Annotated in this window: 47 protein-coding genes and 1 pseudogene (1 of these 48 only partly in view); 28 read left to right on the plus strand and 20 right to left on the minus strand. The window is 67.2% G+C overall.

The window, feature by feature from the left end; all coding sequences use genetic code 11:
- On the plus strand, window positions 1–1,010 hold the 3' portion of the coding sequence (locus DSD28_RS19615; protein WP_119258121.1) for an NAD(P)/FAD-dependent oxidoreductase. 196 nt of this gene lie to the left of the window's left edge; only the last 1,010 of its 1,206 coding nucleotides appear in the window; its start codon lies beyond the left edge, outside the window; its stop codon occupies window positions 1,008–1,010.
- On the plus strand, window positions 1,007–1,831 hold the full coding sequence (locus DSD28_RS19620) for a sugar phosphate isomerase/epimerase family protein (RefSeq protein ID WP_162911472.1): 825 nt from the start codon (window positions 1,007–1,009) through the stop codon (window positions 1,829–1,831). Before DSD28_RS19615 ends, DSD28_RS19620 begins: the two co-directional genes overlap by 4 nt.
- 25 nt (window positions 1,832–1,856) lie before the next feature.
- Here DSD28_RS19620 and DSD28_RS19625 read toward each other — a convergent pair whose 3' ends face one another.
- A complete protein-coding gene (locus DSD28_RS19625) occupies window positions 1,857–2,519 on the minus strand; it encodes a GntR family transcriptional regulator (protein WP_119258123.1) in 663 nt (220 codons plus the stop codon).
- A gap of 246 nt (window positions 2,520–2,765) precedes the next feature.
- On the opposite strand from DSD28_RS19625, the gene DSD28_RS19630 reads away from it, so the two are divergent.
- The 7 genes from DSD28_RS19630 to DSD28_RS19660 all read left to right on the plus strand — a co-directional run bounded on the left by DSD28_RS19630 (window position 2,766) and on the right by DSD28_RS19660 (window position 11,268).
- Window positions 2,766–4,028 carry an NRAMP family divalent metal transporter gene (locus tag DSD28_RS19630; RefSeq protein WP_119258124.1) on the plus strand — a complete coding sequence of 421 codons (1,263 nt, stop codon included), beginning with the start codon at window positions 2,766–2,768 and terminating at the stop codon, window positions 4,026–4,028.
- 14 nt (window positions 4,029–4,042) lie between these two features.
- Window positions 4,043–4,810, plus strand: a complete 768-nt coding sequence (locus DSD28_RS19635; protein ID WP_119258125.1) for a LamB/YcsF family protein — start codon at window positions 4,043–4,045, stop codon at window positions 4,808–4,810.
- Between the two features lie 10 nt (window positions 4,811–4,820).
- The gene (locus DSD28_RS19640; RefSeq protein WP_119258126.1) at window positions 4,821–5,630 is read left to right on the plus strand and encodes a putative hydro-lyase; all 810 of its coding nucleotides are present in this window, start codon (window positions 4,821–4,823) and stop codon (window positions 5,628–5,630) included.
- A gap of 7 nt (window positions 5,631–5,637) precedes the next feature.
- Window positions 5,638–7,227, plus strand: a complete 1,590-nt coding sequence (locus DSD28_RS19645) for a 5-oxoprolinase/urea amidolyase family protein (protein ID WP_119258227.1) — start codon at window positions 5,638–5,640, stop codon at window positions 7,225–7,227.
- Window positions 7,228–7,236: 9 nt separating this feature from the next.
- Window positions 7,237–8,964, plus strand: a complete 1,728-nt coding sequence (locus DSD28_RS19650) for an acetyl/propionyl/methylcrotonyl-CoA carboxylase subunit alpha (protein ID WP_119258127.1) — start codon at window positions 7,237–7,239, stop codon at window positions 8,962–8,964.
- Window positions 8,965–9,052: 88 nt separating this feature from the next.
- A complete protein-coding gene (gene aguA, locus DSD28_RS19655; protein ID WP_119258128.1) occupies window positions 9,053–10,165 on the plus strand; it encodes an agmatine deiminase in 1,113 nt (370 codons plus the stop codon).
- 11 nt (window positions 10,166–10,176) lie between these two features.
- Complete coding sequence (locus tag DSD28_RS19660) at window positions 10,177–11,268, plus strand: polyamine ABC transporter substrate-binding protein (protein ID WP_119258129.1); 1,092 nt, start codon at window positions 10,177–10,179, stop codon at window positions 11,266–11,268.
- Between the two features lie 60 nt (window positions 11,269–11,328).
- Here the strand turns inward: DSD28_RS19660 and DSD28_RS19665 are convergent, their stop codons facing one another.
- Window positions 11,329–12,105 carry a LuxR C-terminal-related transcriptional regulator gene (locus DSD28_RS19665; RefSeq protein WP_119258130.1) on the minus strand — a complete coding sequence of 259 codons (777 nt, stop codon included), beginning with the start codon at window positions 12,103–12,105 and terminating at the stop codon, window positions 11,329–11,331.
- A gap of 76 nt (window positions 12,106–12,181) precedes the next feature.
- Between DSD28_RS19665 and aguB the strand changes: the two genes are divergently transcribed.
- Window positions 12,182–13,060 carry an N-carbamoylputrescine amidase gene (gene aguB / locus DSD28_RS19670; RefSeq protein ID WP_119258131.1) on the plus strand — a complete coding sequence of 293 codons (879 nt, stop codon included), beginning with the start codon at window positions 12,182–12,184 and terminating at the stop codon, window positions 13,058–13,060.
- Between the two features lie 39 nt (window positions 13,061–13,099).
- Here the strand turns inward: aguB and DSD28_RS19675 are convergent, their stop codons facing one another.
- Window positions 13,100–13,876 (minus strand): glutaredoxin family protein, encoded by a 777-nt coding sequence (locus DSD28_RS19675; protein ID WP_119258132.1) that lies wholly within the window; start codon window positions 13,874–13,876, stop codon window positions 13,100–13,102.
- Between the two features lie 51 nt (window positions 13,877–13,927).
- Here DSD28_RS19675 and DSD28_RS19680 point away from each other — a divergent pair, with 51 nt between their 5' ends.
- Together DSD28_RS19680 and DSD28_RS19685 are read left to right on the plus strand one after the other, a co-directional pair.
- Window positions 13,928–14,332 carry a MerR family transcriptional regulator gene (locus DSD28_RS19680; RefSeq protein ID WP_119258133.1) on the plus strand — a complete coding sequence of 135 codons (405 nt, stop codon included), beginning with the start codon at window positions 13,928–13,930 and terminating at the stop codon, window positions 14,330–14,332.
- 162 nt (window positions 14,333–14,494) lie between these two features.
- Window positions 14,495–15,775, plus strand: a complete 1,281-nt coding sequence (locus DSD28_RS19685) for a GGDEF domain-containing protein (protein WP_162911473.1) — start codon at window positions 14,495–14,497, stop codon at window positions 15,773–15,775.
- Here the strand turns inward: DSD28_RS19685 and DSD28_RS19690 are convergent.
- The 6 genes from DSD28_RS19690 to DSD28_RS19715 all read right to left on the minus strand — a co-directional run bounded on the left by DSD28_RS19690 (window position 15,760) and on the right by DSD28_RS19715 (window position 27,353).
- Window positions 15,760–22,545, minus strand: coding sequence for a beta strand repeat-containing protein (locus tag DSD28_RS19690; RefSeq protein WP_119258135.1), 6,786 nt, complete (start codon window positions 22,543–22,545; stop codon window positions 15,760–15,762). The genes DSD28_RS19685 and DSD28_RS19690 overlap by 16 nt on opposite strands.
- Window positions 22,546–22,709: 164 nt before the next feature.
- Entirely contained in the window at window positions 22,710–23,489 is a 780-nt protein-coding gene (locus DSD28_RS19695) for an anti-sigma factor family protein (protein ID WP_119258136.1), read from the minus strand.
- Entirely contained in the window at window positions 23,486–24,052 is a 567-nt protein-coding gene (locus DSD28_RS19700; protein WP_119258137.1) for an RNA polymerase sigma factor, read from the minus strand. Before DSD28_RS19700 ends, DSD28_RS19695 begins: the two co-directional genes overlap by 4 nt.
- Window positions 24,036–24,410, minus strand: a complete 375-nt coding sequence (locus DSD28_RS19705) for a COG4315 family predicted lipoprotein (protein ID WP_119258228.1) — start codon at window positions 24,408–24,410, stop codon at window positions 24,036–24,038. The genes DSD28_RS19700 and DSD28_RS19705 overlap by 17 nt, the downstream gene beginning before the upstream one ends.
- A 109-nt stretch (window positions 24,411–24,519) precedes the next feature.
- Window positions 24,520–25,905, minus strand: coding sequence for an NAD(P)/FAD-dependent oxidoreductase (locus tag DSD28_RS19710; RefSeq protein ID WP_119258138.1), 1,386 nt, complete (start codon window positions 25,903–25,905; stop codon window positions 24,520–24,522).
- Window positions 25,906–26,027: 122 nt separating this feature from the next.
- Window positions 26,028–27,353: an MFS transporter gene (locus DSD28_RS19715; RefSeq protein ID WP_119258139.1), complete on the minus strand. Its 1,326-nt coding sequence runs from the start codon at window positions 27,351–27,353 to the stop codon at window positions 26,028–26,030.
- A 311-nt stretch (window positions 27,354–27,664) separates the two neighbouring features.
- On the opposite strand from DSD28_RS19715, the gene cyoA reads away from it, so the two are divergent.
- The 5 genes from cyoA (at window position 27,665) to DSD28_RS19740 (ending at window position 32,594) form a co-directional block, all read left to right on the plus strand.
- The gene (gene cyoA, locus DSD28_RS19720; protein WP_119258140.1) at window positions 27,665–28,723 is read left to right on the plus strand and encodes a ubiquinol oxidase subunit II; all 1,059 of its coding nucleotides are present in this window, start codon (window positions 27,665–27,667) and stop codon (window positions 28,721–28,723) included.
- Window positions 28,724–28,801: 78 nt separating this feature from the next.
- Window positions 28,802–30,805 (plus strand): cytochrome o ubiquinol oxidase subunit I, encoded by a 2,004-nt coding sequence (cyoB, locus tag DSD28_RS19725; RefSeq protein WP_119258141.1) that lies wholly within the window; start codon window positions 28,802–28,804, stop codon window positions 30,803–30,805.
- Window positions 30,806–30,809: 4 nt separating this feature from the next.
- Window positions 30,810–31,433 (plus strand): cytochrome o ubiquinol oxidase subunit III, encoded by a 624-nt coding sequence (gene cyoC / locus DSD28_RS19730; RefSeq protein ID WP_119258142.1) that lies wholly within the window; start codon window positions 30,810–30,812, stop codon window positions 31,431–31,433.
- A complete protein-coding gene (gene cyoD, locus DSD28_RS19735; RefSeq protein WP_119258143.1) occupies window positions 31,430–31,828 on the plus strand; it encodes a cytochrome o ubiquinol oxidase subunit IV in 399 nt (132 codons plus the stop codon). Before cyoC ends, cyoD begins: the two co-directional genes overlap by 4 nt.
- A 16-nt stretch (window positions 31,829–31,844) precedes the next feature.
- On the plus strand, window positions 31,845–32,594 hold the full coding sequence (locus tag DSD28_RS19740; RefSeq protein WP_119258144.1) for an SURF1 family protein: 750 nt from the start codon (window positions 31,845–31,847) through the stop codon (window positions 32,592–32,594).
- A 265-nt stretch (window positions 32,595–32,859) separates the two neighbouring features.
- Here the strand turns inward: DSD28_RS19740 and DSD28_RS19745 are convergent, their stop codons facing one another.
- Window positions 32,860–35,550: a sensor histidine kinase gene (locus DSD28_RS19745; RefSeq protein ID WP_119258145.1), complete on the minus strand. Its 2,691-nt coding sequence runs from the start codon at window positions 35,548–35,550 to the stop codon at window positions 32,860–32,862.
- Between the two features lie 229 nt (window positions 35,551–35,779).
- Between DSD28_RS19745 and DSD28_RS19750 the strand changes: the two genes are divergently transcribed.
- Window positions 35,780–36,553 (plus strand): SDR family NAD(P)-dependent oxidoreductase, encoded by a 774-nt coding sequence (locus DSD28_RS19750; RefSeq protein WP_119258146.1) that lies wholly within the window; start codon window positions 35,780–35,782, stop codon window positions 36,551–36,553.
- Between the two features lie 10 nt (window positions 36,554–36,563).
- Window positions 36,564–37,313, plus strand: coding sequence for an SDR family NAD(P)-dependent oxidoreductase (locus DSD28_RS19755; RefSeq protein WP_119258147.1), 750 nt, complete (start codon window positions 36,564–36,566; stop codon window positions 37,311–37,313).
- Here DSD28_RS19755 and DSD28_RS19760 read toward each other — a convergent pair.
- Window positions 37,310–38,707, minus strand: coding sequence for a PLP-dependent aminotransferase family protein (locus tag DSD28_RS19760; protein ID WP_245424883.1), 1,398 nt, complete (start codon window positions 38,705–38,707; stop codon window positions 37,310–37,312). The genes DSD28_RS19755 and DSD28_RS19760 overlap by 4 nt on opposite strands.
- Window positions 38,708–38,808: 101 nt before the next feature.
- On the opposite strand from DSD28_RS19760, the gene DSD28_RS19765 reads away from it, so the two are divergent.
- Window positions 38,809–39,672, plus strand: coding sequence for a DMT family transporter (locus tag DSD28_RS19765; protein ID WP_119258230.1), 864 nt, complete (start codon window positions 38,809–38,811; stop codon window positions 39,670–39,672).
- A gap of 51 nt (window positions 39,673–39,723) precedes the next feature.
- On the opposite strand, the gene DSD28_RS19770 is transcribed toward DSD28_RS19765, so the two are convergent.
- From DSD28_RS19770 to minC, 5 genes are all read right to left on the minus strand, one after another.
- Entirely contained in the window at window positions 39,724–41,898 is a 2,175-nt protein-coding gene (locus tag DSD28_RS19770) for a right-handed parallel beta-helix repeat-containing protein (protein WP_119258148.1), read from the minus strand.
- A gap of 271 nt (window positions 41,899–42,169) precedes the next feature.
- Window positions 42,170–42,355: a hypothetical protein gene (locus DSD28_RS19775; protein WP_119258149.1), complete on the minus strand. Its 186-nt coding sequence runs from the start codon at window positions 42,353–42,355 to the stop codon at window positions 42,170–42,172.
- A gap of 139 nt (window positions 42,356–42,494) precedes the next feature.
- A complete protein-coding gene (gene minE, locus DSD28_RS19780; RefSeq protein WP_119258150.1) occupies window positions 42,495–42,758 on the minus strand; it encodes a cell division topological specificity factor MinE in 264 nt (87 codons plus the stop codon).
- On the minus strand, window positions 42,755–43,570 hold the full coding sequence (gene minD / locus DSD28_RS19785) for a septum site-determining protein MinD (RefSeq protein WP_119258151.1): 816 nt from the start codon (window positions 43,568–43,570) through the stop codon (window positions 42,755–42,757). Before minD ends, minE begins: the two co-directional genes overlap by 4 nt.
- Window positions 43,571–43,596: 26 nt before the next feature.
- A complete protein-coding gene (minC, locus tag DSD28_RS19790; protein WP_119258152.1) occupies window positions 43,597–44,340 on the minus strand; it encodes a septum site-determining protein MinC in 744 nt (247 codons plus the stop codon).
- A 520-nt stretch (window positions 44,341–44,860) separates the two neighbouring features.
- Between minC and DSD28_RS19795 the strand changes: the two genes are divergently transcribed.
- The 5 genes and pseudogenes from DSD28_RS19795 to DSD28_RS19815 all read left to right on the plus strand — a co-directional run bounded on the left by DSD28_RS19795 (window position 44,861) and on the right by DSD28_RS19815 (window position 51,188).
- Window positions 44,861–45,982, plus strand: coding sequence for an AI-2E family transporter (locus DSD28_RS19795; protein ID WP_119258153.1), 1,122 nt, complete (start codon window positions 44,861–44,863; stop codon window positions 45,980–45,982).
- 32 nt (window positions 45,983–46,014) lie between these two features.
- Entirely contained in the window at window positions 46,015–46,701 is a 687-nt protein-coding gene (hdaA, locus tag DSD28_RS19800) for a DnaA regulatory inactivator HdaA (protein ID WP_245424884.1), read from the plus strand.
- 226 nt (window positions 46,702–46,927) lie between these two features.
- Window positions 46,928–49,066 (plus strand): annotated as a pseudogene (locus DSD28_RS19805) (RNA degradosome polyphosphate kinase); the annotation flags it as partial.
- Window positions 49,067–49,076: 10 nt separating this feature from the next.
- Window positions 49,077–50,597, plus strand: a complete 1,521-nt coding sequence (locus DSD28_RS19810; RefSeq protein ID WP_119258156.1) for a Ppx/GppA family phosphatase — start codon at window positions 49,077–49,079, stop codon at window positions 50,595–50,597.
- A gap of 6 nt (window positions 50,598–50,603) precedes the next feature.
- Window positions 50,604–51,188, plus strand: coding sequence for a DUF922 domain-containing Zn-dependent protease (locus DSD28_RS19815; RefSeq protein ID WP_119258157.1), 585 nt, complete (start codon window positions 50,604–50,606; stop codon window positions 51,186–51,188).
- A 102-nt stretch (window positions 51,189–51,290) separates the two neighbouring features.
- On the opposite strand, the gene DSD28_RS19820 is transcribed toward DSD28_RS19815, so the two are convergent.
- Both DSD28_RS19820 and DSD28_RS19825 read right to left on the minus strand, forming a co-directional pair.
- Entirely contained in the window at window positions 51,291–52,649 is a 1,359-nt protein-coding gene (locus tag DSD28_RS19820) for an esterase-like activity of phytase family protein (protein ID WP_119258231.1), read from the minus strand.
- Between the two features lie 166 nt (window positions 52,650–52,815).
- Window positions 52,816–53,718, minus strand: a complete 903-nt coding sequence (locus DSD28_RS19825; RefSeq protein ID WP_162911475.1) for an AraC family transcriptional regulator — start codon at window positions 53,716–53,718, stop codon at window positions 52,816–52,818.
- Here DSD28_RS19825 and DSD28_RS19830 point away from each other — a divergent pair.
- From DSD28_RS19830 to DSD28_RS19840, 3 genes are all read left to right on the plus strand, one after another.
- Window positions 53,717–54,124, plus strand: coding sequence for a DUF2000 family protein (locus DSD28_RS19830; RefSeq protein WP_119258159.1), 408 nt, complete (start codon window positions 53,717–53,719; stop codon window positions 54,122–54,124). The genes DSD28_RS19825 and DSD28_RS19830 overlap by 2 nt on opposite strands.
- A 120-nt stretch (window positions 54,125–54,244) precedes the next feature.
- Window positions 54,245–54,436, plus strand: a complete 192-nt coding sequence (locus tag DSD28_RS19835) for a DUF4160 domain-containing protein (protein WP_119258160.1) — start codon at window positions 54,245–54,247, stop codon at window positions 54,434–54,436.
- Window positions 54,426–54,884, plus strand: coding sequence for a DUF2442 domain-containing protein (locus DSD28_RS19840; protein WP_162911476.1), 459 nt, complete (start codon window positions 54,426–54,428; stop codon window positions 54,882–54,884). Before DSD28_RS19835 ends, DSD28_RS19840 begins: the two co-directional genes overlap by 11 nt.
- On the opposite strand, the gene rnd is transcribed toward DSD28_RS19840, so the two are convergent.
- Together rnd and DSD28_RS26010 are read right to left on the minus strand one after the other, a co-directional pair.
- A complete protein-coding gene (gene rnd / locus DSD28_RS19845; RefSeq protein ID WP_119258232.1) occupies window positions 54,881–56,026 on the minus strand; it encodes a ribonuclease D in 1,146 nt (381 codons plus the stop codon). The genes DSD28_RS19840 and rnd overlap by 4 nt on opposite strands.
- Window positions 56,027–56,203: 177 nt before the next feature.
- Entirely contained in the window at window positions 56,204–56,380 is a 177-nt protein-coding gene (locus tag DSD28_RS26010; protein ID WP_162911477.1) for a hypothetical protein, read from the minus strand.
- Between the last annotated feature and the right edge of the window lie 12 nt (window positions 56,381–56,392).

A 56,392-nucleotide genomic window follows, 5' to 3' on the forward strand; every position in this document is an offset into this window, starting at 1 on the left:
CCGCCGGCATCGACTATCTTCCCGGCATGCCGGTGACGCAGATCGACACCGCCCGTCGCCACCTTCTCCTCGGCGACGGGCGGACGCTTGCCTATGACAGGCTGCTCCTTGCCACCGGCGCGCGCCCCCGCCGGCTCGCCTGCCCGGGCGCCGAACGGGCGCTCGATTTCCGCACTTTCGCGGATGCGGCGGCGATCTTCTCCCGCGTTGAAGGGGTGGAAACCGTCGCGATCGTCGGCGGCGGGCTGATCGGCATGGAGCTCGCGGCGGTGCTGCGCGGCAAGGGCATCGCCGTCAGCGTCGTCGAGGCGGCGGCAAGGCCCCTCGGCCGCGCCGTGCCCGCGCGCCTTGCCGCGCGGCTGCATGCGCGCCATGCCGAAGAGGGCGTGCGGTTCCATCTCGGGCAGGGGATCGCCGAGATCACGCCCGATGCCGTCGTGCTGGCCGATGGCACGCGGGTTCCGGCCGATATCGTCGTCTCGGCCATCGGCGTCGTGCCGGATACCGGCCTTGCCGATGCGGCGGGGCTTGCGACCGGCAACGGTATCCTGACGGATGCCTTCCTGCGCACCAGCGATCCGCATGTCTTCGCGGCCGGCGACTGTGCGGCGGTATCCGTGGCCGGCGGCGGCCATGTCCGCTTCGAAAGCTGGCGCAACGCGCGCAGCCAGGCCGAAACCGCCGCGCGCAACATGGCGGGCGCGAGCGAAGCCTTCACCGCAATCCCGTGGTTCTGGTCCGACCAGTACGATCTCGGCTTGCAGGTCGCGGGCCTGCCCCAGCCGGGGCATGACTGCATCCTGCGGCCGGCCGGGGAGGGTGAGCTGGAATTCTATCTCGACGGCGGGCGTCTCGTGGCCGCCGCCGGCCTCGGTCCGGGTAACAGCCTTGCGAAGGACATCAAGCTCGCCGAGATGCTGATCGCCGCCGGCATCAGCCCGGATCCCGCCGTGCTCGCGGATCCCGTCGTGAACCTCAAGGCCCTCCTCAAGAGCGCGCGGGCGGCGTGATGCAGAAACTGCTGTTCTTCCAGTCGCTCTGGGCCATGGAGCGCCGGCATACGGACGGCCATGAGCGCAGCCTTGCGGAAAACATCGCGATGATCGCGGAGGCGGGCTTCGACGGCGTCAGCGCGCATTACACGAAGCGCGCGGACGTCAGGGCGCTGAACGAGGCGCTGCGGGGAACCGGCCTCGGGATCGAGGGCGTCTGCTTCCCGCGCACCGTCGAGGACCTGCGCCTGCCGCTGGAACTGGCCGCCGAATATCCGGTGAGGCACATCAACCTCCAGCCCGATATCCGCCTGCGCCGGGTGGAGGATTGCTTGCCGCTGCTCGACGGCTGGATGGCGCTTGCCGAGCGGGCCGGCATTCCGGTCTTCATCGAGACGCACCGCGACCGCATGACGACGGACCTGTTCTTCACGCTCGATCTGCTCGACCGCCGCCCCGATCTGCCGCTTCTCGCCGATCTCTCGCATTTCCTCGTCGGCCGGGAATTCGCCTTTCCGGTCGAGGAGGAGAACCACGCCCTCATCCGGCGCATCCTGGAAAATGCCAAAGCTTTCCACGGCCGCGTTGCCTCGCGCGAGCAGGTGCAGATCGAGATCTCCTTCCCGCATCATCGCCCCTGGCTCGACCTCTTCCTTACCTGGTGGGACGACGGCTTCCGCCACTGGCGCGCCCGTGCAGCCGAGGATGCCGAACTGGTCTTCACCTGCGAACTCGGCCCCCAGCCCTATGCCATCACCGGAAGGGACGGCAACGACACGACGGACCGCTGGGCGGAGGCCTTGATGCTGCGGCAGGAGGTGCGCGCGCTCTGGAAGTGAGGGGAGGCGGCGAAGCCGCCGCCGCTTACGCCTGCTCGGAGGCCCGTTCCAGCGCCTTCAGCATGGTGCGCTCGGCAAGGTTCAGATAGGTCTCCATCTGCGCCGCCGCCTCGTGCGGCCGGTTCTCCTCGAGAAGGGTCACGATGGCGTCGTTCATGTCGACGAAGGGCGCGTGCAGGTGCTCCGGGTCGTTGAGCAGCCCGAAGCAGAGGCGCAGCTCCGCCGAGATGCGCTCGTAGAACTCGTTGAGCCGCACGCTGTCGGAAAGGTCGATGATGGCGGTGTGGAAGATCATGTTGGCGCTGCCGACGCCGAGCCAGTCGCCCTTTTCGCGCTCCTGCTGCGCCCGGCCCACGGCCTCGCGCATCACCCGGATCGCCGGATGCTGGTGCCATGCCTGGCGCAGCGCGCCGCATTCCAGCATGCGCCGCACGCGGTAGATGTCGATGATCGAGGCCATGGAGGGCACGGCGACGAAGACGCCGCGATTGGCCTCGTGCCGCAGCAGCCCATCCTTGGTGAGCAGGCGGAAGGCCTCGCGCAGCGAGTTGCGCGAGACGTCGAAACGCTCGCTGAAGGCCGCCTCCGAAAGGCGCTGGCCGGGCGAGAGCTCGCCCGAGATCAGCAGCGTTCGAATGCGCCGCGCCAGCCGGTCCGCCAGTGGCAGGCCATTACCATCCTCGCTCATGCCATCCTCCCCGTCCCAGGCTTTCAACCGCCGGAACGTGCCCTATTTCAATGCTGGCCTTAGCACGAATGCAGAAGGGACGGTGCGAAATTCGTCGCCAATCCCGTGCTATCTGATTGGTAAAAAGGCAGAAATAAGGAACGATAGGGAATTATTGTTGAACAAAGTTGACATTTTTGTGTAGCAATGCATCATTCCACCATGCGCCACCCGCGAGGGGCGGGTGAAGGAGAGCGGAGAAATCTCATGGAACAGAATGCAGCAGCGCCTGCCGCCACGGGTGTGGTCGCGCAGGGCGTCCACACCGTCAAGTCCCGTCGCGCCGCGCTCATCGCCGCGATCTTCCTGATGGCGACCAGCGCCATCGGCCCCGGCTTCATCACGCAGACGGCCACCTTCACCACGAAGCTCGGCGCCGCCTTCGCCTTCGGCATCCTTGCCTCGATCGTCATCGACTTCGTCGTGCAGCTCAACATCTGGCGCATCGTGACGCTGACGCGCATGCGCGCCTCGGATGTCGCCAATGCCGCCATTCCGGGCTCCGGCTATCTGCTCGCCGTCCTCGTCATCGTCGGCGGCCTGTTCTTCAATATCGGCAATATCGGCGGCACGGGCCTCGGCCTCAACGCCGTCTTCGGCCTCGATCCGAAGATCGGCGGGGCGATCAGCGCGGTCTTCTCCATCGGCATCTTCCTGTCGAAGCGGGCCGGCCTTGCCGTGGACCGCTTCATCGTCTTCGCCGGCATCCTGATGATCGTGCTGACGCTCTACGTCGCCTTCGTCTCCGGCCCGCCGGTGGGCGAGGCGCTCTATCAGACGGTGCTGCCGGCGACGATCGACTTCGCGACGATCACGACGATCGTCGGCGGCACGGTCGGCGGCTACATCACCTATTCCGGCGCGCACCGCCTGCTCGACCGCGGCATGGTCGGCCAGGAGCACCTGCCCGCCGTCAACCGCGCGGCGCTGACCGGCATCGCGGTGACCGGCCTGATGCGGTACGTGCTCTTCCTCGCCATTCTGGGCGTCGTGGCGAGCGGCGTCGTCATCGACACGTCCAGCCAGGTGGCGAACCCGGCCGCACAGGCCTTCCAGGCCGCCGCCGGCGATTTCGGCCTGCGCCTCTTCGGCATCATCTTCTGGGCGGCGGCGATCACCAGCGTCATCGGCGCGGCCTATACGTCGGTGTCCTTCATCACCGTCTTCAAGCACGATGTCAGCGAGCACACGCGCAACATGGCGACGGTGCTGTTCATCGCCGTCTCGCTGGTCTCCTATCTGCTGATGACCACGCCGCCGGCCGCCATGCTGGTCTTCGTCGGCGGCCTCAACGGCCTCATCCTGCCCATCGGCCTGTCCATCTTCCTCTTCGCCGCCTGGAAGCGCGAGGACCTGATGGGCGGCTACCGCTATCCGCGCTGGCTGCTCGTCCTCGGCGTCCTGGTCTGCGCATTGACATGGTATATGGGCTACAAGTCGGCCGGCACGATCTTCAGCCTGCTCGGCTGACAAGGGAGGAAATCATGGTAGCGATCGATCTCAACAGCGACCTCGGTGAAAGCTATGGCGCCTGGCGCATGGGCGACGACGCGGCGATGCTCGCCGTCGTCTCCTCCGCCAACATCGCCTGCGGCTTCCATGCCGGCGACCCGGCGGGCATCTACCGCACGGTCAAGGCCGCCGCCGCCAACGGCGTCGTGATCGGCGCCCACGTCTCCTATCCGGACCGCGTCGGCTTCGGCCGGCGCGATCTCGACGCGACGCCCGAAGAGCTGATCGCCGACGTGATCTACCAGATCGGCGCGATCAAGGGCGTTGCTGCCGCCGCCGGGACCACGGTGCGCTACGTCAAGCCGCATGGCGCGCTCTACAACCGCATCGCCTATGACGCCAGGCAGGGCCAGGCGGTGATCGACGGCATCAAGGCCGTGGATCCCTCGCTGATCCTGATGGGTCTCGCCAATGCCCCGATCCTCGATCTCGCCCGCCGCTCCGGCCTTGCCGTCGTCGCCGAAGCCTTCGCCGACCGTGCCTATACGCCGAAGGGCGAGCTCGTCTCCCGCCGCGAGGCCGGCGCCGTGCTGCATGACGAGAAGAAGATCGCCGACCGCATGGTGCAGCTTGCCCGCGAGGGCACGCTGGAGGCTATCGACGGCAGCACGATCCGCGTCGAGGCGCAGTCGATCTGCGTGCATGGCGACAGCCCCGGTGCCGTGGCCATCGCGCAGGAAATCCGCCGTCGCTTCGAGGCCGAAGGCATCATCATCCGCTCCTTCGCCGACAAGGCGTGAGGGCGCGGCCATGACGATCCCGACCGCCTATCTAAACCATGTCGACGCGTCGAGCGCCCGCAAGGCGCGCGCCACCTACCGCGACGGCCTCGTCGCGCCGACCTCTGGCATCGCGCCCGGCTTCACCCAGGCCAACATGATCGTGCTGCCGCGCGACTGGGCCTTCGATTTCCTGCTCTATGCGCAGCGCAATCCGAAGCCCTGTCCGGTGCTCGACGTCTCCGATCCCGGTTCGCCGACGACGCTGCTGGCGCCCGATGCTGACCTGCGCACGGACCTGCCGCTCTACCGCATCTGGCGGGACGGCAAGCTTGCCGAGGAGACCCCGGACGCGACGGCGGCCTGGGCGGAGCGCGACGACCTCGTCGCCTTCCTGATCGGCTGTTCCTTCACCTTCGAGACGCCGATGGTCGAGGCAGGCATCGAGATCCGCCACATGACGGACAAGTCCAACGTGCCGATGTACCTGACCGACAGGGCCTGCCTGCCGGCCGGGCGGCTCAAGGGCAACATGGTCGTCTCCATGCGCCCGATCCCGGCCGCGCGCGTCGCCGATGCCGCGACGATCTCCGGCCGCTTCCCGGCCGTGCACGGCGCGCCCGTGCATATCGGTGCGCCGGAAGAGCTCGGCATCGCTGACCTCGCAAAGCCCGATTTCGGTGATGCCGTGCGCATCGAGCCGGGTGAAGTGCCGGTCTTCTGGGCCTGTGGCGTCACCCCGCAGGCGGCCGTTATGGCCTCCGGCGTGCCCTTCGCCATCACCCACGCGCCGGGCTACATGTTCATCACCGATATTCCCGATTCCGCCTATCACGCATGAGGGCATGATGCGCTTTCTTCCCGTCAGCCTGACCACCATCCTCGTCGAGCTCGCCGATCTCGACGAGACGCTCGCGCTCTTCGCCTCGCTGCAGGCGGACCCGGTCGACGGCATCGAGGAGATGGTGCCGGCGGCGCGCACGCTGATGATCCGCTTCCGCCCGGAAAAGGTGACGTCCGCCGAGCTTGCCGCGCGGATCGCCACCCGCGACCTCTCGGCGAAGATCGCGCCTTCGGAACATCTGGTGGAAATCCCCGTGCGCTATGACGGCGAGGACCTTGCCGACGTTGCGGAACTGACGGGCCTCAGCGTGGCGGAGGTCATCCGCCGCCACACGGAGAGCGAATTCACCGTCGCTTTCTGCGGCTTCGCGCCGGGCTTCGGCTATCTCGTCGGCGGTGACACCGCCTTGCATGTGCCGCGCCGCAAGAGCCCGCGCACCCGCATTCCGGCCGGCTCCGTGGCGCTTGCCGGCGCCTTCAGCGGCGTCTATCCGCAGGCAAGCCCCGGCGGCTGGCAGATCATCGGCACGACGCCGGTCAAAATGTGGGACATCGACCGCGATCCCGGCGCGCTGTTCCAGCCCGGCTACCGCGTCCGCTTCTTCGACATGGAGCAGCCGGGCAGGACCGTCAGCATCCCGCAAGCAGCGCGCCGCAAGGAACGCGCCGTCGCGCCGCAAGCGCCGCAGTTCAAGGTGCTCGCCGCGCCGATGCCCGCCGTCTTCCAGGACCTCGGCCGCTTCGGTCAGACGGGGCAGGGCGTTTCCGCCTCCGGTGCGCTCGACCGCGCCGCTTTCAATGCCGCCAACCGCATCGTCGGCAACCCGGCCAACACGCCGGTCCTCGAGCTCACCCTTGGCGGCTTCTCCTTCACGTGCAACGCCCGCGCCGTGATCGGCCTTGCCGGCGCGGCCTCGGCGGTGACGGTCCGCGATGCCGCCGGCCGCAGCCGTGATCTAGCGGCCTATGAGCCCGTCTCGCTGGAGCCCGGCGATGTCGTGACCATCGGCCAGCCGAAGAAGGGCATGCGCGCCTATCTCGCCGTGCGCGGCGGCTTCGACGTTGCCCCGGTTCTCGGCAGCGCGGCGACCGATACGCTTGCCGTCGTCGGCCCCGAGCCGGTTACGGCTGGGACGGTGCTTGCGCTCAGGGGCGGGGAGGGGCTCGCCAGCGTCTCCCTCGACGAGGCCCCGGCCTTTGACCTGCCGTCAGTGGGCGATGTCGTGACGCTCGACGTGGTGCTCGGTCCGCGCACGGACTGGTTCACCGAGAAGGGTATCGAGACGCTGACGAGCCAGCTGTGGCAGGTCACGCCGCAATCGAGCCGCGTCGGCATCCGCCTTGCCGGCGATGTGCCACTGGAACGCAAGGACAGCGCGGAACTGCCGAGCGAAGGCACGGCGACGGGGGCTATCCAGGTGCCGCACAGCGGCCAGCCGGTGCTCTTCCTCGCAGACCATCCGCTGACCGGCGGCTATCCCGTCATCGGCGCTGTCGCCGAATATCATCTGGACCTTGCCGGCCAGATTCCCATCAACGCAAAAATCCGTTTCCGCCCGATCGGCCCCTTCGCCGAAATCGCCGCGACCCGATAGGAGAGTGCCATGAAGAAAGTGCTGATCGCCAATCGCGGCGAGATCGCCGTGCGCATCCTGCGCGCCTGCCGCGACCACGGCCTCCAGTCGGTCGCTGTCTATGCGGACCCGGATGCCGACGCGCTCTTCGTGCGCCTCGCCGACGAGGCCTATGGCCTCGATGGCGTGCGCCCGGCCGAGACCTATCTCGACATCGAAAAGCTGATCGCCATCGCCAGGCGCTCCGGCGCGGATGCTGTGCATCCCGGCTATGGCTTCCTCTCCGAGCGGGCGGAATTTGCCAAGGCCGTGCAGGATGCCGGCCTCATCTGGATCGGGCCCGACCCGCATGTGATCGAGGCGCTGGGCGACAAGGTCGAGGCGCGGCGCATCGCCACCAGCGTTGGCGCGCCGCTCGTCGCGGGCAGCGACGGCCCCGTCTCGTCGGCGGCCGAGGTCATCGCCTTTGCCGAAAAGCACGGCCTGCCGGTCGCCATCAAGGCGGCGCATGGCGGCGGTGGGCGCGGCATCAAGGTGGCCTGGAAGATGGAAGAGGTCGCCGACCTCTACGAATCCGCCGTGCGTGAGGCGACCGCCGCCTTCGGCCGCGGCGAATGCTTCCTCGAACGCTTCCTCGACCGGCCACGCCATATCGAGGCGCAGGTGATCGCCGACAGGCACGGCAACGTGCTGGTGCTCGGCACCCGCGACTGCTCGGCGCAGCGCCGCAACCAGAAGCTCATCGAGGAGGCCCCCGCGCCCTTCCTGACGCCGGAGCAGCGCGAGCGCATCCACGCCTCCGCCAAGGCGATCTGTGCCGCCGCCGGCTATTCCGGCGCCGGCACGGTGGAGTTCCTGCTCGGCGCCGACGGCACCATCTCGTTCCTGGAGGTGAACACCCGCCTCCAGGTCGAGCACCCGGTCACCGAGGAGACGACGGGCATCGACCTCGTCATCGAGCAATTCCGGATTGCCGAGGGCAAGCCGCTCGCCGTCACCGAGACGCCGGAACCGCGCGGCCACTCCATCGAGTTCCGCATCAATGCGGAAGATCCCGGCCGCGGCTTCCTGCCGACGCCGGGCGCGATCACCGCCTTCGATCCGCCTTCCGGCCCCGGCGTGCGCCTCGACAGCGGCGTTGTCACGGGCTCGACGATCCCCGGCGTCTTCGATTCGCTGATGGCCAAGCTCATCGTGACAGGCGCGACGCGCGAGGAGGCCCTGCGTCGCGCGCGCCGGGCGCTGCGCGAATTCCGCATCGAAGGCGTTGCCACCGTGCTGCCCTTCCACCGCGCGGCCATCGATACCGACGACTTCATCGGGACGGACGGCTTCAAGGTCCACACCCGCTGGATCGAGACCGACTTCGCCGCCATGCCGGAAGCCGCAGCCCGGCCCGAGCCGGTTGCCGATCCCTCGCTGGTTCGCACTCATCTCGAAATCGACGGCAAGCGTGTCTCGCTCGCGCTGCCGAGCCTGCTTCTGGCCGGCCTCGGTGCCGTGGGGCAGGGCACGTCATCGGCCGCGAGCGCGGGCAAGCCGGTTGACGACGGTATTGCCGCGCCCGTCTCCGGCACGCTGCAGGCCTTCAAGATTGCCGACGGTGCGACGGTTGCGGAAGGCGATCTCGTCGCGGTGATGGAGGCGATGAAGATGGAAACGCAGGTGCTCGCCCCCAAGTCCGGCCGCCTGCGCCTGCGCGTCAAGGAAGGCGATTACCTTCAGGCGGGCGATACGCTGATGGTGTTCGAGGGCTGAACCGGCCCTCCCACCTGTCCCAAATGGGACATTGACCCGAAAGGGCTGCGCTTGCCTTAATCCCCCCGGATTTTCATTTGGGGGGAACATGGTACGCACGCTCACAAGCACGCCCAGGGCCGACGGTTTTCGCGCGCCGGGGGAATTCGAACCCAAGGCCGGCTGCTGGCTGATCTGGCCGGAGCGGCCGGATACCTGGCGGCTCGGCGCCAAGCCGGCGCAGAAGCTTTTCGCGAAGGTCGCCGCGGCGATCGCTGAAAGCGAGCCGGTCACCATCGCCGTCTCTTCCCGTCAGTGGCTCAACGCCCGCGCCATGCTGCCGGAGAGCGTGCGGCTCATCGAAATGACGACGGACGATTCCTGGCTGCGCGACAGCGGCCCGAACTTCGTCGTCAACGACCATGGCGAGGTCCGCGGCGTCGACTGGACCTTCAACGCCTATGGCGGCAATGACGGCGGCCTCTATTCGCCCTGGAACCTCGACGATCTCGCCGCCCGCAAGGTGCTGGAGACCGAGGGCATGGCCCGCTACCGCTCGCCGCTGATCGCCGAAGGCGGCGGCCTGCAATGCGACGGCGAGGGCACTCTGATCACCACGGAACAGTGCCTGCTCAACCGCAACCGCAACGGCCATCTCGGCAAGGCGGCGGTGGAGCAGCAGCTCTGCGACTATCTCGGGCTGGAACATGTCATCTGGCTGCCGCGCGGCTTCTGCTTCGACGAGACGGACGGCCATATCGACGACGTCTGCTGCTTCGTGCGGCCCGGCGTGGTGGCGCTGAGCTGGACGGAGGACCGCGACGATCCGCAATACGAGATCGTGCGCGAGGTGGAGGAGGCATTGCGCTCGGCCCGCGATGCGCGGGGCCGTTCGCTCGAGCTGCACCGCATCTACCATCCGCGACCAATCGAGATGACGGCGGAGGAGGCGGCGGGCGTCGACCAGGTGGACAGCACCTGGGCGCGGCCGGCCGGCAACCGCATCGCCGCCACCTATATCAACTATTATCCCGGCAATTCCGTCGTCGTCGTGCCGCAGTTCGACGACGAGAAGCTGGACCGTGCCGCGAAGGCCAAGCTCGCCGAGCTCTTCCCCGATCACCGCATCGTCGGCATCGACAATTCCCGCGAAATCCTGCTCGGCGGCGGCAATGTCGCCTGCATCACCCTGCCGGTCTATGCCGGCCAGACGAAAGCCTGAGGGAGAACGCCATGCGCAGAACGCTCGTCTCGATCCTCGCCCTTCTCTCCGCCACGGGCGGCGCATGGGCGCAGGAGGAAAAGGTCGTCAACGTCTACAACTGGTCGGATTACATCGCGCCCGACACGGCGGAGAAATTCGAGAAGGAGACCGGCATCCGCGTCGTCTACGACGTCTATGACGGCAACGAGGTGCTGGAAACCAAGATGCTGACGGGCGGCTCGGGTTATGACGTCGTCTACCCCTCTGCCTATCCCTTCCTCAAGAACCAGGTGAAGGCCGGAGCCTTCCAGCCGCTCGACAAGGCGAAGCTCGGCAATATCGGCAAGCTCGATCCGCAGGCGCTCTCGCTGATCGCGGGCGCGGACCCGGACAACGTGCATGCCGTGCCCTACATGGCCGTCACCGACGGCATCGGCTACAATATCGAGGCGGTCAAGCAGCGCATGGGCGATGCGCCGGTCGATTCCTTCGCCATGGTCTTCGACCCGGCGATCGTGGAAAAGTTCGCCGATTGCGGCGTGGCGATGATCGATGCGCCCGCCGAGATCATCCCCATGGCGATGAACTATCTCGGTATCGATCCGCATTCGACCAGCCCGGACGATATCGCCAAGGTCGAGGACCTGCTGCTGAAGGTGCGCCCGCACATCCGCTATTTCCATTCCTCGCGCTACATTAACGATCTTGCCAACGGCGACATCTGCGTCGTGCTCGGCTGGTCGGGCGATATCCTGCAGGCCAAGGCCCGCGCCGCCGAAAGCGAGAAGAAGCTGGAGATCGCCTATTCCATCCCCAAGGAGGGCACGCTCATCAACTTCGACACGATGGCGATGCCGAAGGATGCGCCGCACCCGGAAAACGCGCTCGCCTGGATCGACTTCAACATGCGCCCGGACATCGCCGCGGCCAATTCCAGCTACGTCTCCTATGCCAACCCGATCCCGGAATCGCTGCCGCTGATGGACCAGGCGGTGGCGAAGGACCCCGGCGTCTTCCCGCCGGATGACGTGAAGGCCAAGCTCTTCGTGGTGGAATCGAGCGATGCGAAGCTGCTGCGCCTGCAGAACCGCATGTGGACGCACATCGTCTCGGGGCAATAGGCTTGGTGAGGGTTTCCCGCCGATTTGAGGAAAACGGCGCGGCGTTTCCCTTCTCCCCGTTTACGGGGAGAAGGTGGCGGCAGCCGGATGAGGGGCCGTCCCGGCCTCGCGCACGGCGGCCATCAGCTCGACCTGCGAGTGGAGGCCGAGCTTGCGGTAGACGGTCTTGATGTGGTTGCGCACGGTGCCGGGAGCGATGGCGAGGTCGCGTGAGATCGTCTTGGCGCAGCCGCCGTCGATGAGGAGGAGGGCGATCTGGCGCTCGCGCGGGCTGAGGCCGGCAAGCGACAGCCGGCTTTCGCCGGATGGGCGCCATTGCCGCCAGAGCCGTTCGAGCACGAGGCGGGTGGCGTCGGCCGTCGCCTCGGCGACCGCGAGGTCCTCGGTGCCGAAGGGGCGGGCGCCGCGGCGGCGGAGATACGTGACGAAGCCGGCGGCGTTGCGGTCGAAGTTGAAGACGCCGGTGATCTCGTCGAAGCTGCCGGAGGGCTCGTAGAAGTCGCGGTAATAGGCGCTGGTGTGGAAATCGCCCTTGTCGAGCGCGGAGAGCGGCAGCAGGAAATCCTGCCGCGTGCCGGCGAAGAGGCGGAAGAACGGGTCCTGCCGGTACTTGCGGGTATCGTAGTTGCGGTTCCAGTGGTCGGGATCGCGCTCGTAGATGGTGATCGAGGCGCTGTCGCGCAGGTAGAGACCGATATAGACTTGGTCGGAGGCGACGAGATGGCGCGCACCGGCCGTGAAATGGGCCGAGATCTCCTCGGGCAAGGTGGCGCTGACCGCAGCGGTGATGCCGCTGCTCCAGTGCCGGAGCTGCTCGAAGGTGAGGTCGGGTCGCATGGGGACAGGATAGACGGGGCGGCCGGGAATTCAAGCCGGACGGCCCCGGAAGATTGGCAACAGGGAGCGTTAGAGAATGCGCAATGTCACGGTGGCCGCCACGCAGATGGCCTGCATCTGGGACGAGAAGGCCAATATCGAGCGGGCCGAAGGGCTCGTCCGGCAGGCGAAGGAGAAGGGGGCGGACCTGGTGCTGATCCAGGAACTCTTCGCCGCGCCCTATTTCTGTCAGGACCAGATCCACGAATTCTTCGCGCTTGCCCGGCCCTTCGAGGGCAATCCGCTGATCGCGCATTTTGCAAGGCTCGCCGCCGAGCTCGGCGTCGTGCTGCCGCTCAGCTATTTCGAGCGCGCCGGCCAGTCCTATTTCAACAGCCTCGCGGTGATCGACGCGGACGGCCGGGTGCTCGGCAATTACCGCAAGAGCCACCTGCCGGACGGGCCGGGCTATATGGAGAAGTTCTATTTCTCGCCCGGCGATACCGGCTTCAGGGTGTGGGATACGCGCGCCGGCCGCATCGGCGTCGGCATCTGCTGGGACCAGTGGTTCCCGGAGGCGGCGCGCTCCATGGCGCTGCAGGGCGCTGAAATCCTGCTCTATCCGACCGCCATCGGCTCCGAGCCGCACGATGCGGGCCTCGATTCCAGCGCGCACTGGCAGCGGGTGATGCAGGGCCATGCCGGGGCAAACCTCATGCCGCTCGTCGCCTCCAACCGCATCGGCACGGAAGAGGGGCGCAACGGCACGAGCATCACATTCTACGGCTCGTCCTTCATCGCCGATCCCACCGGCGCCAAGGTGGCCGAGGTCGACCGGACGACGGAGACGGTGCTGACCGCCACCTTCGACCTCGACGCCATCGCCCACCAGCGCCGCTCCTGGGGCGTCTTCCGCGACCGCCGCCCGGAGCTTTACGGCCACCTCGCGACGCTCGACGGCCGCAGGCAAGCGTGAAGCAAGGGCACGGCGTCCATGGACGCCGTGCCTTTCTCATCACATGGCGTGGATGTAGCCGAGCGAGACGGCGGCCATCCAGATGGCCATGGCGATCATCATCAGGTTCTCCGTCAGCGAGATGAAGCCGAGCGGCACGTTGCTCGACCCGCCGACGCAGGCGCATTTCAGCTCGCGCCGGTCGATATAGACCGCCTTGAAGACCGAGGCCGCGCCGATGGTGCCGATGAAGAGCGCGACGGGAACCGAAAGCCAGGTGAGCGCGCCCGCCACCATCAGAACCCCGGCGAGCCCTTCGGCATAGGGATAGATATAGCTGTAGGGCACCCAGCGCTTCGCGAGCAGGTCGTAGTTGAGGAACATGGTCGCGAAGCTCTCGACATTCTGGAGCTTCAGCATGGCGAGGGCGACCATCGAGAAGGCGATGAACCATTCGGCCGCGCGCAGCGTGAAGGGCGAGCCGCTGACCGCGTAGCTCGCGGCCATCGCCGTCAGCGCCGTCAGGGTGAAGAGCACGGCGACCGGGCGATAGGTGGTCGCCTTCGGGTCGGCGACGGGCTTGCCGAGATGGCGGCGAAGGTCGTCGTAGCCGCCGACGCGCTCCCCGTCGATGAAGACCTGCGGGGTGGTGGCGACATCGTGCTCGGCCTTGAAGGCGTCGGTTTCCGCGCGGCTCGTGAGGTGGCGGTCGTCGACCTCGTAGCCCGAGCGCCGCAGCAAGTCCTTTGCCTTCAAGCCGTAGGGGCAGGTGTGGCCGGGCATCACCATGCGGTAGAGGATGGCCTTGCGGCCGGTGTTTCTTACCTTGTCCAACATCTCACGTCTCCTGTCTTGTGAAACCGTTGGCAGGACTATAGGTTCCGTACCATGGTACGGAGTCAACACCCTGAAGAGCTGACGATCGGAAAACTTGCCGCTGCCGCCCATGTCGGCGTCGAGACCGTGCGATTCTACCAGCGCCGCGGCCTGCTTGCGACGCCGAAGCGCATCGACGGCATCCGCCGCTATGGCGAAGCGGACCTCTCGCGCCTGCGCTTCATCCGGCAGGCGCAGACGGCGGGCTTCACGCTGGAGGAGATCCGCCAGCTTCTCGCGCTCGATGCCGGCGAGGACCGCGCCGCGGCCCGCGAAATGGCGACCAGGCGCCTTGCCGAACTCGACGCACGCATGGAGGACCTGCAACGCGCCAGGGCCTCGCTGCAGAAGCTCGTCTCGGAATGCGCCGTCGGCAGGACCGGCCCCTGTCCCATCCTGAAATCCTTCGAGGCGTGAGAAGCGCCACGCTTAACCTTCTGTTCGTCTAGTCTCGCAACAGGCGTTTAGGAGTCTCCCGCTAAGGTGCCGGCATGTTGCGGTGCTTCTCGGCGCCGCGTTTCGTGCGCTGGCAGCTCCATCATGGGCCGCCAACGGTCTCCTGAAAGGAGCGCGTTCGGAATGGATGCGAAAACCATATTCACGATGGCGTCGATCATGGTGCTGGCCAACGGGGCCATCCTGACCGCCATGGGACGCGAACTGCCCGCCGGCCTCAGGCCCGCGGCGCGGCAGTGGTGTCTCGGCACGCTGCTGGTGGCATTCGGATGCATCGTCTTCGCGCTCGGCGGTCCGTTGCCGCGGCCCCTGATGCTGACGGCTGCCAATGCGGGCTTCGCCTTCGGGCTGACGGCCTATTGCGTGGCGATCCGCCGGTTCCTGCGGTTGCCGGTCGGCGCGTGGCTGTTCCTACCGGCGCTGGCGGCCTCGCTGGTCGTCGCGTGGTTCTCGGCGGTCATGCCGAACTTCCATGTCCGCATGGCGGTGGTTTCCGTCGTCTGGGTCGGGCTGATGGCGATGTGCGTCAGGGATCTCATGAACAGGGGCCGGGGCGAGGCCTCGCTCGCCCGTTCCATCCTCACCGCCATGTTCGCCGGCGTCGGCCTCTATGCGGCGGCGCGCTGCATGCTCTACCTCGTCGCCGACGTTTCCGAGGGCTTTGCCGTGGAAAGCGGCGGCAACTGGCTGAACGTGCTGTCGGCCCTGCTGATGACCACGCTGCCGGTCATGGGCACCACCGCCTTCCTGCTGATGTGCTCGGATCGCCTGCAGCGCGGCCTGGAGCGGGCCGCCGATACCGACTACCTGACCGGATTGCCGAACCGGCGCAGCCTCGCCCGCGCCGGCGCCGAGGCGTTTCTTTCGGCGCGGCAGGCCGGCGGCGGCCTCTGCCTCGCGGTGTTCGACATCGACAAGTTCAAGGCGATCAACGACACCTATGGCCACGATGCCGGCGACCGCGTGCTCGTCCATGTCGCGAACCGGCTGCGCGCCGGGCTGCGCCCCGCCGACCTGATCGCCCGCACCGGCGGCGAGGAATTCGTCGTCCTCTTCCGCGACCTGGCGGAGGCCGACGGGCTCGCCATCGTCGAGCGGATGCGCGCGGCGGTGGAGAATGGCGGCTTTTCGGCGGATGGCGAAGGGATCGCCCTGACGGTCTCGGCCGGTCTCGCCGCGCGCGCGACCCGTGACGAGACCTATGACGACCTTCTGCGCCGGGCCGATGCGGCGCTCTATCGCGCCAAGGCGAACGGCCGCAACCGGGTCGAGGCGGCGCGGCCGGATGGAACAGCGGATGCCCGCCGGGTGCGGACCGCTCCGCCGGCCCTCGCCACCGAGGACGCCGCCTCGCTTGCGGTGAACCCGGAGGCCGGGGCCGCTCCGGTTCAGATCTCCAGATAGGACGAGATGATCGCCGCGATGTCGGATTGCGGATCGCTCGTCGTGGCGTCCGCCGTCGGCTCCGTGCTTTCCGTGGACGTTCCGCCCGTGCCCGACGTGCCGCCGGTTGCCGTCGTCGCGGCGGGGCCGCGCGGCAGGGCGGCGACCTGCGCCGGGGTCATGGCGGCAAGCTGGGCGGGCGTGAAGGCATTGGCCTGCTCGCTGCTGAGGCCGGCGAGCGCCGCCGTGCTGAGGCCGAGCACCGCATTCGTGCCGAGGGCGACGATATGGTCCGGCGAGAAGGTGGCAAGATCGTCCGCGCCGAGCCCGGCCGTCTGCGTCGCCGTCATCGCGCCCGCCTGCTCGACCGTCAGCGCCGCCACCTGGGCCGTGCTCATGGCGTTCACCTGGCTGTAGGTCAGGGCCGCGATCTGGCCGGTGCCGAGGGCCGCGATGCTATCCGTCGACAGCCCACCGATCACCGCCGGGGAAAGGCCCTTGATGGCCGAGGGGCTCATCGCCGCCAGTTCCTCGGTCGAGATGGTCTGCATATGCGCCGGCGTCAGGCCGGCTGTTCCGGGCGAGCTGAGGGCGGCGATCTGCGCCATCGAGAAGGCTTCGAGCTGCTCGGGCGAGAGCGCGGCGACCTGGGCGCTGCTGAGACCGGAGATCGCGCCGGTGCCGAGTGCGGCGATCTCGGCATCCGAAAGCGTCGCAAGATAGCTCGGCGGCAGGCCCTTGATGGCGCTGGAGCCGATGGCGGCGAGCTTGCTCGTCGAGAAGGTGTCGAGCGCCTCGCTCGAAAGCCCGCCGAGCGCGGCGGCCGTAAGGGCTGCGACCTGGCTGGCCGAGAGGGATTCGGCCTGCTCGAAGGTAAGGCTCGCGGCCTGCATGCCGGTGAGGCCGGCAATGCCGCTCGGGCTGAGGGCGGCGATCTGGCCCGGCGTCAGCGCCGCGATGTCCGCGACGGCGAGGGCGCCGACCTGCTTGGAGGTGAGCGCGTTGATCTGCGCGGTAGAGAGCGCGGCGATCTGGTTCGGGCTGAGGGCGCTGATCTGGCCCGTCGTCATGCCGCCGATGCCGGCGGGGCTCAGCGCCTCGATCTGCTCCGGCGAGAAGCCGGCGAGGATGGAGGCGGAAAGGCCGGCCATGGCCGCCGAGCCGATCGCCCCGATTTCCGCGGTGGTGAAGAGGGCGATGTCGGCGGCGTCGAAGGCGGCGATCTGGCGTGAGGTGAAGGCGCCGATCTGCGTCGCCGTCAGCGCCTCGACCTGATCGGCGCTGAGCGCAGCGATCTGCTCGCTCGTCATGCCGGAAATGCCGGCCGTGCCGAGGGCGGCGATCTGCGCCGTCGTCAGCGAGGCGATCATGCCGGTCGAAAGGCCGAGAATACCCCGCGAGCTGATGGCCGCCATGTCCGCGGACGAGAACTGCGCGAGGTCGTCGGCGCTGAAGGCCGCGATCTGCTGCGAGCTGAGGGCGCCGACCTGCGTGTTGGTGAGCGCTTCGGCCTGCGCCGTGCTGAGGGCTGCGATCTGCGCCGTCGAGAGGGCCGCGACGCCGGCCGTGCTGAGCGCGGCGATCTGTTCGGGCGAGAGGGTGGCGATATTGGCCGTGGTCAGGGCAGCCACCTGCGTCGAGCCCATCGCCGCCATCTGCAGGCTCGTCAGCGCCTCGAACTGGCTCTCGCTGAAGGTGCCGATCTGCGCGCCGGTGAGGCCCGCCGCGTTCAGCGCGGCGACCTGGGCGGGGGTAAGCGCGGCGATCGCCGCCGTCGGCAGGCCCGCCACCGCGCGCGAGGTGATCGCGCCGATCTCGGCGGGCGTGAAGGTCTCGAGATTCGTGGGGCTGAAGGCGCCGATCTGCGCCGAGCTCAGCGCGGCGATCTGCGTTGCCGTCAGCGCCTCGGCCTGCAGCGGCGAGAGGATGCCGATCTGCGCCGAGGTCAGGCCGGCGATGCCGTCGGCATTGAGCGCGGCGATCTGGGCCGGCGTCAGCGCCGCGATGCCGTCAGCGCGCAGCGCCGCGACCTGCCGGGAGCCGAGCGCGCCGAGCTGCGCCGTGGTCATGGCCTCGATCTGCGTGCCGGAAAGCGCCGCGACCTGGTCGCTCGAAAGCCCGGAAAGGCCGGCGGCGCTTAGCGCCGCGATCTGGCCGGTCGACAGCGAGGCGAGCATGGCGGTCGAAAGGCCCGCGATCGCGCCCGAGCCGATGGCCGCGATGTCCGCGGAGGAGAAGGTGTCGAGCTTGGCCATGTCCAGCGCGGCGATCTGGCGCGAGGAGAAGGCGGCGATCTGCGCCGGCGTCAGCGCCTCGGCCTGCGCGGTGGAGAAGGCGGCGATCTGCTCGGGCGTCAGGCCGGCGATGGCCGCCGCGCTGAGGGCGGCGATCTGCGCCGTCGAGAGCGTCGCGATATAGGCCGGGCCGAGATTGGCGATCTGCCGCGCATTGAGCGCGCGGACCTGATCGGCCGAAAGCGCATCGAGCTGGTCGCTGGAAAGGGCGGCGATCTGCTTCGTCCCGAGCCCGCCGATGGCGGCGGTGCTGAGCGCCGCGACCTGCCCCGTCGAGAGGGCGGCGATCACCTCGGTCGAAAGGCCGCCGATGGCATCCGAGCCGATGGCGGCGATCTCGCGCGTCGAGAAGGTCGCGATGCCGTCGGATGTGAAGGCGGCGAGCTGCGTGGAGCTGAGCGCGCCGATCTGGCTCGTCGTCAGGGCTTCTGCCTGCGCGAGGCTGAGGGCGGCGATCTGCTTGGTGGTGAGGCCGGCGATGCCGGTGGAGCTGAGGGCGGCGATCTGGGCGGTCGAGAGGGCGGCGAGCGCCTCCGTCGAAAGGCCCGGCAGGGCGCCGGACGAGATGGCGGCCATTTCCTGGGTGGAGAAGGTCGCGATGTCCTCGGGGCTGAGGGCGGCGATCTGCGTCGAGCTCAATGCCGCGATCTGCGTGCGGGTCAGCGCCTCGGCCTGCTCGGTCGTGAGGGCGGCGAGCTGCTGGGTGGTCATCGCGCCCATGGCGGCCGCGCTGAAGGCGGCGATCTGGGCGGTGGAGAGCGAGGCGAGCGTCGCCGCCGAAATGCCCTTGATGGCGCTGGCGGTGATCATCGATATGTCCTTCGTGGAGAAGGTCGCGATCTCCGCCGTGCCGAATTCGCCGATCTGGTCGGGATTCAGCGCGCCGACCTGGGCGCTGGTCAGCGCCTCGGCCTGGCTGGTGCTGAGCACGGCAAGCTGCTGCGAGGTGAAGCCGGCGATGCTGCCGGCATTGAGGGCCGCGATCTGCCCGGTCGTGAGGGCGGCGATCTGCGCCGTGCCGAAGGCGGAAATCTGCGAGGAGGTCAGCGCGGCCATCTGCCGTGTGCCGAGCGCGCCGATCTGCGACAGGCTGAGCGCGGCGATCTGGCTCGAGGTGAGGCCGGAAACGCCGGAGGCGCTGAGGGCGGCGAGCTGGGCGTTCGACAGGGCGTCGAGGTCTGACGGATTGAGCGCTGCGACCTGGCTGGACGACAGGGCCGCGACCTGCGCGGTGGTCAGTGCGGCGATCTGGTCGGAGCCCAGCGCGCTTATCTGGCCGGAGCGCAGCCCGGAAACGGCCGCCGGGGTGAGGCCGGCGAGCTGTTCGGGGGTGAGCGCCTTCACATCCGTGTCGAGCGCGCCGGCCTGGGCGGCGGTCAGCGCCTTGAGATGGGCGGCGGAAAGCTGGCTGACCTGCAGCGGGCTCAGCGCTTCGATCTGGTCGCTCGTCAGGCCGGTGAAGGCGCTGGTGCTGAGGGCGGCGATCTGCGCCGAGGTCAGCGAGGCGAAGGTGTCCGGGGCGATGCCGGAGACCGCGCCGCGGCTGAGGGCGGCGATCTGGGCGGTCGAGAGCGCGCGGATGTCCTGCGGTTCGAGCGCGCCGATCTGGGCGGAGGTGAAGCCGCCGATCTGCGCCGTCGAGAAGGCCGCGATCTGCTCGCTTGTCAGCGCCTCCATCTGCGAGGCGGTCAGGCCGGAGAGGGTCGTGCGGCTGAGGGCTGCGATCTGCGCGGTGGTGAGCCCGGCGATGGCCGCAGGGCTGAGGCCCGCGATGGCCTTGCTGGAGATCGCCGCGAGGTCTTCCGTCGAGAAGGTGGCGAGATCCGCTCCGCTGAGGGCGGAAAGCTGCGCGGAGGTCAGCGACTTGACCTGCTGCGAGGAAAGCGCCTCGATCTGCGCCGTGCTCAGCATCTCGATCTGGTCGGCCGAAAGGCCGCCGATCGCGCCCGTGCCGATGGCGGTGATCTGCCCGGTCGCAAGGGCCCTCAGGAAGGCTTCGCCGAGGCTGGCGATCTGCGCCGCCGTCAGGCCGCCGATCTGGCCGCTCGTGAGCGCGGCGATCTGGGCGGTCGAGAGTTCGGCAAGCGCTGCGCTGCCAAGGCCGTTGATGGACTTGGTGTTGATCGCCGCCATGTCCTCGGTGGAGAAGGTCGCGATGCCCTCCGCGCCGAGCGCCGTGATCTGCTTGGCGTTCATTCCGCGAATCTGGTCGGGCGTGAGCGCCTCGACCTGGCCGGTGCTCAGCGCCGCGATCTGCAGGGTGGAAAGGCGCGCGACGACGCTCGGGCTGAGCGCGGCGACCTGCTCGGGCGACAGGGCGGCGATGGCCGAGGTCGGCAGGCCGGCAATGGCCTTGCTGTTGATCGCCGCGATCTGGGCGGGCGTCATGTCGGCCAGCACGGCCGGGTCGATGGCCGCGATCTGCGCGGCGTTCAGCGCCCCCATCTGCGAGGGAGAAAGCGCCGCGATCTGCTCCGTCTTCATCGCGCTGATCTGCGCCGTGGAAAGACCGGTGAGCGCAAGGGTGCCAAAGGCGCCGATCTGCTCGAGCGAAAGGGCGGCAAGGACGCTGCTGCCGATGCCGGAAACCGCCCTGTTGCTGAGAGCCGCGATATCGGCCGTCGAGAAGGTCGAGAGCGCATCGACGCTCAGCACGGCAAGCTGCGCGGCGGTCAGCGCCTTCACCTGCGTCGGGGTGAGGGCTTCGATCTGGCCGTTGTCGAGGGCGGCGATCTGCGTCGTCTTGAGCGCACCGATCTGGGCGGAGGTCAGCGCCGCGATCTGGCCGGTGGTGAGGGCGGCGAGCGCATCCGGGCCGAGGCCGATGAGCGCGTTGTTGCGGATCGCGGCGATGTCGCTGCTGGAGAAGGTCGAGAGCGTCTCCGGCCTGAAGGCGGCGATCTGGGCCGCGGTCATCACCTTGATCTGGGCGGGCGTGAAGGCTTCGACCTGGCTTTCGTCCAGCGCGGCGATCTGCGCCGGGGTAAGGGCGGCGACCGCCTTCGTGCTGAGCGCGGCGATCTGCGCCGGCGTCATGCCCGAAATGGTATCCGGGCTGAGACCGGCGACCGCGGCCGGCGAGAGGGCCGCGATGTCGGCTGTCGAGAAGGTGGCGATGCCGGCCTTGTCGAGGGCGGCGGCCTGGATGGCGGTGAAGCCCTTCATCTGCGTCGGGGTGAAGGCCTCGACCTGCGCCTCGCTCATGGCGCCGATCTGCGTGGCCGTAAGGCCCCGCACCGCCGCGCTGCCGAAGGCGGCGACCTGGCGGGTGGAGAGCGCCGCGATGCTGTCGGTCGTGAAGGCGGAGACCTGCAGGGCGGTGAGCGCCGCGATCTGCGCGGTGGAGAGCGCGCCGACCTGCTCGGTGCTGAGGGCGGCGATGGCCGCCGTGCTGAGCCCGGACAGCGATTTCGCCGAAATCGCGGCAAGGCTGTCGGTCGACATGCGCGCGAGGTCGTCGGCGCTGAAGGCGGCGATCTGCGCGGCGCCCATGGCGGCGAGTTGCCTGGATGTGAGCGCGGCGGTCTGGTCGGGCGTGAAGGCGGCGACCTGCGCGACCGAAAGGCTCTGGATGGCCTGAACGCTCAACGCGGCGACCTGCTCTTCGGAAAGCGCCGCGATGGCGTCGGTGCTGAGTCCCGAAAGGGCCTTGGCCGCGATGGCGGCGATGTCCTCGGCCGAGAAGGTGGCAAGGCCGTCGGCGGAGATGGCGCCGAGCTGCTGGGCCGACAGCGCCTTGACCTGCGCGGGCGTCAGGGCCTCGACCTGCCCTTCGGAGAGCGCGCCGATCTGTGCGGTGGAGAAGCCGGTGATGGCGCTGCTGCTCAGCGCGGCGATCTGTTCGGCCGAGAACGCCTTGACCGCCTCCGCGCTCAGCGCCGCGATCTGCGCGGGCTTGAGCAGCGCGATCTGCGCCGTCGTCATCGCGGCGATCTGGTCGGGCGTGAGCGCTCCGGTCTGGTCCGTCGTAAGGCCGGCGACGGCGAGCGGCGCGAGCGCGGCGACCTGTCCGCTGGAAAGCGCCGCCAGCGCCGCGGGGCTGAGGCCCTGCACCGCCTTGTAGCTGATCGCCGCCATGTCCTCGGTCGAGAAGGTCGCAAGGTCCTCCGGGGCGAGGGCCGCAAGCTGCGCGGTGCCCAGCGCCTGGACTTGCGACGGCGTCAGGGCCTCGGCCTGGTCGGCCGAAAGCGCGCCGACCTGCGATGCGGTCAGCACCGCGACCTGGCCCGTCGTCAGGTTCTCGATGGAGGAATGGGTGAGTGCGCCGATCTGGTCGAGCGACAGGCCGATGATGGCGCCCTGCGAGATGGCGCTGATCTGGCCGTCGCTGAGAATGCCGATATCCTCGAGTTCCAGCGCCGCGATCTGCTTGGAGGAGAAGGCGCCGATCTGGCTCGTGGACAGCGAGGCCACGTCCTCGGTCGACCATTGCTGGATCGTCTCTGTCGAAAGCTGCCGGATCTGGCTGAGGCTGAGCGAGGAAACGATCGACGTCATGGCAAAATCCTGGGCAAAGTCCTGAAAGAAGGAAACGAAAACACACGTAAATGCACGATCCGGCAGCCTGCTCGATACAACCGTGAGCTTGCCTGAACCTGTAGGTGTGTCCTCGTCGGCCGGACGTGCCCGCCCGGCCCTTCGCTCCGCCCTTCCGGCGTCCCTCAGGTGGGGAACTGGCGGTAGCATTCCTCCGCGATCTGCTGCAGGACATCGCGGGAAATGTCGCCTGTCACGGCATAGCCGAGGTCCCCGTCGATCCAGTAGAAGGTCTCGATGCCGCTGGCGGAGGCGAAGCGGAAGCTCGTCGTGCGGTTGTCCCCGTTGCGCCCGACGAGGACGGTCACGCGCCGCCCGGCCTCGTTCTCATACATGAACATGGCGCCCGGCCTGTCGGCGACGGGAAGGAGGCGGCCGCCGACCAGCCGGAAGCCGATGGATTGCAGGCTCGGCACCTTGAGGTCCGGTATGGCGAGCCGCTTGCCGAGCCATGCGGCGAGATGCGTCTCCTCGTCGGCGAAGACTTCCACGGGATGGCGTACCTCGCTCGCATAGATGAGATAGGCGTTGCGCGCCTCCTGCGGCAGCGCGTCCATCGCCGCGACTTGCTGCGGCGGCGCTTCGAAAAGGGGCGGCACGAAATGGCCGGCAAGCCCGCCGAGCACGAAAAGGCCGGCGGCGGCGGCCGCCATGGCGAAGCGGCGGGAGCCTGCCCCTGCCGCCGCCGGCGACGAGACGAGACGGGTATCGGACGGGCGGGAAACGGCATGGCCGGCAAAGGCGTCGCGCAGGCTCTCGTTCTGCGCCTGCCAGTCGGCGACGAGCCGGGCGGCTTCCGGGTCCTCCGCCAGATGATCCTCGACGTGCCGGCGCTCCGCCTCGTCGAGCAGCCCGTCGACATAGGCGTGCAGATCGGGTTCGCCGATGGGTTGGCGCTCGCTCATCGTGGGCTCCGCAAATGAATGACGTTTTCCTCCTGCAGCCTTTGCCGCAGCATCTGCCGGGCGCGCGAAAGGCGCGACATGACGGTACCGACAGGAATTTCCAGGATTCCGGCGACCTCCTGGTAGGAATGGCCTTCGACGGCGACGAGCATCAGCACCGCCCGCGCCTCCTTCGGCAGGATCTCCAGCGCCTGCACCAGCCGGTTGCGTTCCAGCGGATCGGAAGGCGCGGCGTTCTCGGCCACGGCCTCGGCTTCCTCGATGCCGACGGAAGGCCGCCGCGCGACGGCCCGCTGCGCGTTGAGATGCAGGTTGGTCATGATCCGGTAGGCCCAGGCGCGAATGTTCGCGCCGCGCCATTGCGCGCGGTGGACGAGCGCCTTCTCCACGCAGTCCTGCAAGAGGTCCTCGCTCTCCGCGTCGGAGCGCGTCAGGCTGCGCGAATAGCGCCGCAACTGCGGCAGGAGGGCGAGGATCTGCGCCTCGAAGGCAGGGGGCGGGGAGGCGTCGCCTTCCCGCCCGCCGCCGTCGGTCATGGCGTGGGGATCACGGCCTTGCGACATTCCAGACGCCGTTCATGCCGTCGCCGGTCGCATCGCCTTCCTTGGTGTCCTTGGCCCAGTAGTAAAGCGGCATGCCGTCCTTCGCCCATTGCTTCGACCCGTCCTTGCGGGTGACGAGCGAATATGCGCCTTCCGCCTTGGCGTTGGAAGCGGCCTTGGCCGGCGGCCAGTTGGCGGCGCATTTGTCGTAGCAGGCGGACTTGCCGTGCTTGTCCTTCTTGAAGGTGTAGAGGGTCATGCCCTTTTCGCCGGCAAGCACCTCGCCCTTGTCGGTCTTCACGGTCTTGAACGGCTCTGCCGCAAAGGCGGTGCCGGCAAGGAGGGCGGCAGCCAGCGGGACGAGAACAAAGAGCTTCATGGTCTTCTCCATCGTTATGACGCGCTTCCGGAGCCGTCCATGCCAAGACACCGGACCGCGCCGGTTTATTCCGTCCCGCGATGGAAAAATGTGAGGACCCGCCGCCGGCTCAATGCCCGGTGATGCCGTCGGCGATGGCCGCGAGCTTCGACGTGTGCTGGAGGCCCGCAAATTCCCGCGCATCCGCCATGCGGTAGAGCTGGTACATGGAATGGACGCCGAGCCAGCGAAAGGGCTCCGGCTCCCATGGGCGCACCGTGCGGTTGACCCAGGGAAGGCCGGTTAGTTCCGTTTCGCGCCGGAGCACGAGGTCGGCCAGGGTCCGCCCCGCGAGGTTGGAGGAGGAGACGCCGAGGCCGACATAGCCGCCGGCCCAGCCGATGCCGGTTTCCCGGTCGAAGCCCGCCGTCGTGCACCAGTCGCGCGGCACGCCGAGCACGCCGCACCAGGCATGCTCGATCTTGAGGGATTTCGTCTGCGGCAGGAGGCGGGTGAGGATGGCATGGAGGGCGTCGATGGTCGCCTGCTGCGTCCGGCCGTCGATATCGGTCCTCGATCCGAAGCGGTAGGGAACGCCGCGCCCGCCCATGGTGATGCGGCCCTCGCGGGTGCGCTGGGCATAGCAATAGGCATGCGCCGCATCGCCGAGCAGTTCATGGCCTTCCCAGCCGATCTCCCGCCACAGCGCTTCGGGCAGCGGCTCGGTGACGATCTGCGCGCTGTTGAGCGGCAGCCATGTGCGCTCATGGCCCGGCAGGCCGGCGGTGAAACCCTCCGTGGCGCGGATGACGACCGGCGCGCGGACGGTGCCGCGCTCCGTCTCGACGCGGCCCTTCGTGAAGCCGGTGACGGCGGTGCCCTCGAAGATGCGGACGCCGAGGCTTTCGACGACCTTCGCAAGCCCGCGCACCAGCTTGGCCGGTTGGACGCGCGCCATGTCGCGGATGACGAAGGCGCCCTCGACGCCGGCGATGCGGATGCGCCGCGCCGCTTCCTCCGCCGACAGCATCTCCATGCGGTCGGCCGGCATCTCCCAGTCGAGATAGAACTGGTATTCCTCGCGGGCGCGCTCCAGTTGCGGCCTGTTGGTGGCGACGGTGATGTTGTCGACGCGCAGGATATCGGCATCGATGCCCTCGGCCTCGGCGACGCGGATCACCTCGTCCACCGTGCCCGCCATGGCGCGCTGCATGTCGACCACCGCGCCGCGCGTCGCGGTCTTGAGATACTTTTCCCGCGACCAGCCGAAGCCGCCGGAAAGCCAGCCGCCGTTCCGCCCCGAGCCGCCGAAACCGGCAAATTCGCGCTCGACCACGACGATGTCGAGCGAGGGATCGGCCTTCTTCAGGTAATAGGCGGTCCACAGGCCCGTATAGCCGGCGCCGATGATGCAGACATCGGCCTCACGGTCTCCGGGAAGGGCGGGACGCTTTTGCGGCACGCCGCCGATATCGGCGTACCAGAAGGAGATGTTGCCGTTCGTCGTCACGTCCATATGCGCTGCCTTCGCTTCCGCCGTTCCTGACGTGAAGGCATATTGGCCGGCGGGGGCCTTGGCAATCGCCGGACGAAAAAGGGCGCCCCGCGGGGCGCCCTCCGGATGCGGTGTGGAGACCGTTACTGCTGGTCGAGAACCTTCGTCAGGCTGAGGGCGGCGATGGTGCAGATCGCGCCGGAGATCAGGTAGCCGCCGATGAAGATGATGCCGAAGCTGGAGGCGAGACCCAGCGCCACGAGCGGCGCGAAGGCGGCGCCGATCAGCCAGGCGAGGTCCGAGGTCAGCGCCGCGCCGGTATAGCGGTAATACTGCGTGAAGCGCGAGGAGACGGCGCCGGAGGACTGGCCGAAGGTGAGGCCGAGGATGAAGAAGCCGATGAGGATATAGGCATCCTGGCCCTTGCCGCCGGCATCGAGCAGGAACGGCGCGGAGAAGGAGAAGATCGCGATCAGGATCGCGCCGGCCATCAGCTGGTTGCGCCGGCCGATCCGGTCGGCGATGACGCCGGAAAGGATGATGCCGACCGCGCCGAAGGCCGCGCCCGCCACCTGCACCCAGAGGAATTCCGCCGCCGACTGGCCGCCCTTGAGCGTGACCCAGCTGAGCGGGAAGATCGTCACGAGATGGAACATCGCGAAGCTGGCGAGCGGCACGAAGGCGCCGAGCACGACGTCGATGGCGTGCTTGCTCAGCATCTCGAAGATCGGTCGGGCCTGCAGCTCCTGCGCCTCCATGGCCGCGCCGAACTCCTTGCTGGCGACGATGCGCAGGCGCGCGAAGAGCGCCACCACGTTGATGGCGAAGGCGACGAAGAAGGGATAGCGCCAGCCCCAGGCGAGGAAGTCCGCCTCCGAGAGATTGCTGACGAAATAGCCGAAGAGGATGCTGGCGAGCGCAAAGCCGATGGGCGCGCCGAGCTGTGGGATCATCGCGTACCAGCCGCGGTGGTTGGCCGGGGCGCTGAGGTTCAGCAGCGAGGCGAGGCCGTCCCAGGCACCGCCGAGCGCGAAACCCTGTCCGAGCCGGAAGAGCGCGAGGAGGGCCACCGCCCAGTAGCCGAGCGTGTCGTATCCCGGCAGGAAGGCGATGGAGGCCGTCGAGCCGCCGAGGATCACCAGCGCCACCGTGAGCTTCGTGCCGCGTCCGTAGTTGCGGTCGATCCACATGAAGACGAAGGAGCCGACCGGGCGGGCGAGGAAGGCGAGGGGGAACAGCGCGAAGGACATCAGCGTCGCCGCCACCGCATTGGGCGCGAAGGGGAAGATGAGCTTCGGGAAGACGAGGATGGAGCCGAGGCCGTAGACGAAGAAGTCGAAGAATTCCGACGTGCGGCCGATCACCACGCCAATGGCGACGCTGCCCGGCGAGAGCGGCTTGTCGTCCTGGTGCATGCGGCGGGCATCCCGCTCCAGACCGGACGATGTGGGATTGATGGCCGAACTCATGAACGCCTCCGCGTGGATTAGGGTCATGTCACTAGAATGTTGATCAATCGGCCTCGAAGATCAAGGACCGGCATGCGTCGCTTTGCTGGTGCCGAAATTGACAACGGGCATTTCTATTGCGCTAGTACAATCGCGCATCGACAGAAAGCCCCTGATTGTCTACCGTGCTGCGACAGAATGCTGCGCTGCGACGATGGACCTCATTTCCAACCGCCACCGCGCCCGACTATTGCCGACTAGACAGAACGCAAGTTGAGGCCGCAATGCCGAAGCAATTCAGTTTAGCCCGACACTCGATCACTTTGGCCCCCATGCTCGCCATCCTTTCCGGATGCAATATGGTCGTGATGTCTCCTTCCGGCGATATCGCCACGCAGCAAAGGGACCTGATCGTCATCTCGACGGTCCTGATGCTGCTGATCATCGTGCCGGTGATCTTCCTGACCCTCTTCTTCGCCTGGCGCTACCGCCAGTCCAATACGGCGGCCAAGTACGATCCCGAATGGCACCATTCCACGGGCCTCGAGGTCATCATCTGGTCGGCCCCGCTCGCCATCATCATCGCGCTCGGGGCGATCACCTGGGTCAGCACCCACAAGCTCGACCCCTACCGCCCGCTCGACCGGATCGACGCCGCGCGGCCGGTCTCCGAAGAGACCAAGCCGATCACCGTCGAGGTGGTGGCGCTCGACTGGAAGTGGCTTTTCTTCTATCCGGACTACGGCATCGCCACGGTCAACGAGATGGCGGCGCCCGTCGATGTGCCGATCAACTTCAAACTCACCGCCTCCTCGGTGATGAACTCCTTCTACGTTCCCGCGCTCGCCGGCATGATCTACACGATGCCGGGCATGGAGACGAAGCTGCACGCCGTCATCAACAAGGCCGGCGAATATGACGGCTTCTCGTCCAACTACAGCGGCGACGGCTTCTCCCATATGCGCTTCAAGTTCCACGGGGTGGACCAGGCCGGCTTCGACGCCTGGGTCGCGCAGGTCAAGCAGAACGGCACGGCGCTCAACCGCGACGCCTATCTCAAGCTCGAAAAGCCGAGCTCCAGGGAGCCGGTGCGCTACTACGCCTCCGTCGACGACGGGCTCTATGAGGCCGTGCTCAACATGTGCGTGCGCGAAGGCCAGATGTGCATGAAGGACATGATGCATATCGACATGATGGGCGGCGCGGGCAAGGAGAGCCAGGAGAACCGGGCGAAGCTCCAGCACGACAACCGCCACGCCGCCGGGGAGGGGACCGCCGCGACCTTCCCCGAGACCGGCAATCCCGCGCGCAGCGAGGAGCCGGCCGAGGGCGTCGAGGAGCGGCAGGACGAGCCCGCCGCGATGGACCACGACGCGCACCAGTCGCACTAGACCTCATGGCGCCCGCCCCGGCGGCGGGTGCCCAAGGCCCGGACAAGGGCCGCATCTGAAACGATATTGGACGATCCCATGTTCGGTGACACCAGCCTCACGCATTTCCTCTTCGGACGGCTTACCCTGGAGGCGATCCCCTATCACGAGCCCATCCTCGTCGTAACCTTCGCCGTGGTGGCGCTGGGCGGCATCGCGCTCCTCGCGCTCATCACCAAGTTCAGGCTCTGGGGCTATCTCTGGAACGAGTGGTTCACGTCGGTCGATCACAAGAAGATCGGCATCATGTACATCATCCTCGCCATCGTCATGCTGCTGCGCGGCTTTTCCGACGCGATCATGATGCGCATCCAGCAGGCGATCGCCTTCAACGGCAGCGAGGGCTACCTGCCGCCGCATCACTACGACCAGGTCTTCACCGCCCATGGCGTGATCATGATCTTCTTCGTGGCGATGCCTTTCGTCACCGGCTTCATGAACTATGTCGTGCCGCTGCAGATCGGCGCGCGCGACGTCTCCTTCCCCTTCCTCAACAACTTCTCCTTCTGGATGACGACGGCCGGCGCGATCATCATCATGATGTCGCTCTTCGTCGGCGAGTTCGCGCGCACCGGCTGGCTGGCCTATCCGCCGCTGTCGGGCGCGGACTACAGTCCCGGCGTCGGGGTCGACTATTACATATGGGGCCTGCAGGTGGCGGGCGTCGGCACGACGCTGTCCGGCATCAACCTCATCGCGACCATCGTGAAGATGCGCGCGCCGGGCATGACCTTCATGAAGATGCCGATCTTCACCTGGACCTCGCTCTGCACGAACATCCTGATCGTCGCGACCTTCCCGATCCTCACCGCCACGCTCGCGCTGCTCTCGCTCGACCGCTATGTCGGCACGAACTTCTTCACGAACGACCTCGGCGGCAACCCGATGATGTATATCAACCTCATCTGGATCTGGGGCCATCCGGAGGTCTACATCCTCGTGCTGCCGGCCTTCGGCATCTTCTCCGAGGTGGTGGCGACCTTCTGCGGCAAGCGCCTCTTCGGCTATGCCTCGATGGTCTATGCGACCTGCGTGATCATGATCCTCTCCTACCTCGTGTGGCTGCACCACTTCTTCACGATGGGCTCGGGCGCCTCGGTCAACGCCTTCTTCGGCATCACCACCATGATCATCTCGATCCCGACGGGGGCGAAGATGTTCAACTGGCTCTTCACCATGTATCGCGGGCGCATCCGCTACGAGGTGCCGATGCTGTGGACGGTCGGCTTCATGGTGACCTTCGTCATCGGCGGCATGACGGGCGTCATGCTCGCGATCCCGCCGGCCGACTTCGTGCTGCACAATTCGCTGTTCCTCATCGCCCATTTCCACAACGTCATCATCGGCGGCGTGCTGTTCGGGCTGATGGCGGGCGTCGTCTACTGGTTCCCCAAGGCCTTCGGCTACAAGCTCGATCCCTTCTGGGGCAAGATGAGCTTCTGGTTCTGGCAGATCGGCTTCTTCTTCGCCTTCATGCCGCTCTACGTGCTCGGCCTGATGGGCGTCACCCGCCGCGTCAGCCAGTTCGAGGATCCCTCGCTGCAGATCTGGTTCGTCATCGCCGCCTTCGGCGCCGTCCTGATCGCGCTCGGCATCGCCTCCTTCATCGTCCAGCTCGTCGTCAGCTACCTGAGGCGCGACCAGTTGCGCTGCGACAGCGGCGATCCGTGGGACGGCCGCACGCTGGAATGGTCGACCTCCTCGCCGCCGCCGGACTACAACTTCGCCTTCACGCCCGTCGTGCACGACCACGACAGCTGGTACGACATGAAGAACCGCGGCTATGTGCGCCCGCTGGAAGGCTTCAGGCCGATCCACATGCCGAAGAACACCGGCACGGGCGTCATCCTCGCCGGGATCAGCACGGTGCTCGCCTTCGCGCTGATCTGGTACATCTGGTGGCTGGCGGCGCTCTCCCTCATCGCGATTATCGCGGTGTCGATCGCCCATACCTTCAACTACGACCGCGACTTCTTCATCCCCGTCGAGACGGTGACGGCGACCGAGGACGCGCGCACGAAACTGCTGCAAGAACGGACCTGAGCCCATGAGCGCGACCCAAGTCCACGACACCGGCGAAAAGCCGACCTTCTACCTGACGGAAGAGCACCATCCGGAAAACAGCACCATGCTGGGCTTCTGGCTCTACCTGATGAGCGACTGCCTGATCTTCGCCGTGCTGTTCGCGACGCACGCCGTGCTCGGCCGCAACTATGCCGCCGGCCCGTCGCCCGCCGACCTCTTCGACCTGACGCTCGTCGCGATCAACACGGCGATGCTGCTCTTCTCCTCCATCACCTACGGCTTCGCGATGCTCCAGATGGAGCGCAACGCCAAGATGGAGACATTGGTCTGGCTCGCCATCACCGGCGTTTTCGGCGCGGCCTTCCTCGGGCTGGAGCTCTACGAGTTCTACCACCTGATCCTCGAGGGCGCCGGCCCGACGCGCTCGGCCTTCCTGTCGTCCTTCTTCACGCTGGTCGGCACGCACGGCCTGCACGTCACCTTCGGCATGATCTGGCTGATCACGCTGATGGTGCAGGTCAAGAGGCGCGGCCTCACCCATGAGAACCGCCGCCGGCTGATGTGCCTTTCCATGTTCTGGCACTTCCTCGACGTCATATGGATCGGCGTCTTCTCCTTCGTCTATCTTCTCGGAGTCCTCGGATGAGTGCGCACCACACCCACGAAAGCGCGGCCGAAGCCCATCACGGGCACAGCCACGGGCACGAGGCCGGCCACGGCTCCTTCAAGGGCTACATGATCGGCTTCCTCCTGTCGGTCGTCCTGACGGCCATTCCCTTCTGGCTGGTCATGGCGGGCGTCATGGAAAGCAAGCTGCTGACGGCCGTCCTCGTCATGGGCATCGGCGTCGTGCAGATCTTCGTGCACATGGTCTACTTCCTGCACATGAACCCGCGCTCGGAAGGCGGCTGGACGCTGATGGCGCTGATCTTCACGCTCATCATCGTCGGCATCGCGCTGGCGGGCTCGCTCTGGGTCATGCACCATCTCAACGCCAACATGATGCCGATGACCCACGAGATGATGAAGAACATGCCGTGAGGGCAGGCGGCCGGTGATGACCAGCGCGCATCCGCAGGAGGCAGGGGAGGCCGGGCCATCCTCCCGCGCCCGAACGGCCCTTGCCGCCTTTCTCGTCCTGCTCGTCGCCGTCTTCCTCGCGCTCGGCACCTGGCAGGTGCAACGGCTCTTCTGGAAGCTCGACCTCATCGCCCGCGTCGAAAGCCGCATCCATGCCGATCCGGTCCCGGCGCCGGGACGGGCGGAATGGCCTTCGGTCGACAGGGAGAAGGACGAATACCGCCGCGTCACCGCGACCGGCCTCTTCCAGCACGACAGGACGGTGCTGGTGCAGGCCGTGACGGAGCGGGGCGCCGGCTTCTGGGTGGTGACGCCGCTCGTCCTTGCCGACGACTCGGCGATCCTGATCAATCGCGGCTTCGTGCCGGCGGACAGGAGCACGCCCGAGGCGCGGCTGGCGGGCGAAATCGCCGCCGGGCCGGTCGCCGTCACGGGACTGTTGCGCATGACGGAGCCGGGCGGGGCGTTCCTGCGCTCCAACGATCCGGCGGCGGACCGCTGGTTCTCCCGCGATGTCGCGGCCATCGCGGCGGCAAAGGGCCTTGCCGATGTCGCGCCCTATTTCATCGACGCGGATGCGACGCCCAATCCGGGCGGGCTGCCCATCGGCGGCCTCACCGTCGTCGCCTTCCGCAACAGCCATCTCGTCTATGCATTGACCTGGTATGCACTCGCCGCCATGAGCGCGGCGGCGGTCTGGCGGGTCTGGCGCAGGCGCGTGACATAGGCTGGAAAAAAAGAGCCCCGCACGAAGCGGGGCAGCGAGCGTCACGGTTGGCTCCCGGTGACGCGGGGAAGCTCGCGGGTCACGCGAGTGACCTCCCACTAGGAGTTTGCCTCCGCGCAGGGAAGGTCTGATTCCGCGAATCCGGTACGCTTGTGCAAAAAAATGCGCAAACGGCCGCGTCACCTCCCTGCGTCAGGACATTTCCGCTTTTCTCCGAGCCGCAAAACCGCTTCGCACTTTGCTGGAAATGCTCTCGGCCTCCGCGTCACTTCGCCTTGTCTGCCTTCTTTTCGCCGACCGGGAAGCGCAGTGCGATGCGCGTGCCTCTCTTCTTCACGGCGGGGCTTTCCGCCTGGATCTTGCCGCCCATCGCCTCGGTGAAGCCGCGGGCGATGGAAAGGCCGAGGCCGGTGCCGGGCGCCCGGCCATCCGGTTTGCCGCGGCGGTAGAATTTCTCGAAGATGCGGTCGAGTTCCGCAGGGGGAATGCCCTTGCCGAGATCGGTGACGGAGATCAGCACATCCCCGCCGTCGCGCCGCGCATAGACGTTGACCGGCTCCTCGCCGCCATATTTCACCGCATTGTCGAGCAGGTTGAAGAGCACTTGACCGAGCAGCACGCCATCGCCCTCGATGGGCGGCAGGTCCGGCGCGATGCCCGTTTCGATCACCTTGCCGGGGAAATACTTGCGGGCCCGCTCGACGGCCGTCTGGACGACGTCGGCGACGTCGAGCCGGTCGCTCTTCGGCTTCAGCATACCGGACTCGATGCGCGTCATGTCGAGAAGGTTCGAGACGAAGCCGCTCAGGCGGCCGCCTTCCTCCTCGATCAGGCGGAGGTCGCCGTCGCGCTCCTCGCGGGGCATCGTCTCGCACTGCTGGCGCAGGTTCGTCGCCACATCGACGATCGTCGCGAGCGGGGTGCGCAGGTCGTGCGAGATGGAGGCGAGCAGCGTCTCCCGGTAGCGCTCGCCCTCCAGTCTGGCGGCCTGCTCCACGCTCTCCTCCGAAAGGCGGGCGCGGTCGAGGGCGATGGCGGTCTGGTCGAGGATGGCCGAAAGCGCCCGCTCGGCATTGAGGTCGAGCCGTTCCTCGGTCTGCTCGATGCCGCAGACGCCGACCAGCCCGTGCGGGCCCATCAACGGGCGGAATTCGAAGCGGCTGTCCGGCAGCGTGCCGGTGCCGGCCCCGGCGGTCTCCTGCTTGTCGCGTGTCCAGCGCGCGGCGGTGAAGTCGGTGGTGTCGAGGTCGGTATCGGGCGGCCAGACGGCGGCGACCCTGAGGTCCCCCTTGTCGGGCAGCAGGAGCACGATGTTGCGCCGAAGGCTCGCCTGGAGCTGCGAGACCGCGACCCAGATCGCGTCGTCCGCCGTCGCGGTGGTCGAGAGCTTGCGCGAGAAGTCGTAGAGCGACTGCAGCGCCGTGGCGCGCACCCGCGCCACCTCCGCCTGCTCCTTGATGCGCGAGGCGAAACCGCCGGCGATGATCGCGACGCAGAGGAAGACGACCAGTGCGAAGACCTCGTGCGGCGCGGTGATCGTGAAGGTGTGCAGCGGATCGATGAAGAGGAAGTTGTAGGCGAGCGCCGAGAGGATCGCCGCGATGAAGGCGGAGACATAGCCGCCCAGCACCGCCGAGCCGAGAACGGCGAGCAGGAAGAGCAGCGAGATGTTCGGCAATTCGGCGAAGACATAGACCAGCTTGCCCGCGACGGCGATGGCCGCGGTGAGGCCGATGGCGATGAGGGCCGGCTGGCGATAGGCGGCAAGCCCCGGCAGCGCCATGCGCCGTGGCGCGGTTGGCTTCTCGTCCTTTTCGGGCGTCACGAAATGAATGCCGATGCCGGCGGCCTTGCGCGACAGCGTGTCGGGAAGGGAGCGCGAGAGGAAGCGGGTCCAGCCGCGGTTGCGCTTGGCGCCGATCACGATCTGCGTCGCGTGCTCGCGGCGGGCGAGCTTGAGGATCTCCTCGACGAAATCGTTGCCGACCACCCGGCGCGTCTCAGCGCCGAGCTGCTCGGCGAGGCGGAACAGCGCTTCCATGCGCTGCAGCCGTTCCGTCGTTTCCTCCTCGCGGTCGGCCCGCTCGATGGAAACGACCAGCCACGGCGCGTTGAGCCCGGAGGCAAGGCGGCTCGCGACGCGCACCACCTTCTCGGAAAGCTCGTCCGGGCCGACGCAGACGAGCAGCCGCTCGCCGGTGGCCCATGGCCCCTCGATGGCGTGCTGCTTGAGATAGTCGACCATCTGGTTGTCCACTCGGTCGGCCGTGCGGCGAAGGGCAAGCTCGCGCAGCGCCGTGAGGTTGCCGAGGCGGAAGAAGCGGTCGACGGCGCGGCTCGCATTTTCCGGCAGATAGACCTTGCCTTCCTTGAGGCGCTCGATCAGCTCGGTCGGCGGCAGGTCGACCAGAACGATCTCGTCGGCCTTCTTCAGCACGGTATCGGGAACGCGCTCGCGCACCGTGACGCCGGTGATCTGCGCGACGAGGTCGGCGAGGCTTTCGAGATGCTGGATGTTGAGCGACGTCCAGACATCGATGCCGGCCGCGATCAGCTCCTCGACGTCCTGGTAGCGCTTGGGGTGCCGGCTGCCCTCGGGGTTGGAATGGGCGAGTTCGTCGACGAGGACGATGCGCGGATGGCGCGCCAGCGCGCCGTCGACGTCGAATTCCTCGCGCGCCTGGCCATCCTGCGCGCCCGCAAGGCGCGGCAGCACCTCCAGCCCGTCGAGAAGGGCCGCCGTCTCGCTGCGGCCGTGGGTCTCCGCCAGGCCCACGACGACATCCACGCCTTCCGCCTTCAGGCGTCCCGCCCGCGTCAGCATGGCGTAGGTCTTGCCGACGCCCGGTGCGGCGCCGAGGAAAACGGTCAGTTTGCCCCGGCGATCACTGTCCGCCGTGGCAGGCGATGCGTCGGGATCCGGTCTGCGACTGTCGTCGCGGTCGATGTCCGTCATTCTCACTCTCGTGTTCGGCGCGGGAAAGGCGCCGGGTTGAGCTGTAGCACGTTCATCCGCGGCTCGCCGATGAATCCGAAAGGCGCCTTCTACACGCTTTTCGATGGGGCTTGCCATATCCGTTTCGCCGGATTGTGCGGCCGGCGCATCGCCCGATGCGAACTGCGCTGTTGACGCGCGCCGCGCGGGGCCCTCTTCTGGCCGCATATCGAATTGCGTGGGGGAATGCATGACCGACCAGAAACGAGTAGCGCTCATCGCCGGGGGAGCCGGCGGCATGGGAGCGGCCATCGCCGCGCGGCTTTCCGCCGACGGCTTCGCGGTCGCCATCGCCGATCTCGAATCGGAGCGCCTGACGGCGACGGTGGAAACGCTGGGGGCCGGCGGCGGCGAGGCACTCGCCGTGCCGCTCGACATCCGCAAGGTCGCCGGATGCGCCGCGGCGGTCGAGGCCGTCATGGCCTGGCGCGGCCGGCTCGACGTGCTGGTCAATTCCGCCGGCGTCTGGCGCGAGGGCGAGGCGGTGACGATGACGGAGGCGGACTGGGACCTCGTTCTCGACGTCAACCTCAAGGGGGCGTTCTTCCTCATCCAGGCGGCGATCCCGCATCTGGAGAACGGCGCCTCCATCGTCAACATCGCCTCCGATGCCGGGCTGGTCGGCAACAACGGCGCGTCGATCTACTGCGCCTCCAAGGGCGGCCTCGTGCTGCTCACCAAGGCGCTGGCGCTGGAACTCGCCCCGCGCCGGATCCGCGTCAACGCCGTCTGCCCCGGCGATGTGGCGACGCCCATGATCGAGTTCCAGGCCGAGCGCTATGGCGGGGGCGATCCGGACGGCTACAAGGCGAAGCTCCTGTCGAACTATCCGCAGCAGGCCGCGGCCCGCTTCATCCGGCCGGAGGAGATCGCCCGCATGGTCGCCTTCCTCTGCGAGAAGGATGCCGCCCCCGTCACCGGCGCGGCGCTCTCGATCGATTTCGGCGTGACCGCCGGCTACTGAGGAGAAGGACATGCAGCGCCAGACGGCAATCATCACCGGCGCGGGCGCCGAGGACGGCATCGGCCTTGCCTGCGCCCGCAGCCTTGCGGAGGAGGGCTTCCACGTCCATCTCGTCGCGATCGGCGAGCGGGTCCTCGCCCGCGCGGAGGAACTGCGCAAGGCGGGCTTTCCGGCGACGGGCCACCTCTGCGACCTGACCTTGCGGGCGGCGGTGGAAAGGCTCCGGCAGGAAACCGGCCCCGCTTCGGTGCTCGTCAACAATGCCGGCATGGGCAACCTCGCCCAGCCCGCCTTGCAGCGCGAATTCGTGCAACTCGAGGAAGAGGACTGGGACCGCGGCATCACCGTCAGCCTCAAGACGGCGTTCCTCGCAACCCGCATCTACCTGCCGGACATGCTGGCGGACGGCTACGGCCGCGTGGTCAACGTCGCCTCCGTGACCGGCCCCTATGTCGCCAATCGCGGCGAGACGGCCTATTCCGCCGCCAAGGCCGGCATGGTCGGCATGACCCATGCGCTGGCGCTGGAGGCGGGGCCGCAGGGCGTCACCATCAATGCCGTCGCGCCGGGCTGGATCGACACCGGCGCCTCCACGGAAGAGGAGCGCCGCGCCGCAAGGGCAACGCCGCTCGGCCGGGCGGGACGGCCCGAGGAGGTCGCGGCCGCCGTCGCCTTCCTGGCCTCGCCGAAGGCGAGCTACATCAACGGCGCGGTCCTCGTCGTCGATGGCGGCAATATCCTGCAGGAGGCCAAAGGCTAGATTGCATGCTTCATCGCCCGGGCGAGGACCTCGTAGACCCGCGGGTCCTGCATGTGGGCGACATTGAAGCGCATGAAGCCGGTCGCGCTCTGCGAGATGCTGAAGACGTTGCCGGGGGCGAGGACCACGCCGTCGGCGACGGCGGCCTGGGCGACGAGCGCCGAATCCAGCCCTTCCGGCAGGCGGCACCAGAGGTTGAAGCCGCCGCGCGGCAGGAGCCAGGGTTCGATGCCGAGCCGCTGCAGCCGCTCCACCGTCTCGCGCCGCACCCGCACCAGCCGGCGGCGCAGCTCCTCCATGTGCTTGCGATAGCCGCCACCCGACAGCATGTGGGCGATGATCTCCGCGGAGATCGGGTTGGGCCCGCCGAAATTGGTGGCGATCTGGAGATCGACCAATCCCTCGATCCAGTCCGGCCGCGCCGCGATATAGCCGCAGCGCGCCGAGGCGGAGAGCGTCTTGGAATAGCTGCCGATGCGGATGACGCGGGAAAGCCCGTCGAGTGCCGCAAGCCGGGTCGAGGGCTCCGGCTCGAAATCCGCGACGATCTCGTCCTCGACGATGGCCATGTCGATCGCGCCGGCGGCGTTGAGGAGCCGGTGGGCGACCTGCGGCGAGAGCGTGGCGCCCGTCGGATTGTGGATGGCGGAATTGGTGATGTAGAGCCGCGGCCGCGCGGCGGAAAGCTGCGCTTCGAAGGCGGCGACATCGGGGCCCGAGGTCGTATAGGGCACGCCGACGACACTCACCTGATGGGCCTTCAGCAAAGCCTGGAAATTGAAATAGCAGGGATCGTCGACCAGCACGGTGTCGCCCGGCCGCAAAAGGAAGCGGCAGATCAGGTCGAGCGCCTGCGTGCCCGTATTGGTCAGCATCAGGTGGTCCGGTCCCGCCGCGATGCCGTCTTCGGTGAGGCGGCCGAGCAGCAGCCGGCGCAGCGCCGGCGAGCCGCGCGTGCTGCCGTAATAGGCGAGGAAGTCGCTGTCGCTGCGCGCAAGGCTGCGGATGGCGCGGCGCAGCGCCGCGTCCGGCATCCAGTCGGAAGGCAGCCAGCCGCAGCCCGGCTTGAGCACCGCTTCGCCCGCATCGAGCGCCTGCCGGGAGACCCAGAAGGGATCCACCGCCCGCGCCTTCGGAGTTTCCGCCGAAAGTTTCAGCGGCGGCTGGGCGCTGCTCGCGACATAGAAGCCCGAACCCCGCTGCGCCCGGATCAGCCCTTCCGCCGCGAGGCGGTCATAGGCCTCGACGACCGTCGAGGGCGAGACGCCCATCGTCGCGGCGAAGCGCCGGATCGAAGGAAGCCGGTCGCCCGGGGCGAGGGCGCGGCCGGCAATGCGGCCGCGGATCGCCGCCATGACGTCGAGGGTCCGGCTTCCGGCGGAAAGTTCGGTCATTGTATGGCTCTCCATACCAATACAGTTTGCCATAATTGTACGGTTTTGTTCCTGCCGCCGCCAGTCCCCCCGATGTATCGAAAGGACGAATGCGAGGTATCATGAAAACAGCGACGGACGGTTGGGGCAGCGGGCTGCTCGGGGTCATCATCTTCAGCGGATCGCTGCCGGCGACGCGCATCGCGGTATCCGGCTTTTCGCCGATCTTCCTGACATCGGCGCGCGCGGTCATCGCCGCGCTGCTCGGCGGCGCGCTGCTCTTCGTGCTGCGCCAGCCGAAGCCGTCGCGGGACGATCTCTTCTCGCTCGTCATCATCGCGCTCGGCGTCGTCGTCGGCTTTCCGCTGCTGACGGCGATTGCGCTGCAATATATCACCTCGGCGCATTCGATCGTCTTCATCGGCCTCCTGCCGCTCTCCACCGCCGTTTTCGGCGTGCTGCGCGGCGGGGAGCGGCCGAAGCCGCTCTTCTGGCTGTTTTCCGTTCTCGGCAGCGCGACGGTGGTGGGCTTCGCGCTCAATTCCGGCGCGGAGGTATCGCTTGTCGGCGACCTGCTGATGGTCGCCGCCGTCGTCGTCTGCGGCCTCGGCTATGCGGAGGGCGCGGCGCTGTCGCGCCGGCTGGGCGGCTGGCAGGTCATCTCCTGGGCGCTGGTGCTGTCGCTGCCGGTGATGGTGGTGATCGGGCTCTTTCGGCTTCCCGAAAGCTGGGCCGGCATTGCCGGCGATGCCTGGGCGGGGCTCGCCTATGTCTCGGTCTTCAGCATGCTGATCGGCTTCATCTTCTGGTATCGCGGCCTTGCCCTCGGCGGCATCGCGGCGGTCGGCCAGCTGCAGCTTCTGCAGCCCTTCTTCGGCCTGCTGCTCGCCGCCGGCCTGCTGCACGAGAAGGTGAGCCCGCTGATGGTCTTCACGACGCTCGCCATCGTGCTTTGCGTGGCCGGCGCGCGGAAGTTCGCCCGCTAGCATGGTATCGCCATCCCCGCGGCCGGAGCCGCGGGGATGGCGTCATCGGCTTCAGCCGCAACGGGCGGCGAAGGTGGCGGGGCCGATCTCCTTGCCGTTCACGATGAAGACCGAGCCGCCGGGCTGGTCGATCGAGCCGCTGAGGCCGCCGTTCCATGACGGATCGGATTTGCAATCGCGCGGGGTGTTCCTGACGGTGACGCTGCCGGCAAGGTCTTCCGTCGGCCCCATGAAGTAGAGGCCCGCCGTCCTGGCGTTGTCGATCACCACATTCTCGAAGGTGATGTCGGAGACCGGACCGCCCATGAAGCCCCACTCGTCGCCATAGAGGAACATGCCGTAGGTGCCGGCATTGGTGATCGTCACGTTCTTCAGGTCGATGCCGGAGACCGGGTTGAAGAAGATGCCGGCATTGGTGGTGCCGTCGATCTTCAGGCCGTCCACGCTGACATTCGTCGTCTGCGCCTCGTCCGGCAGCGTGGAGGCGGTGACGAGCATCAGGCCGTTGATGCCGCCCTTCAGCGACATGTCGGTGATCCGGACATTCGACGTGCCCTGCAGCACGACGAGGTCCATGTCGCGATCCTGCTTCGTGTTGTCGATCGTCACCCTGTTCATGGTCACGTCGTCGGCCGCGACGAGGAGGATGCCCTCGCGGCGCGAGCGGGTGATCGTCACATTGTCGATCGTGATGTTGCTGGCAAGGTCGGTGATCACCGGCGGCCAGTCGCTGTCGTCGATCGCGCTGCCGGCGAAGATGCCGTAGGTGACGTTGTCGATCGCCGTGTCGCGGACCGTGAGGTTCTTCGTGCCATGGGCGCTGATCGCGGCAAAGGGCGCGCGGTTCGGGTCGCCGACGGCAAATTCGCAAGTCGTGTTGTTGGTGCAGATGTAAAGGTCGTGGATGGCGCTGTTCTCGATCACCGCGCCGTCGACGCGCGTCAGGCGGATGCCGTCCTGCGCGGTTCCCGAAACGTCGACCCGGTCGATGGTGAGGCCGGCCGTGCCGGTGCTGCCGATGCCGGCAAGCCCGCCGGTGACCGAAAGCGTGGAGAGCATGCTGTTCGAGGCCATCGTCACGACGTCCTGCGCCGGATCGTAGCCGGTCAGCGTCGTCGCCGCCCCGCTGTTGGTGAAGATGCCGCCGCTCCGGCTCGAAGCGCCGCGCAGCGCCAGCGTTCCCCCGCCGCCGAGCAGGGCCTGGCCCTCGCCGAGCATCAGCGAGCCGTCGAGGCCGATATTGCCGTCCGCCAGCACCAGCGCGCCGGTTCCTGCGCCGGCGAGGAGGGCGTTGATGGCCGCGGCATCGCCGCTCGCGCCGGAAATGTTCAGCACGGTATCGACGGTCTGCCCGTTGAAGACGAAGACGGCGTCTTCCAGCGCGCCGCTCGCGGCGATCTCGGTGCGGATGCCCGCATTGCGTCGCACGGCCTGCGTCATGGGGTCGAACGGATCGACCGCTTCGCCCGCCGGCGCGCCGAACGGAATGCGAAGCCGCGCCATCACGCCGCCGGTCAGCTTGTCCTCGTTGTCGTAGGCGGCGCTTGCGCCGAAGGCGAGCGTCGAGCCGGAAGGAAGGCCGGCGACATTGGCGATGGTGAGCTCCGCGCGCAGCTTGGCGCCGAACATGTCGCTGACATTGCGGCCGTCGTACCAGTAGCTTCCGGCGAAGAGCTTCAGCTCGGCGTTTCCGTCCGGCGAGATGCCGGGAACCTTGACGCCGACTTCGGCATCCGCGCCCGTGCGGCCTTCCTCGCGCCCGGCGCGGAATTTCAGCGCGCCGTTGCTGATGACGCCGCGGCCCGCCCCGTCGGCCGCCTTGCTGCCGTGCTGCGGCAGGTAGATGTTGGCGCGGGTCTCGAAGACCGGGCCGAGCGCCTCGGCGCCGAAGGAGAGCTGGTGGAAATCGTTGCCATAGCTGGAGCTGAGATAGTCGTAATAGCCGTAGAGGCCGAACGTCCACTGGCCCGGCGCCCCGAAGCGGTAGCCCGCGCCGAGCGAGCCCTGCCGGATGCCGCCTTCGACGAAAGCGCCGCTGAGGTCGAGGAAGAACGCCTGGCCATCGTCGAGGCGGAACGGCAGCATGATGCCGAGATTGCCCGCCGCCTCGCCCCCGAGCCAACGGCCTTCGAATTCGGTGAAGCCACGAATATCGGTGGCATGGGCATGCGCGACCCCCACGGCCACCGCTGCTAGCGGCCCGGCTAACCCTTTAACAATGTTCATAAATATCTCCAATTCGACAATCCGCAGCGCGGATGCGATCGGCGATATTATTCATGAGTTAAAGAATCAACTTTTAAAATATCAAGGCCCGGACGGCATTGACCGCCGCACGGTCCGCCGGTGCCGGAAAGGATTTGGGAGGAGGGGTGCTAAAGGTTGAAAAACCAATCGTTAACCATGTCGCAAAAAGGACGACCGCCCTTCCTGCCGGAAAGGGCGGTCGTTCAAAGGCGACAAAATGGCGCAGTTGCGACATCCGCCCCGCAGGGGCTCAGTTCGGCCTTGCGGGCGGCTCTTCGGGCGGGATCATGACGCCCGCCGCCTGCTCGCAGACTTCCACATGTCGTTCCAGCGCCTGGTTGGAGAGGATGGCGCTGATGGTGGTGATGTCACGTCCCTGGTATTTGGGCATCCGTTGGACTGCCTTCAGTCTTTCCAGAAGCGCGAAACGGGTCATGACATTCTCCTTGAACTTGGATGTTGAAAATGGGGTATCGGCCCCCAATGGAGGCCGGTGGCGAGGTCGCTGTCCTTCGATGGTGCGGGATCGGTGCCCGGCATCCGCCAGATGCACGGGCGCGAGGGGAGGGCGGCCGTCAGGCCGCCTTCTTGGTGGGATCGAACGGGATCTCGATGTCGACGGCAAGCGTGGAGACCTGCGCGCCGCGTTCCATCTTGATGGAAACCTTCTCGTCGTCGACCTGCATGTGCTTGGAAATCGCCTTCAGGATTTCGTCGCGCAGCTTGTTGACGAGATCCGAGTCGCCGGTGGAGGCCCGCTCGTGGGCGAGCAGCACCTGCAGGCGCTCGCGCGCTGCGGGGGCCGACTGGCCGCGGGAGAAGAAACGGAACGGGTTCATGCCGCTTTCCTTCCGAAGATCTTGCCGAGGAAGCTGCGCTTGTCGCCGGGGATGGTGACGGGCAGGGTTTCGCCCTTGAGGCGGCGGGTCGCTTCGAAATAGGCGAGTGCCGGGGCGCTGCGGCCGTCGGCGAGCGTCACGGGGGCGCCGACGTTCGACGCGCGCAGCACGTCCATGCTTTCCGGGATGATGCCGAGCAGCGGGATGGAGAGGATTTCCAGCACGTCGTCGACCTTCAGCATGTCGCCGCGCTCGGCGCGCACGGCGTCGTAGCGGGTCAGCAGCAGGTGCTTTTCGATGCGCTCGCCGTTCTCCGCCTTCAGCGTCTTGGAATCGAGAAGGCCGATGATGCGGTCCGAGTCGCGGACGGACGAGACTTCCGGATTGGTGACGACGATGGCGACGTCGGCATGGCGCATGGCGAGCGTCGCGCCGCGCTCGATACCGGCCGGGCTGTCGCAGATCACCCAGTCGAAGGCGTTCTTGAGGGCCGCGATGACCTTCTCGACGCCTTCGGGCGTCAGGTTGTCCTTGTCGCGGGTCTGCGAGGCCGGCAGCAGATAGAGCGATTCCAGGCGCTTGTCGCGGATCAGCGCCTGCGTCAGCTTGGCCTCGCCCTGGATGACGTTAACGAGATCGTAGACGACGCGGCGCTCGGCGCCCATGACGAGGTCGAGATTGCGCAGGCCGACGTCGAAGTCCACGACGACGACCTTCTCGCCGTTCTGCGCCAGCGCGGCGCCCAATGCGGCCGACGACGTCGTCTTGCCGACGCCGCCCTTGCCCGATGTGACCACGATTACCTTGCCCATATGTCTCTCCAGTCCATTGGATTTCGTCAGCCGAGTGCCGCGGCCTTGATTGTTTCGCCTTCCAGCCAGACCTGCCCGGGCTTGCCCCGCAGCTCCGGCTCCATGTCGTCCGCCGTCTTGTAGAACCCGTCGATGGCGATCAGCTCCGCCTCGAGCTTGCGGCAGAAGATGCGCGCCGAGGCATTGCCGGTGGACCCCGCCAGCGCCCGGCCGCGCAGGGGGCCGTAGACGTGGATGGAGCCGCCCGCGACGATCTCCGCCCCGGAGGCCACCGAGCCGATGATGGTGACGTCCCCCTCCGGGAAGAAGATCGACTGGCCCGAGCGCACCGGCCGCGAGACGACCAGCGATGGCGTCGTCTGAACCGGCGTCGCGGCGACGGGCGGGGCGCTCATGACCGGCTCTGCTGCTTCCACCGGCTCCGCGGGGGCCTTTTCCGGCGCCTCGATATCGGCGGCCGGGCGTCCGTCGGTCATGGCCGGCGGCATGTCGGGGCCGAGCAGCGAGGAGCGCGCGCCCTCGATGCCCATGACGCGCACATTGCGCGCATTGAGCTGGTCGACCAGCTCGCGCAGCTCCGCCCGGTCGATATCCAGTCCCTCGACGTCCAGCACCACCGGCCGGCGAAGGAAGAAGCCGGCCGAACGGGCGGCGAGGTCGTCGAGCCGCCGCAGCCAGTCCGCAAAGGGCAGCTCCGGGGTCAGCGCAAGCGCAAGGAAGGACCGCCCCTTGAGGCGGATCGGCCGGGGTTGAGTTAACACGTCAGTCATCTTGGTTAATTTTCGGTAGCTCCGGTGTAGCGGTGAAATGGTTAACAAAAGGTTAATTTGCAGGTCAGGCTGGCGCGAGGCATGCCTTCCCGGCGGCGCGGACGGGAATATCGCGGGCGAAGGAAACGTGGAGGTAGACGTGCCATATTCTTCGCGCCCGGTGCGGGTGGAAAAGGGGCTTTGCAAGGGGTTTGGGGGCGGCTGATTCGATCTTCGGGTCGGGCCGTTACAGGGAGCATGGCTCTTCGGGTGTTCTCGCAGGCGGCCGGGCTGTCATATGGGAGGAGGGCAACGTCGAATTCCATATGAGATGGCCATGCGGGCGGGCGTGCCGCCCGCCCATGTGGAAACGGGGGAAAACGGCGCGGCCCGTTTCCCTTCAGGAAGAGCCGCAGGCAGGCGAAATAACCCGCTTCCCGCACGAAAACGCAGCGTTCCCCTTGCCCGCTGAGCCTTGACCTTTCTCGGGCCCGCATCCTATCTCGTCTCCAGACAGTGGCGGAACACGGGATAAAGCACGATGGCAGCCCATATCAGCGGCGCGGGACTGAAGCGGCAGGCGGTGTTCTGGCTCATCGCGCTCGTTTGCTTCGTCCTCTTCCTGCTCGTCTTCTCCGATATCCTGCTGCCCTTCATCGCCGGCATGGCGCTCGCCTATTTCCTCGATCCGGTGGCGGACCGGCTGGAGCGCATCGGCCTGTCCCGCATGATGGCGACGGTGGTGATCCTCATCACCTTCGTCGTGCTCTTCGCGCTGTCGCTGATGATCGTCATCCCGCTGCTGGCGACCCAGGCCGCCGATTTCCTCGAAAAGCTGCCGGGCTACGTCACGCAGCTCCAGGAGCTGGTGGCGAGCTTCAATCCCGACCTCCTGCCCAAATGGATCAGCAGCCAGATGGGCACGATCAAGCAGAGCTTCTCCTCGATCCTCGCCGAGGGCGCGGGCTTCCTCGGCACGGTGTTCAAGCAGCTCTGGAATTCCGGCATGGCGCTGGTCAACATCGTCTCGCTGCTGGTCGTCACCCCCGTCGTCGCCTTCTATCTCCTGCTCGACTGGGACCGCATGATCGCCAAGGTGGACAGCTGGGTGCCGCGCGACTATGTCGACAATGTCCGCCAGATCGCTTCCGAGATGGATGCGGCGATCGCCGGCTTCGTGCGCGGGCAGGGCTCCATCTGCATCATCCTCGGCCTTTACTACGGCATCGGCCTTTCCTTCGCCGGCCTCAATTTCGGCCTGCTGATCGGCCTCTTCGCCGGCCTCATCAGCTTCATACCCTATGTCGGCTCGCTGGTCGGGCTGGTGCTCGCCATCGGCGTCGCCGTCGTGCAGTTCTGGCCGGATTACTGGATGGTCGTGCTCGTCGCCGTCATCTTCTTCTCCGGCCAGTTCATCGAGGGCAACATCCTCCAGCCGAAGCTCGTCGGCTCGCGCGTCGGGCTGCATCCGGTCTGGCTGATGTTTGCGCTCGTCGCCTTCGGCGCGCTCTTCGGCTTCGTCGGGCTGATGATCGCGGTGCCGGCGGCCGCCGCCGTGGGCGTGCTTGTCCGCTTCGGCCTCAGGCGCTACCTTGACAGCGACCTCTATTACGGCAGCAGCAAGCCCATCCTTCTCGAAGAGAGCACGCCGGAAGACGAGTAGGCGGCAGGAATCCAGAGTACCGAGTAATGTCCATGACGTCGCGCAAGACAGCCGAACAGTTGCCGCTGGCCTTCGGGCACGATCCCGCGACGGGCCGCGACGACCTGCTCGTCGCCGAGCCCGTCGATGCGGCCGTCGCGATGATCGACGCCTGGCCGCACTGGCCGGCGCCCGTCGTCGTCATCGCCGGGCCGATCGGCTCGGGCAAGTCTCACCTCGCCGCGATCTGGCGCGAGAAGGCCGGCGCGGCGCTGATTGAGGCCGAGCCGGGCAGGGGAGCGGAATCGGCGGCCGAGCACGGCCCCGTCCTCATCGAGGATGCCGACCGCAAGGGCTTCGACGACCGCACGCTCTTCCACGTCATCAACAATGTGCGCCAGCACGGCCACACGCTGCTCATCACCAGCCGGCTCTGGCCGATGTCCTGGCCGGTCGACCTGCCGGACCTGCGCTCGCGCCTCAAGGCGGCGACGGTGGTGGAGATCGGCGAGCCGGACGACGAACTGCTCTCGCAGGTCATCGTGAAACTCTTCGCCGACCGCCAGCTCTTCGTCGACGAGAAGCTGGTGGCCTATATCGTCGCGCGCATGGAGCGCTCGCTGGAGGCCGCGCAGACGCTGGTGGAACGGCTCGACCGCCTCGCGCTCGCCCGCGGCAGCCGCATCACGCGGGCGCTGGCGCAGGAGGTGCTGGGGGAAATGGTGGGTGAGGAGGACTGAGGGGGCAACACGATTGTCCCCCGAATTCCACCGCCCCCGATTGACTGTCACAGTTCTGTCGTCAAACTGCGCTAAGCGCTTCGTGGAAAAGCATAAATCCTTTCCCGTTCGAAGCTGCGTCGAACAGGTGGCCAACCGGGCGGAACATCCAATGGATACAGCGACTTCCGATCTTTCTCAGGAAAAGCCCGCCGAGGGCGCGCGCCCCGATGGCGCTTCCGTCGATGTCGAAGCGCTGATGGCGAGCCCCGAGCGCTTCATCAACCGCGAATTCTCCTGGCTCCAGTTCAACCGCCGCGTCCTGGAAGAAACGCTGAACACCGCCCATCCGCTCCTGGAGCGCGTGCGCTTCCTGTCGATCTCGGCCGCCAATCTCGACGAGTTCTTCATGGTGCGCGTCGCCGGCCTCGAAGGTCAGGTGCGCCAGGGCGTCGGCATCCGCAGCCCGGACGGCAAGACCTCGGCCGAGCAGCTCGACGATATCCTCAAGGAGATCGACAACCTCCAGATGGAGCAGCAGGCCTCGCTCGCCGTGCTCCAGCAGTATCTCGCCAAGGAAGACATCCTCATCGTCCGCCCGACGGCGCTTTCCAGCGACGACCGGGTCTGGCTGCAGCAGGAATTCACCCAGTCGATCTTCCCGGTGCTGACGCCGCTTTCCATCGACCCGGCGCACCCGTTCCCCTTCATCCCCAACCTCGGCTTCTCCATCGGCCTGCAGCTCGAAAGCACGATGGGCAAGGAGCCGATGACGGCGCTGCTGCGCCTGCCCGTCGCGCTCGACCGCTTCATCCGCCTGCCGGACGCCGGCGGCGCGATCCGCTACATCACGCTGGAGGACGCCGTCGGCCTCTTCATCGGCAAGCTCTTCCCCGGCTATATCGTGCGCGGCTCGGGTACGTTCCGCATCATCCGCGACAGCGATATCGAAGTGGAGGAAGAGGCGGAAGACCTCGTGCGCTTCTTCGAGACGGCGCTGAAGCGCCGCCGCCGCGGCTCGGTGATCCGCATCGAGACCGACTCGGAAATGCCGGAATCGCTGCGCCGCTTCGTCGTCGGCGAGCTGAACGTGCCGGACAACCGCGTCGCGGTCCTGCCGGGCCTGCTCGCCCTCAACACGCTGTCGGAGATCGCCAAGGCGCCGCGCGACGACCTGAGGTTCGAGCCCTACAATGCCCGATTTCCCGAACGCGTCCGAGAGCACGCCGGAGACTGCCTCGCCGCCATCCGCGAAAAGGACATGGTCGTCCACCACCCCTACGAAAGCTTCGACGTGGTGGTCCAGTTCCTTCTCCAGGCTGCGCGCGATCCTGACGTCCTGGCGATAAAGCAGACGCTCTACCGCACCTCCAACGACAGCCCCATCGTGCGCGCGCTGATCGACGCCGCCGAGGCCGGCAAGTCGGTGACGGCGCTCGTCGAGCTGAAGGCCCGCTTCGACGAGGAGGCCAACATCCGCTGGGCGCGCGATCTGGAGCGCGCCGGCGTGCAGGTCGTCTTCGGCTTCATCGAACTGAAGACCCACGCCAAGATGTCGATGGTCGTGCGCCGCGAAGAGGGCAGGCTGCGCACCTATTGCCACCTCGGCACGGGCAACTACCATCCGGTCACGGCGAAGATCTATACGGACCTTTCCTTCTTCACCTGCAACCCGACCATCGCCAGCGACATGGCGAACATCTTCAACTTCATCACCGGCTACGGCGAGCCGGAGGCCGGCATGAAGCTCGCCTTCTCACCCTATACGCTGCGCCCGCGCATCCTGCGTCACATCGACGAGGAGATCGCCCATGCGAAGAACGGCGCGCCGGCCGCGATCTGGATGAAGATGAACTCGCTGGTCGATCCCGACATCATCGACGCGCTCTACCGCGCCAGCCAGGCGGGCGTGGAGGTGGACCTCGTCGTGCGCGGCATCTGCTGCCTGCGCCCGCAGGTTCCGGGGCTTTCCGACAATATCCGCGTCAAGTCCATCGTCGGCCGCTTCCTCGAACATTCCCGCATCTTCTGCTTCGGCAACGGCCACGGGCTTCCATCGGACAAGGCGCTGGTCTATATAGGCTCGGCGGACATGATGCCGCGCAACCTGGACCGGCGGGTCGAGACACTCGTGCCTCTGATCAACCGGACGGTGCATGAGCAGGTCCTCTCGCAGATCATGCTGGGCAATCTGATCGATAACCAGCAGAGCTACGAGATTCTTGCGGACGGAACGTCCCGGCGCATGGAAGTGCAGCCCGGCGCCGAGCCGTTCAACGCTCAGCACTACTTCATGACCAACCCCAGCCTGTCCGGCCGGGGTGAAGCCCTGAAGTCCTCCGCACCGAAGGCGATCGCGGGCTGGCAAGGCCGGCGCAAGAAGTAACTGGATATGCATGGTCGAATCTGAAGCCCAGGGGCGTCTGCCTGGAATTGCCCCGGTGTCGGTCGTGGATATCGGCTCCAACTCGATTCGCCTGGTGGTCTACGAGGGCATGAGCCGTTCGCCGGCCATTCTCTTCAACGAGAAGGTCATGTGCGGCCTCGGCCGGGGCCTCGCCAAGACTGGCCGCATGGACCAGGCGAGCGTCGACCGGGCGCTTGCAGCTCTCCACCGTTTCAAGGCTCTTTCAAGGCAGGCCCGCGCCTCCACCATGTTCGCGCTGGCGACCGCCGCCGCGCGCGAGGCGGAGAATGGCCCCGATTTCATCCACCAGGCCGAGATGATCCTTGGCCAGAAGGTCCGCGTGCTGACGGGCGAGGAGGAGGCCTATTTCTCCGCCCTCGGCATCGTCAGCGGCTTCCATGACACCGACGGCATCGTCGGCGACCTCGGCGGCGGCTCGCTGGAACTGATCGATGTGGCCGGCGGCATGATCGGCAAGGGCGTCACCCTGCCGCTCGGCGGCATCCGCCTGTCGGAAGCCTCCGGCGGCTCGCCCGCCCAGGCCCGCATCGTCGCGCGCAAGTATCTGCGCACCGCCAATCTTCTCAAGAATGGCGCGGGCCGCGCCTTCTATGCCGTCGGCGGCACCTGGCGCGCCATCGGCACGCTGAACATGGAGGTGCGCAACTATCCGCTGCACATGATCCAGGGCTACGAGCTCGGCTTTTCCGACGCCATGGATTTCCTGACGGATATCGTCACGGCCAAGGATCCCAAGGACGCGGCCTATGCCACGATCTCCAAGAACCGCCGCAACCTCCTGCCCTTCGGCGCCGTCGCCATGCAGGAGGCGATCGCCATCATGAAGCCCTCGCGGGTCTTCTTCTCCGCGCAGGGCGTGCGCGAGGGCTATCTCTATTCGCTGCTGCCCGAGCGCGAGAAGGCGCGCGATCCGCTGCTCGCCGCCGCCGGCGAGCTTGCCATCCTGCGCGCCCGCTCGCCCGAGCATGCCCGCGAGCTTGCCGAATGGACCGGCCGCATGATGCCGCTCTTCGGCATCACCGAGACGGACGAGGAGCGGCGCTACCGCGAGGCCGCCTGCCTCCTTGCGGACATAAGCTGGCGCGCCCATCCCGATTATCGCGGCCTCCAGGCGCTGAACCTCATCGCGCACGGCACCTTCATCGGCATCACCCATCCCGGCCGCGCCTTCATCGCGCTCACCAACTACTACCGCTTCGAAGGGCTCAACGACGATGCGGTGAGCAGCTCGCTCGCCGCCGTCGCGACGCCGCGCCTGCGCGAGCTTGCCAAGCTCGTCGGCGGCCTGCTGCGCGTCGTCTACCTTTTTTCGGCCTCCATGCCCGGCGTCGTGCCGCGCCTTGCCTTCCGCAAGTCGACGCAGGCGGATGTCGACCTCGATCTCGTCGTGCCGCCGGACTATGCCGAGCTCGCCGGCGAACGGCTCGAAGGCCGCCTGCAGCAGCTTGCCCGCCTGACCGGCAGGAAGCTCGCCTTCAGATACCTTTAGGTCGCCATGCGGATCGTGTCCTTCCTCGCCGGTTTCCTCTTCGCCGCAAGTGCGTTCGCCCAGGACTGGCAGGCGGTCGAGCGGGTGGAGCCCTACACGGTCGAGGGCGCGACGGGCCTTGAGATCTACCGCTCGATCGGCGAGCGCGGCCCGAAGCTCGGCGTTGCCCGCGTCATCGCCCATACCGGCTTCAAGCTCACCTGGACGCGCAAATACGAGCGCAAGGGCAATGCCTGCGTGATCACGGTCAACCGGCCGAAGCTCATCATCACCTACACGCTGCCCAGGCTGAAAACCAAGCTCGCCGAGCCGATGAAGGGCCGCTGGGACACCTTCCTCGCCGGCGTCACCGCGCACGAGAAGGTGCATGGCGACTTCATCCGGGACATGGTGAAGGAGATCGAGGCGATGAGCGTCGGCATGACGGTCGAGAACGACCCGGACTGTCGGAAGATCCGCCCGCAACTGCAGGCCCGCCTCGGCGAACTCTCCAACGCCCAGCGCGCCCGCAGCCGCGATTTCGACCAGGTCGAGATGAGCGAGGGCGGCAACGTGCACCAGTTGATCCTGCGGCTGGTCGATCCGCGGTAGCGGAAAATCGCCTTCCCGGATCGTTACTTACGGGAAGATGGCGGCGCCTCCTGCCCCTTCTCCCCGCAGGCGGGGAGAAGGAGAATGCGGCCCGCTCTCCGGTTATTCCGCCTTCAGGAACTCGCCCACTTCCAGCAGCACGAACTCGTTGTCGTCCGCCTTGTCCAGCGCGCGACCGGCGGAGAAGGGCAGGTTATTGTCGTTGCCGACGATGATGTGCGTCTCGTCCACGCGATCGACATTCTCGATGGTGACGAAGGGCATGTCGTAGAAGCCCTCGCCGCCGCCCTGGCGCTTCCTGTTGTCGGGGTCGGCGATCTTGAGGAGGTCGATATAGCCGATCTTGCGCACGGCCTTGCCGGCGTTCTCGTCGGTCATGGCGATCTTGTAGATGCGCTTGACCTTGGAGGCGGGGGCGAAGCAATCCGGCTTCGGGTCCTTCGGATCGGCGCAGGCCTTGTCGGCGGTGCCCGCGCCGTTGTCGCGCTCGATCACGAGGGCGGTCGTCGCGTCCAGCATGTTGAAGTCGCCGATCGCCTCGCCGCCTTGCGAAAGCGGATAGAGCCAGCTCCGGCCCGTCCATGCCTTGGAGGCGACGTCGAGCTCGATGATGCGCAGCGCCGGGCGGCCTTCGGCCTGTTCGACGCTCTCGCCGTCGAGCCAGATCGGGCCTTCGAGCAGGCCATAGAGCTTGGCGCCGTCCTTCGACATTGCAAGGCCCTCATAGCCGCCGGAGCGCTTGAGGTTGAAGGCTGGCATCTTCTTGGAGGGATCGGCCTGCACGGCAAGCGTCGGGTTGTCCGGCGAGGTCACCGGCTTGCCGTCGACTTCGGTGGCGATGACATCCGTCAGCTTGCCGTCGAGGTCGAATTTCAGGATATAGGGGCCGAACTCCTCGCCGATCCAGAAACCGTCCGCCACCGGCTGGATGGATTCGACGTCGAAGTCGCCGCCCGTGAGGTAGCGCGTCGCCGCGCCTTCCATGACGATCGGGAAGGGCGCCTTCCTGTCGGGATCGGAAAGGAACACGGTCTTGATCGGCTCCATCGTGCCCTTGTCCCAGTCGAAGCGCACGTGATGGATCATCAACATGGCGTCGGTCGAATTCAGCTTGTTGCCGAAGCCGTTATCCGAGAGCGTCCAGAACGTGCCGTCCTCCATGGCCTTGATGCCGGAGAAGCCCTGCATCGGCTGGCCGTCGAAGGGCAGCGAAAGGCCGGTTTCGCGCACGCCGTCCTTGCCCATGATGCTGCCGAGGGCCTCGGTGCGCTTGCGGTCGGGCGTGGTGAACTTGCCGGAGGTCTTCAGGTAGTCGGCGGCATCGGCCGGCGCGGCGAGGATCGTGTTGGCCGGAAGGATCGTGTGGGCCTTCAGCGTGGCCGGAAATTCCTTGTCCGCGGCGAAGGTTGCGGTGGACGTCAACAGCGCGAGCGCGGCGGTGGCGAAAAGGTGCCTGGTCATGAAAATCCCCATGGGTTTGCAAAACGGGTCGGCAAGGCGACGCCGCTTGATAGGCGTCGCGCATGACCGCGGCTTGACAGTTGGGTATCGCTTTCGTGACCTCTTTGTTTTGCCGCGTTTCCGAACGCAAAACCGCTTCGCACTTTTGCTGGAAATGCTCTAGGGATCAGTTCCGGTGCCCGGCGGCCAGCGCCGCGAAGCGCCCGGGCGTCATGCCGAGCGCCTTCTTGAAGTGCCGGTTGAGATGCGCCTGGTCGGCAAAGCCGCTGGCGAAGGCGGCTTCCGCGATGGTCTCGCCGGCCGTGATCAGCGCTTTCGCCCGCTCCAGCCGCCGCATGACGAGATAGCGGTGCGGGCTGGTGCCGAGGAGCTGGCGGAACTGCCGGGAAAGCGCGAAGCGGTCGAGCCCCGTCACCGCCTCCAGCTCCGCGGAGCCGACCTGCCGGGAAAGGTTCCCGCGCAGGAAATCGCAGGCCCGCTGCACTTCCGGCCGCGCTAGCCGCACCGCTCGCGCCTGCGGCGCCCCGGCATGGTCGAGGAGGGCGCCCGCGATCTCCCCGACGATCTCGTCCAGCTTCAGCGGCTCGATCGTCTCGTCCATGCTGCCGATGGCGTCGAGCAGCAGGCCCGCAAGGCGCGGATCGTCGACGACGGGCGCGGCGACGAAGGGCAATGTCCGCCCGCGCCCGGCCGTCGCCGGCAGGAAGCGCTCCGGCGGGATGTAGATCATGCGGTAGGTGAGGCCTTCCTCGGTGCCCGCGCCGCCGTCATGCAGCTCGTCGGGATGCAGCACGATCACGTTGCCGGGCGGGCTGAAACGCGCCTCGCCGCGATAGCGGAAGGTCTGGATGCCGGCCATGGTGACGCCGAGCGCATAGGTATCGTGCCGGTGCGGCTCGAACCCCTTGCCGCGGAAGCGCGCCTCGATGCGCTCGATGCCGGCAAGCTCCGGCGCGACGACGATGCGGTCTTTCTCCTCGCACGAACGTTCAAGCGGATCGTCGAGCGCGCCTGCTATCGCATTGGCCGCGGAATAGTCCGCGGCCTTTTCCCGGGAGAATACCTGCATGTTCGATACCAAGTTCGCCGTGGTGCTGCGCGAGGATCTGGAGGTGTGGCAGAAGCTCAACGTCACCGCCTTCCTGTCCGGCGGCATCATCGGCCGGAAGCCGGAGCTGATCGGCGAAGCCTACCGCGATGCGCGGGGCAATGTCTACAATGCCCTCAGCGTCCAGCCCGTCATCGTTCTGGCCGCCGACGGCGCGACCCTCGCGAAGATCCACGCCCGCGCGCTGGAGCGCGAAGTGCCGGCCTCCGTCTATATCGAGGAAATGTTCGCCACCGGCCACGACGCCGCCAACCGCGCCGTCTTCGAAAAGTTCGGCCCTGACGACGCAAAAATCGTCGGCATCGCCCTTCACGCCGACAGGAAGACCGTCGACCGGATCACGAAGGGCGCGAAGCTGCACGCGTGAGGCTGGACAAGGAAGTGCACTCGGCGCACTATATCGTTGATTTAGTGCGCCAAGTGCACTATTTTATCGCTTGAGTTGGATGTGCCGACACTCTTCGTGTTCGGAAACTTGAAGATCCGCATGTTCGCTGACGACCATAACCCGCCGCATTTCCACATCCTGACGCCGGAACATGAAGCGCTGGTGCGGATTGCCGATCTTGCGGTTCTGGCAGGCTCGATCGACCGCCGGTCCTATGATCTGGCGTGCCGCTGGGCCTTGGAAAACAGGGAGTTGCTGGAACGTGAGTGGCGCCGCCTCAATGAACGATGACATCATTTCCGTGGGCCGGCCTTTGCCGCGCATCATGAAAGCCGAGGCGCTTGATGGCCGGCGCGTGCGCGTTGTCTGGCGTGACGGGGCGAGCAAGGTGGTCGATCTCGGCCCGATGCTGGAAAGCCGGCGCATCTTCATCCCGCTTCGGCAGGACGATGCGCTCTTCCGCGTGCTCGCCGTCAGCGAGGAGGGGGATGCGTTGGTCTGGCCGGGGGACGACCTCGAATGCTCGGCGGTCTGGATCGAGGCGCTGCCATCCGACGATTTCGAGAATGCGGATTTCAGGGCGGCAATGGACCAGCTCGGCATGTCGCTGGATGGCATGGCGGCCGCGCTCGAAGTCTCGCGCCGCCTCGTTGCCTCCTACCGCAAGGACAAGCCGATCCCGCGGCATATCGGTCTTGCGACCCGCTACCTTGTCGAGCACGCGCGGCGCAGGGCTTAAAGCTCCACCGCCTCGATCTTCCGGTCGACGAAGCGGAGCGCCACCTTGCCGCCGATGAGGTTGAGGGCGGTCTCGCCGAAGAGGTCGCGGCGCCAGCCGTGGAGGGCGGCGACGTCGGCGGCTTCGCCATCGACGGCGATCTTTTCGAGGTCGTCGGAATTGGCGATGATCTTGGCGGCGACGCCCTGCTTTTCCGCGACGATCTTGAGGAGCACCTTCAGCATCTCGCTGGCGGCGGCCGCGCCCTCCGGCACGTGGTTCTGGCGCGGCAGGCGCGGCAGGTCGGCCTTGGGGATGGCGAGCGCCTCGCCGATGGCCTCGAGCAGGGCGGCGCCCGATTGCGAGCGCTCCCAGCCCTTGGGAATGGTGCGAAGACGCGCCAGCGCCTCGGCGTCGGCGGGCTGCTGCTGGGCGATTTCGTAGATCGTGTCGTCCTTGAGGATGCGCGAGCGCGGCACGTTGCGCGCGCGCGCCTCGCGTTCGCGCCAGGCGGCGACCTTCTGCAGGACGGCCAGCTCCATCGGCTTCTTGACGCGCATCTTGAGGCGCCGCCAGGCGTCGTCCGGATGCAGGTCGTAGGTATCACGCGATTCCAGCACCGCCATTTCCTCGGTCAGCCACAGCGAGCGGCCGGCGCTTTCCAGCTTCTCCTTGAGCGCCAGATAGACGTCGCGCAGGTGCGTCACGTCGGCGAGCGCATATTCGAGCTGCTTGTCGGTGAGCGGCCGGCGGCTCCAGTCGGTGAAGCGCGAGGACTTGTCGATATGCACGCCCTTGATCTTCTGCACGAGCTGGTCGTAGGAAACGCTGTCGCCGAAGCCGCAGACCATGGCGGCGACCTGCGTGTCGAAGATCGGATGCGGGATCAGCCCGCCGCGGTTGAAGATGATCTCGATGTCCTGCCGCGCGGCGTGGAAGACCTTCAGCACGGCGGGATTGGCCATCAACTCGAAGAACGGCTGGAGGTCGAGGCCCTTGGCGAGCGGATCGACGATCACCTCGATCTCGGGCCCGGCGAGCTGGATCAGGCAGAGCTCCGGCCAGAACGTCGTCTCCCGCAGGAACTCCGTGTCGATCGTCAGATACTCGGAACGGGCGAGCGTCTCACAGGCGTCGCGAAGGGCTGCGGTTGTCTCGATGATCTGCATAGGCGGCTCTGGCGGGCTTTTCTTGAAATTTTTGATCGGGCAGCTTTAGACGTTCCACCCTTTTGCCACAATCAAAAACTTGCGCCGGAGGCGGCGCGGCAAGAGCGGTTACACGCGAAAGGCCCGGATGCAGGCACATCCGGGCCCTTTCGAAGGTCAGCATACGCGGGACTACTTGCAGACCTTGAACTTCCTGATGATGACGTTGCCGTAGTCGTCGTAGGACTTCACCTTCTTGATGAAGCAATGCGGCTTGTGGCCGTAGCCGTAGTAGCCGGCCTGCGAGGGAGCGGCGAACGAGATGGCGGCGACGGCCGCGATGGCGGCCGAAACGATGATCTTGCGCATGGGTCTCTCCCG

It is taken from the genome of Shinella zoogloeoides (assembly GCF_003574625.1).
In the GTDB taxonomy this organism is placed as follows: Bacteria; Pseudomonadota; Alphaproteobacteria; order Rhizobiales; family Rhizobiaceae; genus Shinella; species Shinella zoogloeoides_A.

What these genes read in the sequence shown, in the direction of transcription:
- DSD28_RS19685 (WP_162911473.1), top strand. Translation starts at nt 14,495, where the DNA reads ATGGATGCGAAAACCATATTCACGATGGCGTCGATCATGGTGCTGGCC.
- DSD28_RS19825 (WP_162911475.1), bottom strand. Translation starts at nt 53,718, where the DNA reads ATGCAGGTATTCTCCCGGGAAAAGGCCGCGGACTATTCCGCGGCCAAT.
- DSD28_RS19695 (WP_119258136.1), bottom strand. Translation starts at nt 23,489, where the DNA reads ATGAGCGAGCGCCAACCCATCGGCGAACCCGATCTGCACGCCTATGTC.
- DSD28_RS19630 (WP_119258124.1), top strand. Translation starts at nt 2,766, where the DNA reads ATGGAACAGAATGCAGCAGCGCCTGCCGCCACGGGTGTGGTCGCGCAG.
- DSD28_RS19645 (WP_119258227.1), top strand. Translation starts at nt 5,638, where the DNA reads ATGCGCTTTCTTCCCGTCAGCCTGACCACCATCCTCGTCGAGCTCGCC.
- DSD28_RS19820 (WP_119258231.1), bottom strand. Translation starts at nt 52,649, where the DNA reads ATGACCAGGCACCTTTTCGCCACCGCCGCGCTCGCGCTGTTGACGTCC.
- DSD28_RS19770 (WP_119258148.1), bottom strand. Translation starts at nt 41,898, where the DNA reads ATGAACATTGTTAAAGGGTTAGCCGGGCCGCTAGCAGCGGTGGCCGTG.
- DSD28_RS19775 (WP_119258149.1), bottom strand. Translation starts at nt 42,355, where the DNA reads ATGACCCGTTTCGCGCTTCTGGAAAGACTGAAGGCAGTCCAACGGATG.
- DSD28_RS19665 (WP_119258130.1), bottom strand. Translation starts at nt 12,105, where the DNA reads ATGCGACCCGACCTCACCTTCGAGCAGCTCCGGCACTGGAGCAGCGGC.
- DSD28_RS19700 (WP_119258137.1), bottom strand. Translation starts at nt 24,052, where the DNA reads ATGTCGCAAGGCCGTGATCCCCACGCCATGACCGACGGCGGCGGGCGG.
- DSD28_RS19715 (WP_119258139.1), bottom strand. Translation starts at nt 27,353, where the DNA reads ATGAGTTCGGCCATCAATCCCACATCGTCCGGTCTGGAGCGGGATGCC.
- DSD28_RS26010 (WP_162911477.1), bottom strand. Translation starts at nt 56,380, where the DNA reads ATGCGCAAGATCATCGTTTCGGCCGCCATCGCGGCCGTCGCCGCCATC.
- hdaA (WP_245424884.1), top strand. Translation starts at nt 46,015, where the DNA reads ATGACGTCGCGCAAGACAGCCGAACAGTTGCCGCTGGCCTTCGGGCAC.
- DSD28_RS19660 (WP_119258129.1), top strand. Translation starts at nt 10,177, where the DNA reads ATGCGCAGAACGCTCGTCTCGATCCTCGCCCTTCTCTCCGCCACGGGC.
- DSD28_RS19640 (WP_119258126.1), top strand. Translation starts at nt 4,821, where the DNA reads ATGACGATCCCGACCGCCTATCTAAACCATGTCGACGCGTCGAGCGCC.
- aguA (WP_119258128.1), top strand. Translation starts at nt 9,053, where the DNA reads ATGGTACGCACGCTCACAAGCACGCCCAGGGCCGACGGTTTTCGCGCG.
- cyoC (WP_119258142.1), top strand. Translation starts at nt 30,810, where the DNA reads ATGAGCGCGACCCAAGTCCACGACACCGGCGAAAAGCCGACCTTCTAC.
- DSD28_RS19815 (WP_119258157.1), top strand. Translation starts at nt 50,604, where the DNA reads ATGCGGATCGTGTCCTTCCTCGCCGGTTTCCTCTTCGCCGCAAGTGCG.
- cyoA (WP_119258140.1), top strand. Translation starts at nt 27,665, where the DNA reads ATGCTCGCCATCCTTTCCGGATGCAATATGGTCGTGATGTCTCCTTCC.
- aguB (WP_119258131.1), top strand. Translation starts at nt 12,182, where the DNA reads ATGCGCAATGTCACGGTGGCCGCCACGCAGATGGCCTGCATCTGGGAC.
- DSD28_RS19690 (WP_119258135.1), bottom strand. Translation starts at nt 22,545, where the DNA reads ATGACGTCGATCGTTTCCTCGCTCAGCCTCAGCCAGATCCGGCAGCTT.
- DSD28_RS19765 (WP_119258230.1), top strand. Translation starts at nt 38,809, where the DNA reads ATGAAAACAGCGACGGACGGTTGGGGCAGCGGGCTGCTCGGGGTCATC.
- DSD28_RS19680 (WP_119258133.1), top strand. Translation starts at nt 13,928, where the DNA reads ATGGTACGGAGTCAACACCCTGAAGAGCTGACGATCGGAAAACTTGCC.
- cyoB (WP_119258141.1), top strand. Translation starts at nt 28,802, where the DNA reads ATGTTCGGTGACACCAGCCTCACGCATTTCCTCTTCGGACGGCTTACC.
- DSD28_RS19835 (WP_119258160.1), top strand. Translation starts at nt 54,245, where the DNA reads ATGTTCGCTGACGACCATAACCCGCCGCATTTCCACATCCTGACGCCG.
- DSD28_RS19625 (WP_119258123.1), bottom strand. Translation starts at nt 2,519, where the DNA reads ATGAGCGAGGATGGTAATGGCCTGCCACTGGCGGACCGGCTGGCGCGG.
- DSD28_RS19740 (WP_119258144.1), top strand. Translation starts at nt 31,845, where the DNA reads ATGACCAGCGCGCATCCGCAGGAGGCAGGGGAGGCCGGGCCATCCTCC.
- DSD28_RS19755 (WP_119258147.1), top strand. Translation starts at nt 36,564, where the DNA reads ATGCAGCGCCAGACGGCAATCATCACCGGCGCGGGCGCCGAGGACGGC.
- DSD28_RS19760 (WP_245424883.1), bottom strand. Translation starts at nt 38,707, where the DNA reads ATGACCGAACTTTCCGCCGGAAGCCGGACCCTCGACGTCATGGCGGCG.
- DSD28_RS19675 (WP_119258132.1), bottom strand. Translation starts at nt 13,876, where the DNA reads ATGTTGGACAAGGTAAGAAACACCGGCCGCAAGGCCATCCTCTACCGC.
- DSD28_RS19650 (WP_119258127.1), top strand. Translation starts at nt 7,237, where the DNA reads ATGAAGAAAGTGCTGATCGCCAATCGCGGCGAGATCGCCGTGCGCATC.
- DSD28_RS19810 (WP_119258156.1), top strand. Translation starts at nt 49,077, where the DNA reads ATGGTCGAATCTGAAGCCCAGGGGCGTCTGCCTGGAATTGCCCCGGTG.
- minD (WP_119258151.1), bottom strand. Translation starts at nt 43,570, where the DNA reads ATGGGCAAGGTAATCGTGGTCACATCGGGCAAGGGCGGCGTCGGCAAG.
- DSD28_RS19635 (WP_119258125.1), top strand. Translation starts at nt 4,043, where the DNA reads ATGGTAGCGATCGATCTCAACAGCGACCTCGGTGAAAGCTATGGCGCC.
- DSD28_RS19830 (WP_119258159.1), top strand. Translation starts at nt 53,717, where the DNA reads ATGTTCGATACCAAGTTCGCCGTGGTGCTGCGCGAGGATCTGGAGGTG.
- DSD28_RS19705 (WP_119258228.1), bottom strand. Translation starts at nt 24,410, where the DNA reads ATGAAGCTCTTTGTTCTCGTCCCGCTGGCTGCCGCCCTCCTTGCCGGC.
- DSD28_RS19745 (WP_119258145.1), bottom strand. Translation starts at nt 35,550, where the DNA reads ATGACGGACATCGACCGCGACGACAGTCGCAGACCGGATCCCGACGCA.
- DSD28_RS19750 (WP_119258146.1), top strand. Translation starts at nt 35,780, where the DNA reads ATGACCGACCAGAAACGAGTAGCGCTCATCGCCGGGGGAGCCGGCGGC.
- cyoD (WP_119258143.1), top strand. Translation starts at nt 31,430, where the DNA reads ATGAGTGCGCACCACACCCACGAAAGCGCGGCCGAAGCCCATCACGGG.
- DSD28_RS19840 (WP_162911476.1), top strand. Translation starts at nt 54,426, where the DNA reads ATGAACGATGACATCATTTCCGTGGGCCGGCCTTTGCCGCGCATCATG.
- minC (WP_119258152.1), bottom strand. Translation starts at nt 44,340, where the DNA reads ATGACTGACGTGTTAACTCAACCCCGGCCGATCCGCCTCAAGGGGCGG.
- DSD28_RS19795 (WP_119258153.1), top strand. Translation starts at nt 44,861, where the DNA reads ATGGCAGCCCATATCAGCGGCGCGGGACTGAAGCGGCAGGCGGTGTTC.
- DSD28_RS19710 (WP_119258138.1), bottom strand. Translation starts at nt 25,905, where the DNA reads ATGGACGTGACGACGAACGGCAACATCTCCTTCTGGTACGCCGATATC.
- minE (WP_119258150.1), bottom strand. Translation starts at nt 42,758, where the DNA reads ATGAACCCGTTCCGTTTCTTCTCCCGCGGCCAGTCGGCCCCCGCAGCG.